This is a genomic window from Lysinibacillus sp. RC79, from assembly GCF_041262405.1.
GTDB lineage: Bacteria > Bacillota > Bacilli > Bacillales_A > Planococcaceae > Lysinibacillus.
Genome location: NZ_JBGCCD010000001.1, coordinates 1 through 57,671 on the forward strand (window position 1 = coordinate 1; position 57,671 = coordinate 57,671).

49 protein-coding genes and 1 pseudogene (1 of these 50 running past the window's edge) are annotated in these 57,671 nt (G+C 37.3%); 43 read left to right on the forward strand and 7 right to left on the reverse strand.

The features are described from left to right. Nucleotides 1–190: 190 nt before the first annotated feature. Nucleotides 191–1,279 carry a M24 family metallopeptidase gene (locus ABH968_RS00005; RefSeq protein ID WP_370041425.1) on the reverse strand — a complete coding sequence of 363 codons (1,089 nt, stop codon included), beginning with the start codon at nucleotides 1,277–1,279 and terminating at the stop codon, nucleotides 191–193. Nucleotides 1,280–1,509: 230 nt separating this feature from the next. On the opposite strand from ABH968_RS00005, the gene ABH968_RS00010 reads away from it, so the two are divergent. Together ABH968_RS00010 and ABH968_RS00015 are read left to right on the forward strand one after the other, a co-directional pair. Continuing rightward, the gene (locus tag ABH968_RS00010; RefSeq protein ID WP_370041427.1) at nucleotides 1,510–2,193 is read left to right on the forward strand and encodes a metal-dependent hydrolase; all 684 of its coding nucleotides are present in this window, start codon (nucleotides 1,510–1,512) and stop codon (nucleotides 2,191–2,193) included. A 151-nt stretch (nucleotides 2,194–2,344) separates the two neighbouring features. After that, a complete protein-coding gene (locus ABH968_RS00015) occupies nucleotides 2,345–3,652 on the forward strand; it encodes a DRTGG domain-containing protein (RefSeq protein WP_370041428.1) in 1,308 nt (435 codons plus the stop codon). A 144-nt stretch (nucleotides 3,653–3,796) separates the two neighbouring features. Here the strand turns inward: ABH968_RS00015 and ABH968_RS00020 are convergent, their stop codons facing one another. Next, on the reverse strand, nucleotides 3,797–4,102 hold the full coding sequence (locus tag ABH968_RS00020; RefSeq protein ID WP_370041430.1) for a YtpI family protein: 306 nt from the start codon (nucleotides 4,100–4,102) through the stop codon (nucleotides 3,797–3,799). Between the two features lie 90 nt (nucleotides 4,103–4,192). Here ABH968_RS00020 and ABH968_RS00025 point away from each other — a divergent pair, with 90 nt between their 5' ends. The 8 genes from ABH968_RS00025 (at nucleotide 4,193) to ABH968_RS00060 (ending at nucleotide 15,256) form a co-directional block, all read left to right on the forward strand. Beyond that, a complete protein-coding gene (locus ABH968_RS00025) occupies nucleotides 4,193–5,134 on the forward strand; it encodes a DHH family phosphoesterase (RefSeq protein WP_370041432.1) in 942 nt (313 codons plus the stop codon). Between the two features lie 454 nt (nucleotides 5,135–5,588). Continuing rightward, nucleotides 5,589–8,672 (forward strand): DNA polymerase III subunit alpha, encoded by a 3,084-nt coding sequence (gene dnaE / locus ABH968_RS00030; protein ID WP_370041433.1) that lies wholly within the window; start codon nucleotides 5,589–5,591, stop codon nucleotides 8,670–8,672. Nucleotides 8,673–9,023: 351 nt separating this feature from the next. After that, nucleotides 9,024–9,665, forward strand: coding sequence for a FadR/GntR family transcriptional regulator (locus ABH968_RS00035; protein ID WP_370041435.1), 642 nt, complete (start codon nucleotides 9,024–9,026; stop codon nucleotides 9,663–9,665). Nucleotides 9,666–9,686: 21 nt separating this feature from the next. Further along, the gene (gene accD, locus ABH968_RS00040) at nucleotides 9,687–10,535 is read left to right on the forward strand and encodes an acetyl-CoA carboxylase, carboxyltransferase subunit beta (protein ID WP_370041437.1); all 849 of its coding nucleotides are present in this window, start codon (nucleotides 9,687–9,689) and stop codon (nucleotides 10,533–10,535) included. Beyond that, a complete protein-coding gene (locus tag ABH968_RS00045; RefSeq protein ID WP_370041439.1) occupies nucleotides 10,528–11,484 on the forward strand; it encodes an acetyl-CoA carboxylase carboxyltransferase subunit alpha in 957 nt (318 codons plus the stop codon). The genes accD and ABH968_RS00045 overlap by 8 nt, the downstream gene beginning before the upstream one ends. Before the next feature lie 276 nt (nucleotides 11,485–11,760). Continuing rightward, complete coding sequence (pfkA, locus tag ABH968_RS00050) at nucleotides 11,761–12,720, forward strand: 6-phosphofructokinase (RefSeq protein ID WP_370041441.1); 960 nt, start codon at nucleotides 11,761–11,763, stop codon at nucleotides 12,718–12,720. A 27-nt stretch (nucleotides 12,721–12,747) separates the two neighbouring features. Then, nucleotides 12,748–14,508, forward strand: coding sequence for a pyruvate kinase (gene pyk / locus ABH968_RS00055; protein ID WP_370041442.1), 1,761 nt, complete (start codon nucleotides 12,748–12,750; stop codon nucleotides 14,506–14,508). Between the two features lie 358 nt (nucleotides 14,509–14,866). Continuing rightward, nucleotides 14,867–15,256 (forward strand): FxsA family protein, encoded by a 390-nt coding sequence (locus ABH968_RS00060; protein WP_370041443.1) that lies wholly within the window; start codon nucleotides 14,867–14,869, stop codon nucleotides 15,254–15,256. Here ABH968_RS00060 and ABH968_RS00065 read toward each other — a convergent pair. Next, nucleotides 15,240–16,205 carry an AI-2E family transporter gene (locus tag ABH968_RS00065; RefSeq protein WP_370041444.1) on the reverse strand — a complete coding sequence of 322 codons (966 nt, stop codon included), beginning with the start codon at nucleotides 16,203–16,205 and terminating at the stop codon, nucleotides 15,240–15,242. The genes ABH968_RS00060 and ABH968_RS00065 overlap by 17 nt on opposite strands. A gap of 251 nt (nucleotides 16,206–16,456) precedes the next feature. On the opposite strand from ABH968_RS00065, the gene citZ reads away from it, so the two are divergent. From citZ to ABH968_RS00180, 23 genes are all read left to right on the forward strand, one after another. Next, the gene (citZ, locus tag ABH968_RS00070; protein ID WP_134021887.1) at nucleotides 16,457–17,572 is read left to right on the forward strand and encodes a citrate synthase; all 1,116 of its coding nucleotides are present in this window, start codon (nucleotides 16,457–16,459) and stop codon (nucleotides 17,570–17,572) included. A gap of 80 nt (nucleotides 17,573–17,652) precedes the next feature. Next, a complete protein-coding gene (icd, locus tag ABH968_RS00075) occupies nucleotides 17,653–18,915 on the forward strand; it encodes an NADP-dependent isocitrate dehydrogenase (RefSeq protein ID WP_370041446.1) in 1,263 nt (420 codons plus the stop codon). 192 nt (nucleotides 18,916–19,107) lie between these two features. After that, a complete protein-coding gene (gene mdh, locus ABH968_RS00080; protein ID WP_370041448.1) occupies nucleotides 19,108–20,046 on the forward strand; it encodes a malate dehydrogenase in 939 nt (312 codons plus the stop codon). A 1,013-nt stretch (nucleotides 20,047–21,059) separates the two neighbouring features. Continuing rightward, nucleotides 21,060–21,500, forward strand: coding sequence for a MaoC/PaaZ C-terminal domain-containing protein (locus ABH968_RS00085; protein ID WP_370041450.1), 441 nt, complete (start codon nucleotides 21,060–21,062; stop codon nucleotides 21,498–21,500). 51 nt (nucleotides 21,501–21,551) lie between these two features. Next, nucleotides 21,552–22,268, forward strand: a complete 717-nt coding sequence (locus ABH968_RS00090) for a response regulator transcription factor (protein ID WP_370041452.1) — start codon at nucleotides 21,552–21,554, stop codon at nucleotides 22,266–22,268. After that, nucleotides 22,265–23,800: a two-component system histidine kinase PnpS gene (gene pnpS / locus ABH968_RS00095; RefSeq protein ID WP_370041454.1), complete on the forward strand. Its 1,536-nt coding sequence runs from the start codon at nucleotides 22,265–22,267 to the stop codon at nucleotides 23,798–23,800. Before ABH968_RS00090 ends, pnpS begins: the two co-directional genes overlap by 4 nt. A gap of 1,227 nt (nucleotides 23,801–25,027) precedes the next feature. Beyond that, a complete protein-coding gene (locus ABH968_RS00100; RefSeq protein ID WP_100544892.1) occupies nucleotides 25,028–25,396 on the forward strand; it encodes a CidA/LrgA family holin-like protein in 369 nt (122 codons plus the stop codon). Beyond that, nucleotides 25,393–26,106 carry an LrgB family protein gene (locus ABH968_RS00105; protein WP_370041456.1) on the forward strand — a complete coding sequence of 238 codons (714 nt, stop codon included), beginning with the start codon at nucleotides 25,393–25,395 and terminating at the stop codon, nucleotides 26,104–26,106. The genes ABH968_RS00100 and ABH968_RS00105 overlap by 4 nt, the downstream gene beginning before the upstream one ends. A 167-nt stretch (nucleotides 26,107–26,273) precedes the next feature. Continuing rightward, a complete protein-coding gene (gene hflK / locus ABH968_RS00110) occupies nucleotides 26,274–27,245 on the forward strand; it encodes an FtsH protease activity modulator HflK (protein ID WP_370041458.1) in 972 nt (323 codons plus the stop codon). Next, complete coding sequence (hflC, locus tag ABH968_RS00115) at nucleotides 27,245–28,255, forward strand: protease modulator HflC (protein WP_370041460.1); 1,011 nt, start codon at nucleotides 27,245–27,247, stop codon at nucleotides 28,253–28,255. The genes hflK and hflC overlap by 1 nt, the downstream gene beginning before the upstream one ends. Nucleotides 28,256–28,956: 701 nt before the next feature. Next, the gene (locus ABH968_RS00120) at nucleotides 28,957–29,388 is read left to right on the forward strand and encodes a DNA polymerase I (protein ID WP_370041462.1); all 432 of its coding nucleotides are present in this window, start codon (nucleotides 28,957–28,959) and stop codon (nucleotides 29,386–29,388) included. 205 nt (nucleotides 29,389–29,593) lie between these two features. Continuing rightward, nucleotides 29,594–32,221 carry a DNA polymerase I gene (gene polA / locus ABH968_RS00125; protein ID WP_370041464.1) on the forward strand — a complete coding sequence of 876 codons (2,628 nt, stop codon included), beginning with the start codon at nucleotides 29,594–29,596 and terminating at the stop codon, nucleotides 32,219–32,221. Nucleotides 32,222–32,233: 12 nt separating this feature from the next. Continuing rightward, entirely contained in the window at nucleotides 32,234–33,106 is an 873-nt protein-coding gene (gene mutM, locus ABH968_RS00130) for a DNA-formamidopyrimidine glycosylase (protein ID WP_370041466.1), read from the forward strand. A 13-nt stretch (nucleotides 33,107–33,119) separates the two neighbouring features. Beyond that, the gene (gene coaE / locus ABH968_RS00135) at nucleotides 33,120–33,731 is read left to right on the forward strand and encodes a dephospho-CoA kinase (RefSeq protein ID WP_370041468.1); all 612 of its coding nucleotides are present in this window, start codon (nucleotides 33,120–33,122) and stop codon (nucleotides 33,729–33,731) included. 773 nt (nucleotides 33,732–34,504) lie between these two features. Continuing rightward, nucleotides 34,505–35,527 (forward strand): glyceraldehyde-3-phosphate dehydrogenase, encoded by a 1,023-nt coding sequence (locus tag ABH968_RS00140; protein WP_370041470.1) that lies wholly within the window; start codon nucleotides 34,505–34,507, stop codon nucleotides 35,525–35,527. 209 nt (nucleotides 35,528–35,736) lie between these two features. Continuing rightward, nucleotides 35,737–36,207 (forward strand): transcriptional regulator NrdR, encoded by a 471-nt coding sequence (gene nrdR, locus ABH968_RS00145; protein ID WP_049667519.1) that lies wholly within the window; start codon nucleotides 35,737–35,739, stop codon nucleotides 36,205–36,207. Nucleotides 36,208–36,224: 17 nt separating this feature from the next. After that, the gene (locus ABH968_RS00150; RefSeq protein ID WP_370041472.1) at nucleotides 36,225–37,610 is read left to right on the forward strand and encodes a replication initiation and membrane attachment family protein; all 1,386 of its coding nucleotides are present in this window, start codon (nucleotides 36,225–36,227) and stop codon (nucleotides 37,608–37,610) included. 2 nt (nucleotides 37,611–37,612) lie between these two features. Next, entirely contained in the window at nucleotides 37,613–38,551 is a 939-nt protein-coding gene (dnaI, locus tag ABH968_RS00155) for a primosomal protein DnaI (RefSeq protein ID WP_370042156.1), read from the forward strand. Nucleotides 38,552–39,121: 570 nt separating this feature from the next. Next, nucleotides 39,122–41,053 (forward strand): threonine--tRNA ligase, encoded by a 1,932-nt coding sequence (gene thrS / locus ABH968_RS00160; RefSeq protein WP_370041474.1) that lies wholly within the window; start codon nucleotides 39,122–39,124, stop codon nucleotides 41,051–41,053. Between the two features lie 498 nt (nucleotides 41,054–41,551). Next, on the forward strand, nucleotides 41,552–42,055 hold the full coding sequence (gene infC, locus ABH968_RS00165) for a translation initiation factor IF-3 (protein WP_025114499.1): 504 nt from the start codon (nucleotides 41,552–41,554) through the stop codon (nucleotides 42,053–42,055). A gap of 31 nt (nucleotides 42,056–42,086) precedes the next feature. Further along, nucleotides 42,087–42,287 carry a 50S ribosomal protein L35 gene (rpmI, locus tag ABH968_RS00170; protein ID WP_004226312.1) on the forward strand — a complete coding sequence of 67 codons (201 nt, stop codon included), beginning with the start codon at nucleotides 42,087–42,089 and terminating at the stop codon, nucleotides 42,285–42,287. Between the two features lie 54 nt (nucleotides 42,288–42,341). Then, nucleotides 42,342–42,701: a 50S ribosomal protein L20 gene (gene rplT / locus ABH968_RS00175; RefSeq protein WP_370041477.1), complete on the forward strand. Its 360-nt coding sequence runs from the start codon at nucleotides 42,342–42,344 to the stop codon at nucleotides 42,699–42,701. 138 nt (nucleotides 42,702–42,839) lie between these two features. Next, complete coding sequence (locus ABH968_RS00180; protein ID WP_370041478.1) at nucleotides 42,840–43,100, forward strand: DUF1294 domain-containing protein; 261 nt, start codon at nucleotides 42,840–42,842, stop codon at nucleotides 43,098–43,100. 101 nt (nucleotides 43,101–43,201) lie between these two features. Here the strand turns inward: ABH968_RS00180 and ABH968_RS00185 are convergent, their stop codons facing one another. Continuing rightward, on the reverse strand, nucleotides 43,202–43,597 hold the full coding sequence (locus ABH968_RS00185; protein WP_053484957.1) for a hypothetical protein: 396 nt from the start codon (nucleotides 43,595–43,597) through the stop codon (nucleotides 43,202–43,204). A gap of 102 nt (nucleotides 43,598–43,699) precedes the next feature. Here ABH968_RS00185 and ABH968_RS00190 point away from each other — a divergent pair, with 102 nt between their 5' ends. After that, nucleotides 43,700–44,185 (forward strand): dUTP diphosphatase, encoded by a 486-nt coding sequence (locus ABH968_RS00190; RefSeq protein WP_370041480.1) that lies wholly within the window; start codon nucleotides 43,700–43,702, stop codon nucleotides 44,183–44,185. Between the two features lie 96 nt (nucleotides 44,186–44,281). Further along, nucleotides 44,282–45,370, forward strand: a complete 1,089-nt coding sequence (locus tag ABH968_RS00195) for a M42 family metallopeptidase (RefSeq protein ID WP_370041481.1) — start codon at nucleotides 44,282–44,284, stop codon at nucleotides 45,368–45,370. A gap of 390 nt (nucleotides 45,371–45,760) precedes the next feature. Here ABH968_RS00195 and ABH968_RS00200 read toward each other — a convergent pair whose 3' ends face one another. After that, nucleotides 45,761–46,138, reverse strand: a complete 378-nt coding sequence (locus tag ABH968_RS00200) for a peptidylprolyl isomerase (RefSeq protein ID WP_370041483.1) — start codon at nucleotides 46,136–46,138, stop codon at nucleotides 45,761–45,763. A 123-nt stretch (nucleotides 46,139–46,261) separates the two neighbouring features. Between ABH968_RS00200 and ABH968_RS00205 the strand changes: the two are divergent. Further along, nucleotides 46,262–46,408 (forward strand): annotated as a pseudogene (locus ABH968_RS00205) (peptidase M28); the annotation flags it as partial. A gap of 60 nt (nucleotides 46,409–46,468) precedes the next feature. Here ABH968_RS00205 and ABH968_RS00210 read toward each other — a convergent pair. Both ABH968_RS00210 and ABH968_RS00215 read right to left on the reverse strand, forming a co-directional pair. Further along, on the reverse strand, nucleotides 46,469–47,173 hold the full coding sequence (locus tag ABH968_RS00210; protein WP_370041485.1) for a 4'-phosphopantetheinyl transferase family protein: 705 nt from the start codon (nucleotides 47,171–47,173) through the stop codon (nucleotides 46,469–46,471). A gap of 16 nt (nucleotides 47,174–47,189) precedes the next feature. Further along, a complete protein-coding gene (locus ABH968_RS00215; protein ID WP_370041487.1) occupies nucleotides 47,190–48,149 on the reverse strand; it encodes a helix-turn-helix transcriptional regulator in 960 nt (319 codons plus the stop codon). Between the two features lie 171 nt (nucleotides 48,150–48,320). On the opposite strand from ABH968_RS00215, the gene ABH968_RS00220 reads away from it, so the two are divergent. The 7 genes from ABH968_RS00220 to ABH968_RS00250 all read left to right on the forward strand — a co-directional run. Next, entirely contained in the window at nucleotides 48,321–48,929 is a 609-nt protein-coding gene (locus ABH968_RS00220; protein ID WP_370041488.1) for an MptD family putative ECF transporter S component, read from the forward strand. Nucleotides 48,930–48,945: 16 nt separating this feature from the next. After that, nucleotides 48,946–49,680, forward strand: coding sequence for an energy-coupling factor transporter transmembrane component T (locus ABH968_RS00225; protein ID WP_370041490.1), 735 nt, complete (start codon nucleotides 48,946–48,948; stop codon nucleotides 49,678–49,680). Next, nucleotides 49,674–51,134 carry an ABC transporter ATP-binding protein gene (locus tag ABH968_RS00230; RefSeq protein WP_370041492.1) on the forward strand — a complete coding sequence of 487 codons (1,461 nt, stop codon included), beginning with the start codon at nucleotides 49,674–49,676 and terminating at the stop codon, nucleotides 51,132–51,134. The genes ABH968_RS00225 and ABH968_RS00230 overlap by 7 nt, the downstream gene beginning before the upstream one ends. A gap of 89 nt (nucleotides 51,135–51,223) precedes the next feature. Further along, a complete protein-coding gene (locus ABH968_RS00235) occupies nucleotides 51,224–52,975 on the forward strand; it encodes an ABC transporter ATP-binding protein (RefSeq protein WP_370041494.1) in 1,752 nt (583 codons plus the stop codon). 163 nt (nucleotides 52,976–53,138) lie between these two features. Continuing rightward, nucleotides 53,139–54,851 carry an ABC transporter ATP-binding protein gene (locus ABH968_RS00240; protein ID WP_370041496.1) on the forward strand — a complete coding sequence of 571 codons (1,713 nt, stop codon included), beginning with the start codon at nucleotides 53,139–53,141 and terminating at the stop codon, nucleotides 54,849–54,851. Nucleotides 54,852–54,890: 39 nt separating this feature from the next. Beyond that, nucleotides 54,891–56,534 carry a (2,3-dihydroxybenzoyl)adenylate synthase gene (locus tag ABH968_RS00245; protein WP_370041498.1) on the forward strand — a complete coding sequence of 548 codons (1,644 nt, stop codon included), beginning with the start codon at nucleotides 54,891–54,893 and terminating at the stop codon, nucleotides 56,532–56,534. Next, nucleotides 56,531–57,671, forward strand: the 5' portion of a protein-coding gene (locus ABH968_RS00250) for an amino acid adenylation domain-containing protein (protein WP_370041500.1). It continues 6,662 nt past the right edge of the window; only the first 1,141 of its 7,803 coding nucleotides appear in the window; its start codon is at nucleotides 56,531–56,533; its stop codon lies beyond the right edge, outside the window. Before ABH968_RS00245 ends, ABH968_RS00250 begins: the two co-directional genes overlap by 4 nt.

Genomic DNA, 57,671 nt, shown 5'->3' on the forward strand with positions numbered 1-57,671 from the left:
TGTACCTCGGACCAAGGTTTTGCCGCCTGCTTCCTTCAGATTCCGCGTCGCCACGGACACCCTTGCACTTGGCTAGTGGTTCGCATATCCCAACGTCCACAGTGAACTTTCATCACCTAGTTGACGGACATGCCCGGCACACCTAAAAAAGGAAGCACCATGTTGGTTGCTTCCTTTTTCTTAAATAAACTTATAGTACAATCAAATCTTTCGGGAATTTTGTTAGTACTTCTACTCCGTCTTTTGTTACGACTACATCATCTTCAATACGGACACCAGTCACATCAGATTTATAGATACCTGGTTCAATTGTGAAGACCATGCCTTCCTCCATAGTCATTTCATTTGCACCTGTAACAGATGGGAATTCATGTACAGAAATGCCAAGTCCATGACCAAGTCGATGTGTGAAATATTCGCCATATCCTGCTTCAGAGATAGTATCACGAGCGATTTTATCTAAATCCATTGCGCGAACACCTGGTTTTACTGCTGCAATTGCATTTGTGTTAGCAGCTAGTACTGTGTTGTAGATTTCCTTTTGTGTCTCACTAGGTTCACCAAAGGCAACCGTACGTGTAATGTCAGAACAATAACCGTCGTAAATTACGCCAAGGTCGAATAATATCATATCGCCTTTTTCTATTTTTCGAGCACCTGGTTTACCATGTGGAGAGGCCGTTTTTGGACCGCTCAATACCATTGTTTCAAAGGACATCTTGCAGCCTTTATCCTGAATAGCACTTTCTATCGCTGTTAAGATTTCCATTTCTGTTTTGCCTTCAGCGATTTCTTTACAGCCGATTTCAATAGCATAGTCAGCTAGTTCTGCAGCTTTACGTAATTTTTCTAATTCATTTTCATCTTTAATTACTCGCATAGCATTGATTTTTTCGTCGAGACGGACAAAACTTGCCTGCGGGAATGATTGTTGTAGGGCTTCTAAACGCTCTACGATGAGCTGAGCTTTTTCAATAGCAAACGTTTGTGGGTTAACATTACGATCTTTTATCGCTTGTGCAAGAACTTCCATTGAATTTTCAGTATCTTGGTGACCGATGACCTCATAAGGCCAACCTGCATCCTTCGCATCTGGGATTTCCATTTTGGGGCAAATTAAAAAAGGTTCTGCCTCTTTAAAAATCATCACGCCAAGTAATCTCTCATGCGGATTACTTTTAAAGCCTGAAACGTAAAAAACATTGTCTGGTGTCGTTACGAAAGCGGCATCAATTTGGTTTTGTTGTAAATAGTTTTGAATTTCTTTAACCTTTGACATAAACAGTTCCTCCTCTTATTGCAATGAAAAAAATTTCACGTGCTTGGCTAAATTTATAGCCTACCCGGCATGGGGCTTCGACCGAATGAAAGATTGTTTCCTAACTAGATAAAACTTTGTTAGAAAGAATCTATTATTCTCTGTACTAGCATATCAAAAAAAGGGAAAAATCGCATGGATAGCGAATAAAAATGATGTAGAACAATATGTACCGCTGGGAGGAAACTTATATGGAAATTAGTTATCATGGACATTCAGTTGTTAAAATTCAATCAAATGGGAAAACAATATTGATAGATCCATTCATTAATGGGAATGGGCAAACAGATTTAAAGGTTGCTGATGAAGCTCCGGATATTATTTTACTTACACATGGCCATAATGATCATGTCGGTGATACAGTGGAGCTTGCAAAGAAAAAAGATGCACTCGTTATTGCACCAAATGAGCTAGCCAATTGGATCTCTTGGCAAGGAGTGAAAGCGCACCCAATGCATATAGGGGGAGCCAAGGAATTTGACTTTGGTAAAGTGAAGCTTACTCAAGCCTTCCATGGTTCGTCATATGTAACTGAAAATAATGAAATTATTTATATGGGAATGCCTGCTGGAATTTTATTATTTATTGAAGGAGTAACAATTTATCATGCAGGGGATACGGCTTTGTTTAGTGATATGAAATTAATTGGAGAACGCCATCCTATTGATATTGCGTTTTTACCAATTGGTGACAATTTTACGATGGGACCAGAAGATGCGGCTTGTGCAGTTTCATTTTTGAAGCCGAAAATTGTCGTACCTGTTCATTACAATACATTCCCTCCAATCGAGCAGGATCCACAAATTTTTGCAGATTTAGTGCAAAATGCAGAGGTTCAAATTTTAAAAGCGGGTGAAAAAGTAAACTGTTCCTAATCAGTGACACTGCTGTACTATATGAGTTGGCACCACGTGCGTAGTTGAAACGATGGGAAAAGTAAAACAAATTCACACTTTATATTAAATAATTTGATAAAAAATATGGTACACTAAGAGCAGAATTGATGCTTGAGAAATAGGTGATATTTTGTCTACAAAACATGAGAGAATTTTACAATACATCGAATCACTACCCGTAGGTGATAAAATTTCAGTACGTCAAATTGCAAAGGAAATGCAGGTGAGTGAAGGAACGGCATACCGTGCCATTAAAGAAGCGGAAAATCGCCGTTTAGTAAGCTCTATTGAACGTGTTGGAACAATTCGTATTGAGAAGAAAAAGAAAGAAAATATTGAGCGATTAACCTTCGCTGAAATAGTTAACATTATAGACGGCCAAGTTTTAGGTGGAAAAACAGGTCTACATAAAACGTTAACGAAATTTGTGATTGGTGCCATGCAATTAGAAGATATGATGCGTTATACAGATGCAGGAAGCTTGCTCATCGTTGGTAACCGTATTAAAGCACATGAAAATGCACTGCGAGCTGGTGCTGCTGTTTTAATTACAGGGGGCTTTGATACAACGGAGGAAAACAAGTTACTCGCAGATTCCTTGGACCTACCGATCATTTCAACAAGCTATGATACCTTTACCGTGGCAACAATGATTAACCGTGCAATTTATGACCAATTAATCAAAAAAGATATTTTATTTATTGAAGATATTTTTGTACCGATGACGGATACTTCTGTTCTCCGAAATGATGAAACAATTCATCATTTCCAAAAGCTAAATGAACGAACAACTCATGGTGCATTTCCTGTTGTTACAGCAAACAATAAACTTGTTGGGATGATTACAGTAAAAGATGCTATTGGTCGAGAAGAAAATGAGCTTATTGATAAGGTTATGACAAAAAATCCAATTGCCGGATCGATGAAAATGAGTGTTGCTTCTGCAGGACATCGTATGATTTGGGAAGGGATTGACCTGTTGCCAATAGTCGATGATGACAATATTTTGCAAGGTGTAATTAGTAGACAAGATGTACTAAAAGCGCTTCAGCTTGCTCAAAGACAACCACAGCATGGTGAAACGATTGATGATTTAGTGAAAAATGAGATGAAGGTGCTTGGCGATGAAGAATTAATCGTAGATTTTAAAGTCACACCTCAAATGACAAACCAATATGGGGCAATTTCTTATGGAGCATTTACAACTTTGTTAGCGGAAGTTGGCTCATTCGCATTAAAGCGCCGTAAACGTGGAGATGCAGTTGCCGAAAACATGACGATTTATTTCATCAAGCCTGTGCAAATGGAAAGTACACTTACTGTAAAGCCTCGAATATTAGACATGAGTCGTAAGTTTGTGAAAATGGACTTCGAAGTGTTTAATCAACAAATGCTTGTTGGGAAGGCAATGATGATGTTCCAATTACTGGAACGTTAAGAAAATACAAAAAGGGATGGTCTAGGGTAAATGCTAGACCATCCCTTTCACTTCTTTCAGCGGGTCTCCAAACACTCGTACGCATTGTTTATCTGCGCGAAAGCGAAGCGTCAGCGGCAATTATGCCGAGGCATAATTGATTATTCATTGGTTAATACGGTACTCTTCTTCAACAAATTGACCGTAGTGACGAACCTTTTTACTATTTTCGATCATAACAAAGATGCCTAAAACGACAAGAATTGCTACAATAATAAATGTATATAACCCAGGGAATAAATAGGCTTGGTTTAAAGCAAATAAAAGAATAAATGCACCAAGACTTACATTCGCCTTACTTTTGTACCAATTTTTAGCAATTGGTAATAGGGAACGAAACTGTTTTGTTTTAAAATAAAAATAAAAAACAAATGATATGATTATTGCAAAGACAAATATTAAATTGATCATAGTAAACCTCCTAGCATAACTAGTCATTATTGTAACGATTATTGAAGAAAAATGCTAACGGTTATTACTATCATTTTGGGGGAAATAAATTTGAAAAGACAAATCATCGACACAATTGCTTCATATGAAACAATCATTATTCATCGCCATGTACGTCCAGATCCAGACGCTTATGGATCTCAGCAAGGCTTAAAAGAGCTTATTTTAGCAAATTATCCGGAAAAGAAAGTTTTTGCTGTAGGTGAGCATGATGAATCATTATCATTTTTAGCAAATCCAGATGACATTACAGATGCAATTTACGACAATGCTTTAGTTATTGTGACAGATACGGCAAATACTGAACGTGTGGACGATCAACGATATATAAAGGGTAAAATGATCATTAAAATAGATCATCATCCAAATGATGATGCGTATGGTGATTTACTATGGGTGGATACGAATTCGAGCTCATGTAGTGAAATGATTTATGAGCTTTTTGAGGAAGGAAAACAAGTAGCAAACTGGATTCTACCTGATGCCTCAGCAAGATTATTATTTGCTGGTATTGTAGGGGATACAGGACGTTTCCAATTCCCTAGCACGACCGTAAAAACGTTTAAAATTGCAGGGGAGCTCATTGCATATAATTTTGATCGAAATCAAATTTTCGACGGAATGTATGAAATGGATCAAAAGCTATTAAATTTACAGGGCTATATTTATCAAAATTTCAAAATGGATGAGTATGGAGCAGCACATATCAAGCTGACAAAGGAATTGCTGGCAGAATTCAATGTTGTGCCGTCAGAGGCATCCTTGTTAGTTGGTTGTCTTGGCAGTGTGAAAGGTATTTGTGCATGGGTGGTCTTTATTGAAGAGGCCGATCAAATTCGTGTGCGTTTACGCTCAAAAGGCCCTATTATTAACACTTTGGCGAAGGAATTTAATGGTGGTGGACATCCGCTCGCTTCTGGAGCTACAGCTTATTCATGGGAAGAAGCAGACCATGTTATAACGAGATTACAGGAAATTTGTAAGGCATATTAATAAACATGATTATTTGGGCTCATCACTAAAATTTATGGATGACATTTGTTAAACGTATGCCATATATAAGTTGATTGGAGTGGAGGCTGGGCGACTCCTTGGGGATCAGCGATAGAGGAACGAAGGCTAAAAGCATCACATCCTGTGATAACGCCTTCGTGACCAACATCGTGTTGGCCCGAGACCCTGCAGCGAAGCGAAGCGGCTCATCGGACGCCCCCAGGAAGCTCTGCTCTGCGCGAAAGCGAAGCGTCAGCGGCAAATGTTTTATCTGTGCGAAAGCGAAGCGGCAGCAACAAAGCGCCCAGCCGGAACGGAAATCAACCTCTCATCATGGTGATTATCCAATATTTGGCGATGATTTGTAAACTCAATAGAATAAGAACGTGCTTCTACCATAATAATAAAGCTTTGAAATTAACATTTTTTAATACCTAGAAAGGAAGGGATTCATTTGACACATGTATACACGAAAATGCATACGAGTGCGGATTTATTGAAAAGTACGATTCGGCTTGAACAATTGATCCCTTTTTTACAAGAGCAAAATACTCAGGCCTGTGCAATCGTCAATTCAAAATTGTACGGGCTTTTGCCTTTTTGTAAAGCATTGCAGCAAGCGAATATTCATGCTGTATTAGGGCTCACAATCAATGTACAGTGGCAAGAAAGAAAGGTTCCACTTGTGCTGTATGCTCAGACGCAAGAAGGTTACCAACATCTATTAAAGATTAGTAGTGCAGTTTCGATTAGAGAGGATGATGCACTTCCGTGGAAATGGCTTGAAGGATATGCAGCGGGCTGTGTGGCATTACTTTCTTCGGATGATTTAATAGAAATTGAGAATTGGATTGAAGTAGCAAGTGCTCTAAACAAGGTATTTGGTAAACATTTATTTATGGGTATAGCAAGACCTGCAGGAATGATAACTGAAAAAGAAGAAACGTATGTAGCATGGTGTGAAACTATGAACATAACGATGGTTGCCTCTCAGAGTTGCTATTTTTTACGTCCAGAAGATCATTTTGCCTTTGAGGTTGCAAGAGCGATAGATTCAGGTGAAAAGCTTACCGGTACAATGCTATCAGCTCATTTACAAGGTTATTTCGCTCCAACAGAAGAGGAATGGCGAAGTTGGTTTGCTGATCATCCAGAATGGCTTGAGTCTAGTGCAACGATGCTAGCTAGCTGTACAGCGGAAATTCCTGAAATGCACGTACAAATGCCTAAATTTCCTGTGCCAACAGATGAAACAGCCGAAAGCTTGCTCGTTAAAGAGGCTTTTGCAGGATTGGCAGAACGTTTAAAGCAAACTGAAATTCCTCAAGTTTATCGAGAGCGACTTCAATACGAGCTTGAAATTATTTGTTCAATGGGCTATGCAGATTATTTTTTAATTGTTGCAGATTTTATGCATTTTGCTAAAGAAAATCGTATTTTAACAGGCCCTGGTCGTGGTTCATCAGCAAGTTCTCTTGTGGCTTATAGCTTATCCATTACGCAAGTAGATCCATTAGTTTACGGCTTATTATTTGAACGATTTTTAAACCCTGAACGTGTTACACTGCCAGATATAGATATCGATTTTGTCGACAGTAAAAGACAAAAAGTTATCCAATATGTCACTCAGAAATATGGAAAGGCAAATGTAGCGCAAATTATTACATTTGGCACTTTATCCGCTAAGGCAGTTGCTAGAGATGTTGCCCGTGTTTTTGGTTTTGATGCTGAAGTATTAGAAAAAATTTCAAAAATGATTCCAAATAAACCTGGGATAACATTGCAAAAAGCAGTGGCCGAATCACAAGGCTTACAAGGCTGGTTAGCCGAGGATGAAAAGCATCGTCGCTGGTTTGAGGTGGCGTTAAAACTTGAAGGGTTGCCAAGAAATTCTTCTACTCATGCGGCCGGAATTGTGCTGTCTCCTTCACCATTAGTCAATACGATACCGATTGAAGAAGGCCATGATGGAATATATTGTACGCAATGGCCGATGGGAGATGTAGAAGCCTGTGGACTTGTCAAAATGGATTTTTTAGGATTGCGCAACCTGACAATTTTAGAGCAAGTACGTTGGTCAATTTATAAAGCCAGTGGTCCTTGGATAGAGTTTGATCTTATACCGATGCAAGATGAAAAAACATTTAAACTTCTTCAAATGGGAGATACATTAGGGATTTTTCAATTAGAATCGGAAGGTATGAAGCAAGCTTTACGTGATATTCAACCAACCCATTTTTTAGATATAGTAGCAGTCAATGCATTGTATCGCCCTGGCCCAATGGATTTTATTCCTATGTATGCTAGACGGAAAGCAGGAAGGGAATCGGTTACTATGCCCCATCCAGCATTAGAGCCCATTTTACGAGAGACATTTGGTGTCATAGTTTATCAAGAACAAATCATGAAAATTGCCTCGGTGATGGCTGGATTTACGATGGGACAAGCGGATTTATTGCGTCGAGCGGTAAGTAAGAAAAATCGCCAAGTATTAGAGGCGCAACGTACCGCATTTGTAGATGGAGCGATGAAGCAAGGCTTTGACGTCCATGTGGCGGAAGAAGTGTATGCATTAATTGTACGCTTTGCAGACTATGGTTTCCCTAAAAGCCATGCTGTCGCATATAGCGTTATTTCCTATCAAATGGCCTATTTAAAGGCACATTTCCCGCAAAGTTTTTATACTGCGTTATTATCAAATGCAACAGGAAATGTGGAAAAAATTCTGCAACTTGAGAATGAGGCAAAAGAGAAAGGGATTTCGTTTTACCCGCCATCATTAAAACAAAGTACAAAATTTTTTACTGTTGAGAAGGATGGAATTCGCTATAGCTTATCCGGAATAAAGGGTGTTCCCTATACATTTATAGAAAAAGTATACACCTTACGCCAAGAGAAGCCAGAAGCATTGGATAATTTGTTTGACTTGGCAGTTGCTTTAAGTGCACAGCATTTTAAATCAAAAGTAATGGAGTCTTTAATTTTCGCAGGGGCTCTCGATTATTTAGATAAAGATCGTGCGGTACTGATAGCGACATTGGAGGCAGCTTTGAAGCATGCAGAACTGCTAAGACCAACTGAGGATATTGATATTGAATCGACTACTACCTTTAGCTTTGGTAAGCCAAAGTATATGGAAGTGGAAGCGATGCCACAAAAGGAAAAATTGCTACATGAAAAGGAAAGTCTTGGTTTTTATATATCAGCCCATCCGGTCACAGAGGAAAGAGCTTTTTGGAATGAAGTAAATAGTACGTGCCGAGAGTTAAAACAAGCGCGTGACGGAACGTATGTAAAAATGATTGGCATGATAGAAGAAGTAAAAAAAATACGCACAAAAAAAGGTGAGCAAATGGCCTTTGTTCAGCTTCAGGATGAGTTTGGAACGGTATCTGTAACTTTATTCCCACAGGTTTTTCATCTTGTTCAAGAGCTGTTACTTGAAGATGAATTGCTTTACATTGAGGGAACACTTGAAAGGCGCTTTGGTAAACCTCAAGTGAAAGTAAAACATGCGCAAGCGACGAAAAGAATATGAAATTGAAGAAAATTTTAGAAACTGCATACATTTTTTATGCAGTTTTTTCTTTACTTTTTAACAGTTATTTTGTAAGCTATAGTCAATGTTTAAAAGTGGCCAGACCACTTTTTATCTTCATTCTGTATTAGCCTCTCACCTTTGTGGTGACGAAATGAATTGCGGATGTGATTTCTTTTCAGTGAGTGTCCAAACTTCTACTGAATAGAGGAATTCAGTCTAAGAACGCCACGTCTTGTGGCATTACCGAAATGACCGACATCGTGTCGGTCCTCGTGCAGGCCTTGGCACAATTCAAAATCCGAACGCAAATTTGCCAAGGCGAAATTGATAGTAAGGAGAGTTGATCGTATGGATAAAAAAACCGAACAAAAGAAAGTGTTTTTAGATATCGTCCAACAATTACGTCAACTTATTAAAACGGAAAAAATACAGGCTGGTGAAAAGCTCCCTTCCGAACGAGTCCTTTCAGAACGTCTAGGTGTCGGGCGATCCTCCGTGAGAGAGGCATTGCGAAGCTTAGAATTGTTAGGTCTTATTGAAACGAGACATGGGGGAGGTACATTCCTAGCTTCAACACAAAAACATCAGCTCGTAGAAATATTGTCGATGTTTATATTAGAAGATGAAAAATCGAAAAAGGATGTCGAATTAACGCGACAAATTCATGAAAAGGAAGCCATTCGCGTAATAAGTTGTACAGAGACTCTGCGAACACTACCTGTGTGGGACAGTTTTTTTGTAAAACTAGAGATAGAAAGTACGATTAATTGTCGGGATGTTTTACGGGAAATAATAATCACGTCAGGAAATCGTCTTTCACTAAAAGTATGGTTTCAGTTAGCAGTTTATGACGGTGACCGTTTAAATCGAAACTCAACAGAAGAAGAAAAATTAATCATTCAAACTATGTTGAAATCGATGCAGCTAGGCTATGAAAAAGAAGCATTAACAGCTTACGAGCAGTGGATGAAGACTGTACGAAGTAATTAGACAACAAAGGGGGAGTCAAACATGGCAATTCGTAGCCTATTTACTAAAAAGAAAGAGGATGGACAAGAAAAGGGATTTCCAGAAGGACTTATGACAAAATGTCCAGAATGCCGTCACATTCAATTAACGAAGGAATTAGAAAAAAATCATAAAGTATGTTCAAAATGTGACCATCATTTCAAAATGACAGCGCAGGAGCGCGTAGCAGATTTCTTAGATGAAGATTCATTTGTTTCAATGGACGATCATTTACAAACAAGTAACCCACTTAATTTCCCTGCTTATGTAGAAAAAATTTCAGCGGATCAACAAAAAACGGGATTAAGCGAAGCTGTACTGACTGGGTTAGGTACCCTGGATGGAGAAGAAATTGTTGTAGCAATTATGGATTCTCATTTCCGTATGGGCTCAATGGGCTCAGTTGTCGGAGAAAAAATCACACTTGCCATTGAAAAAGCTACTGAATTACGTCTACCATTTATTATCTTTACTGCTAGTGGTGGAGCGCGCATGCAAGAAGGCATTCTATCATTAATGCAAATGGCAAAAACGAGTGTGGCATTAAAACGCCATAGCGATGAAGGAATATTGTTTATTTCTATCTTGACGCATCCTACAACAGGTGGCGTTTCTGCAAGCTTTGCCTCTGTTGGAGATATTAATATTGCTGAACCACAAGCATTGATTGGCTTTGCTGGTCGCCGTGTCATTGAAGAAACAGTAAGAGAAAAACTGCCAAGTGATTTCCAAACGTCAGAATTTTTATTAGCGCATGGTCAGCTTGATGCCATCTTCCATCGAAAAGATTTACGAAACAAAGTAGCAGTGCTTGTAAAAATGCATACGAAAGGCGGCGTGAAACATGTCTAAAAATTTAGCTTTTGAAGAACCAGTAGTACAATTACGTGAAAAAATTGATGAGTTAAAAACGATTGCTGCCGATGCAGATGTAGATATGACAGGCGAAATCGAAACGTTAGAAACACGTCTAACACAGTTAGAACAATCCATTTATGCCAATATGAAGCCGTGGGATCGTGTACAGGTTGCTAGACATCCAGAACGACCAACGACATTACAATATATAGAGGCTATGTGTGAAAACTTTATTGAGTTACATGGTGATCGTACGTTTGGTGATGATGCGGCTATTCTTGGAGGAATTGCTCTTTTTGAAGGTCAGCCAGTAACGATTGTTGGACACCAACGCGGAAAATCAACTAAAGAAAACATTCGTCGGAATTTTGGTATGCCACATCCAGAAGGATACCGTAAGGCATTACGGTTAATGAAGCAGGCTGAGAAATTTAAGCGACCAATTATTTGTTTTATTGATACGAAAGGTGCTTATCCCGGTAAGGCTGCTGAGGAACGTGGTCAAAGTGAAGCGATTGCCAGAAATCTAGTCGAAATGGCGGGCTTAACAGTTCCAGTTATTAGTATTGTTATCGGAGAAGGCGGTAGTGGAGGTGCCATTGCATTAGGTGTAGCGAATTGTGTCTTTATGTTAGAAAACTCAACGTATTCGGTTATCTCACCAGAAGGGGCTGCATCGATTTTATGGCGTGATGGTAGCCTAGGAAAGCAAGCGGCAGAAGCAATGCGTATAACAGCACCTGACTTAAAAGAGCTTGGCGTTATTGATGGAATTATCCCTGAAATAACAGGTGGAGCTCATCGCAATGTAGCGAAGCAAGCACTTTATATAAAAGAATGTATAAGCGACACACTAAAAGCATTGAATTCTTTAAATGGCGAACAATTAATTGAAGACCGTTATGAGAAATTCAGAAAGATAGGACAATTTACAGAAGCTTAAATACAGTTTTAGGTTTTTGGACATGTAAATTTGCTCGAAAATAGTTAAAAATTGTGTTTTACATTAATAAAAAACCTAGAGTAAATAGTGCGAAAAATAATGAAAATATATTGAATAAATGTTAAATTTCGGTTGTTTTCAAATAGAAAGAGTGTGTGAAAGCGCATTCTTTTTATTTTTTATGTAAAAGTTATGTTTTTGTAGCACCAGAACCCTTACATAGTTTGTTTTTTCATGTTAATGTGAATAATAATAGTATCTGCAGGAGGTTCGACAATGAAAAAAATTGCCGTATTAACAAGTGGTGGAGATGCACCAGGAATGAATGCAGCTATTCGTGCAGTCGTTCGTAAGGCAGCATATCATGGAATTGATGTTGTCGGAATTAAGCATGGCTATGATGGCTTAATAAAAGGCAGTATGGAAAATCTTGATTTAGGTTCAGTAGGTGGCATTATTCAACGTGGCGGTACACATTTAAATTCAGCAAGATGTCCTGAATTTAAAGAAGACGCTGTTCAGCAGCGAGGCATTGACATTATGCGTGAAGCTGGCATTGAAGGACTAGTCGTTATTGGCGGTGATGGTTCCTACCGTGGAGCTATGGATTTAGTGAAAAAAGGCTTTCCTGTTGTTGGTGTACCAGGAACAATTGATAATGACGTACCAGGAACCGAGTATACTATAGGTTTCGATACGGCATTAAATACGGTCGTGGAATCAATAGATAAAATCCGCGATACAGCAACTTCCCACGAAAATTCCTTTATCGTTGAGGTAATGGGGCGAGATGCAGGAGACATTGCTTTATGGGCAGGTCTTGCAGCTGGTGCTGAAACAGTTTTAATTCCAGAAGAAGATTATAATTTGGATGACATTGTGGCACGCTTAGACCGTGGAGCAGCGCGCGGGAAAAAGCATAGCATTATTATCGTCGCTGAAGGTGTCATGTCTGGTAGCGAATTGGCAAAACTATTATATGAAAAAACAGGGAAAGAGACGCGTGTTTCTGTTCTTGGACATATCCAACGCGGTGGTTCACCTACTGCGCGTGATCGTGTTCTAGCGAGTCAATTCGGTGCACATGCAGTTGAATTGCTAATGGAAGGAAAGCCTGGCAGAGCGGTAGGTATCCGCAATCATCAAGTTATTGACTACGATATGCCTGAGGCTTTCGAAAGAAATCATGAGGCAGATGTAAGCTTATATACTTTAATGAAAGAACTATCAATATAATTTGGCATAAAACGGAGTGGGCAGAAAATGAGAAAAACAAAAATCGTATGTACAATTGGTCCAGCAAGTGAGTCAACAGAAACTTTAGAGAAACTAATTGAAGCAGGTATGAATGTTGCCCGCTTAAACTTTTCGCATGGTTCTCATGAGGAACATGAAGTACGTATTAATTTAATTCGTGAAGTAGCACAAAAATTAGGTAAACCAGTTGGGATTTTACTCGACACAAAAGGCCCTGAAATTCGTACACATAATATGAAAAACGGAGAATTGCATTTAGCTGCAGGGCAAGTCATTGATATTTCAATGACTGAGGTTGAAGGAACAGAGGCAAGCTTCTCTGTAACGTACGATCTTTTAATCGAGGACGTTGAGCAAAACTCGATTATTTTATTAGATGATGGACTTATTCAATTACGTGTATTAGCAAAAGATATGGAAAAAGGTCTTATTCATACGATTGTTGAAAATGCAGGTGTCTTAAAAAATAAAAAGGGTGTTAACGTGCCGGGTGTTTCTGTACAGCTTCCTGGAATTACAGAAAAAGATGCACAGGACATTCTATTCGGTATTAAACAAGGTGTTGATTTTATTGCAGCCTCGTTCGTTCGTCGAGCAAAGGATGTACTAGAAATTCGAGAATTACTTGAACAAAATGGTGGTAGCCACATTCAAATTATCCCGAAAATCGAGAACCAAGAGGGTGTAGATAATATCGATGAAATCATCTTGGTTTCAGATGGATTAATGGTAGCACGTGGTGACCTTGGTGTAGAAATCCCGGCAGAAGAAGTACCACTTGTACAAAAGATATTAATTTTAAAATGTAATCAAGTAGGTAAACCAGTTATTACAGCTACACAAATGCTAGATTCGATGCAGCGTAATCCACGTCCAACACGAGCAGAGGCTAGTGACGTAGCAAACGCAATTATCGATGGTACAGATGCAATTATGCTGTCTGGTGAAACGGCAGCAGGGATTTATCCAGTAGAGTCCGTACAAACAATGAATAAAATAGCACAACGTACAGAAAATTCATTAGACTATAAGGCAATCGTCTCTACACGTAGTCGTGAAAAAGAGGCAAATATGACTGAGGCGATTTCTCAGGCAGTAGCATTCACTTCGATTAACTTAGGTGTGAAGGCAGTACTAGCACCAACAGAAAGTGGTAACACAGCTAGAATGATTGCAAAATATCGCCCAGGTGTTCAGATTGTCGCTGTAACAGGTTCTACCAATACAGCTCAAGCATTAACACTAGTTTGGGGTGTATACCCAGTTGTTTGTCAACGAGTTACGACAACAGATGAAATTTTAGAGCTAGCTGTTGATGAAAGCTTGAAGCATGGCTTTGTAACGCACGGTGATGCAGTAGTCATTACAGCAGGTGTACCAGTAGGTGAAGCGGGTACTACTAACTTAATGAAGGTACACATCATTGGAGATTTATTAGCTCGTGGTCAAGGAATCGGTAAAGCTTCAGTAGTAGGAAAAACAGTTGTTGCAAAAAATGCAGCAGAGGCACTAGCATATGATACAGACGGATGCATTTTAGTAACGGTTGGCTCAGATCGTGATATGATGCCAGCAATTGAAAATTGTGTTGGTCTGATTACAGAGGAGGGCGGGCTAACAAGTCATGCCGCAGTTGTAGGACTAAGCCTTGGTATCCCTGTTATCGTCGGAGTAAAAGAAGCCACTACATTGATTCGCCACGGTCAAGAAATTACAATGGATGCTGAAACAGGGGTTATTTACAAAGGGCATGCAAGTGTTCTGTAATCTATAATATAAAGCTCTAGTGCAAATAATTGTACTAGAGCTTTTCTTATAAAAAGAAGTAAATAGCATTTTGCGGTTTTTCACCGAAATCTAGGAATGACATTTTGTTAAAACGTATGTCGTGGTATAAGTCGGAACGGAAATCAACCCCACCTTATGGTGACGAGCTGATTTTGCCTAGTTTAAACAATATTTAACCAAATTAAAATTGTTCCTTTTCCCTCATGGAAGGAGAATTTACTATAAAAAGAATAGCATCATCCTCTCCTTAAATAGGCCCATTGTTTTTTTAATGAAACTTAATGGGCTATAATAACGTATAAAAGGTATAGCTTTTTTAGATAGAAAGGAGAAAAAAATGAGAAAAGTTTTTCTTGGTTTCATTGTCTATGCATTAGCCGAGTTGGCGTTATTAATAGTAATTGGTCAAAATATTGGTGTTCTAAATACATTATTGCTTATAGTCGCTACGAGTATTATAGGTATTTATATAGTGAAAAATAAAGGTATGAATTCTGTACAAAAGGTAAAAAATACGATAGCACGTGGAGAAGCTCCAGGGCCAGCATTAGTTGACACAGTATTAAATTTCAGTGGTGGTGTACTTCTAACATTACCAGGTTTTATAACAGATCTTGTTGGTTTATTATTGCTCATGCCTTTTTCTCGCAAAATGTTCCAGCCAATCTTTTATTATTGGATGCGGAAAAAAATGAAAAAAGGTCAATTTATTATCGTTCAAAAATAGCATTATCCTTTAGTTTAACCGCCAAAAATAAAAATATAGGGCTCAGTAAAATGCCGTAAAAACCAAATAATAAAATAGAGGCAGCACTGATGAAAAAAGTGTGGAATGTACGTAATTGTAATGTATTTGACCAAAGCATGGATTCAGCTAGCTGCCTTGTTAATTGAACGAAGAGATACAAAAGTAAAATAGCTACACATAAAAAGGTATTGCCTTTTAAGTAAAAATAAATGCTCATGGGTACAAGAAATACGCCAATCCCAAAGAACGGAAGTACATCTGCAAATGCAACTATAAAAGCTTTAATAATGGCTTGTTCAAATTGAAGAATCATAAATCCCGCACAAAGAATGAGCAGTGTAATCGTGAATAGCTGAAACTCCACGTACAAAAAGTAATGAAATAGCTGCATGATTTTAGAAAAATGCTTCTGCCATTCATTGCGGAATTTTTTGGGCACATATTGAAAAAACCAATATCGGGATTTACGAGTTTCCAATAGGGCGAAATAATAAGCAACAAGGAATATAAATACTTCAATTACATGCTTCATAAATAGTTGGAAAATATTAGCCGTATATAAAAAGATTGAATCGAAAATAGAAAGCGATTTTTCCTTTAAAACTTGGATGAACATTGATTCATACTCATTGAAAAGTGGGAAATTTTGTAGTGTATCTCTGATTTCAGGGAAGACAAGAATAATACTGTTTATAGATATGATAACGAGAAGAAAAATGCAAGCTAGTATAAGTGCTTCCACAATAATTGCTGCAAGCCAATAGGTAATCCTACAATAAGCGTGAAGAAATTTCATGATAGGATACGTAGAAAAAGACAAAAAAATTGCGAGTGATACAGGCAATACGAACCACAGTATTACCAAATAGAATGTAAAGAATAAAACACTTATAGTTCTTTCGTATGAAAAATATTTAATATTCCTCATTTTTACAAATTCACCCCGTTTCAAATGATAAATTAATATTGAAATGTGCAAAAGAATCTCTTTAAAACTTATTTATAATCGCTCGTGCGCCTTTTTCTTTATTCGGGGGTTTTTCATTCACAAAGCTGTCAAAAATGATTATAATAGCAATGTAAGCGATTAACTTAATGGTTCATATGAGCAAAAAACGTAAATGTGAGCTAATAACTGCATTTACAACTAAAAAATATATTATGAGGGAGCGATAATTTATGTCAGCAACTAAAGGTTTAGAAGGTATCGTAGCAGCGGAATCTAAAATCAGTTCAATTATCGATGACACACTTACATATGTTGGTTACAACATTGATGATTTAGCAGAGAATGCGTCATTCGAAGAGGTAATTTATTTATTATGGCATACTCGTTTACCAAAAGCGGACGAGCTAGCTGAATTAAAACAACAATTGGCAGACAACATGTCTATTCCGCAAGCAATTGTAGACCAATTCAAATCATACCCACTTTCAACTGTACATCCAATGGCTGCACTACGTACTGCAGTATCTTTACTTGGTGTATTCGATGAAGAAGCGGATGTTATGGATACAGAAGCTAACTACCGTAAAGCAATCCGTTTGCAAGCTAAAATTGCTACAGTAGTTACTGCATTTGCGCGTGTTCGTAAAGGTTTAGAGCCAGTTGCGCCAAAACCAGAATTAGGATATGCAGCAAACTTCTTATACATGCTTAAAGGTGAAGAACCAGCAGCAATTGAAGTTGAAGCATTCGACAAAGCATTAGTATTACATGCGGATCACGAATTAAATGCGTCTACATTCACAGCACGTGTATGTGTAGCTACATTATCAGATGTTTATTCTGGTGTAACTGCAGCTATCGGTGCATTAAAAGGACCACTTCATGGTGGTGCAAACGAGCAAGTAATGAAAATGTTATCTGAAATTGGCTCACTTGAAAACGTTGAGTCTTATATTCAAAATAAATTAGACAACAAAGAAAAAATCATGGGCTTCGGTCACCGCGTATACCGCAAAGGCGACCCACGTGCACCACACTTACGTGTAATGTCACAAAAATTAACTGAGCTAACTGGTAAACCAGAGCTTTATGAAATGTCAGTTAAAATCCATGACATGATCGTAGAACAAAAGAAATTACCTGCAAACGTAGACTTCTTCTCTGCGTCAGTGTATGATTCTTTAGGTATTGATCATGACCTATTCACACCAATTTTCGCAGTATCACGTACTTCTGGTTGGGTAGCTCATATTCTAGAGCAATATGCTAACAACCGCCTAATCCGTCCACGTGCAGAGTATGTTGGACCAGGTATGCAAAAATATGTTCCAATCAGCGAGCGCTAATTTGGAAAATATGCTAGAATATTTGGGACTGTGTTACTGATAACACAGTCCTATGATTATGAATTTAGGAGGCAACATCAATGTCAAACAAAATTGTAGTTGAAAATGGCGTACTTAATGTACCAAACAATCCAGTGATTCCTTTCATCGAAGGTGACGGAATCGGTCCAGATATTTGGGCTGCAGCATCACGCGTAATCGACGCAGCAGTAGAAAAAGCTTACAACGGTGAAAAGAAAATCGAATGGTTAGAAGTTCTAGCTGGTGAAAAAGCATTCAACCAAACTGGTGAATGGTTACCACAAGAAACTTTAGACAAAATTAACGAATACCTAATCGCAATCAAAGGTCCTCTTACTACTCCAATCGGTGGTGGTATCCGCTCTCTAAACGTAGCATTACGTCAACAGCTTGACCTATATGTATGCTTACGTCCAGTACGTCACTTTGATGGAGTACCTTCTCCAGTTAAACGTCCAGAAGACGTTGAAATGGTTATCTTCCGCGAAAACACAGAAGACATCTACGCTGGTATTGAATTCGAATCTGGTTCTGAACAAGCACAAAAAATCATCAACTTCCTACAAACTGAATTTGGTGTTAATCAAATCCGCTTCCCAGAAACTTCTGGTATCGGTGTAAAACCTGTATCTAAAGAAGGTACTGAGCGTTTAGTACGTTCTGCTATCGAATATGCAATTAAACATAAACGCCCATCTGTTACTTTAGTACACAAAGGTAACATCATGAAATTCACTGAAGGTGGATTCAAAAAATGGGGCTATGAATTAGCTGAAAAAGAATTTGCTGATCAAACATTCACTTGGAACCAATATGATGCTATTAAAGCTGAACAAGGTGAAGAAGCAGCAAACAAAGCACAAGCTGACGCTTTAGCAGCTGGTAAAATCTTAGTTAAAGATTCTATCGCTGATATCTTCTTACAACAAATCTTAACTCGTCCAACTGAGTTCGACGTAGTTGCTACAATGAACTTAAACGGTGACTATATCTCTGACGCATTAGCTGCTCAAGTTGGTGGTATCGGTATCGCTCCAGGCGCAAACATTAACTACGTAACTGGACACGCGATCTTCGAAGCTACTCACGGTACAGCTCCAAAATATGCTGGTCAAGATAAAGTAAACCCATCTTCAGTATTACTTTCAGGTGTATTAATGCTTGAACACTTAGGATGGCAAGAAGCAGCTGACATGATTACTAAATCTGTAGAGAATACAATTTCTTCTAAAGTTGTAACTTACGACTTCGCTCGTTTAATGGACGGCGCTAAAGAAGTAAAATGTTCAGAATTCGCTACTGAATTAATCAAAAACCTATAATTTTCTATTCTAAAATAGAAATTATAGTTAAAGCGGAAGTATATTCTGCCGATATAATTAGGGTGAAATGTAAATTTCTATTGACCTTAGCTTAATAAAATATTTACGATGAACTTGTTTAATCGAGGGAGGAGAATTTATTCTCCTCCCTTTTTTAAAATATATAACCTAATTTTAAAGGAGCGTATTCGAATGTCTCTGAAACGAAAAAAAATCTCAGTAATCGGTAGCGGTTTTACAGGCGCTACTGCAGCATTTTTAGCGGCTCAAAAAGAACTTGGTGATGTAGTGTTAGTGGATATTCCTCAAGCTGAGAATCCAACTAAAGGTAAAGCTCTAGATATGTGGGAAGCTGCACCAGTGCAAGGCTATGATTCTTATGTTAAAGGTACTTCTAATTATGCAGATACTGCAGATTCTGATGTAGTAATTATCACTGCTGGCGTTGCTCGTAAACCAGGTATGAGCCGTGACGATCTTGTTCAAATTAACCAAGATGTAATGAAAGCTGTTTCTAAGGAAATTGCTAAGTACTCACCAAATGCAACAATCCTCGTTCTTACAAACCCAGTTGATGCAATGACTTACACAGTATTCAAAGAAACTGGTTTCCCTAAAAATCGTGTGATAGGTCAATCAGGTGTACTTGATACAGCTCGTTTCTGTGCGTTTGTAGCTGAAGAACTGAATATCTCAGTAAAAGACATCACAGGTTTTGTGTTAGGTGGTCATGGTGATACAATGGTGCCACTTACTCGCTACTCGTTCGCTGGTGGTATTCCATTAGAATCATTAATTCCAGCAGATCGTCTTGAAGAGATTGTAGACCGTACACGTAAAGGTGGCGCTGAAATCGTTAATCTTCTTGGTAATGGTTCTGCCTATTATGCTCCTTCAGCGGCGCTTATTGAAATGGCGGAAGCTATCATTAAAGACCAAAAACGTATACTTCCATCTATTGCATACTTAGAAGGCGAATATGGCTACAATGATTTATATCTAGGTGTTCCGACATTATTAGGTGCAAATGGTATAGAAAAAATCTTTGAGCTTGAATTAACAGACAATGAAAAAGCAGCTTTAGATAAATCGGCAGAGGCTGTCCGCGACGTTATGAAAGTTTTAGCTTAATAAGAGTTTATGAAATCGAGTAGGATTCATTCCTACTCGATTTTATGTTGTTGAAAAACTATTATGTCAATGAAATTAAAGTCATATTAATTAAAGTATGACTCTTTTGCAAAGCGAGTGGTTGATTTCCATTCCGACTGGGCGCTTTCCTGGGGGCGTCCGATGAGCCGCTTCACTCGCGTTGCTCGCTCCAGGGTCTCATCTGTGACGCTGATCCCCGAGGAGTCGCCCAGCCTCCACTCCAATCAACCACTTCATATAGCATGTATTTTCTGACATATCTATTAAGCGATAAAACGAAACCTTTGCAATGTTCTGTCTGTGTAAAAGTAAAGTGCTAACGAAGCTATAGCAATAGATTTACAATTGCGTCACTGTTATATGTCTGTTCGATTTTGGTGAGTAGCCATGGCGATAATAAATGCGCTTGTAAGTATGCTCGTATAACAATGTACATTTTTGCTCACCAATGTATATTACAACTTTACTTGGATTGGCTAGCATGATAGCCTTGTTCGGCTATGTAGTCGCTGGTTTTGGCTGATATTTATGAGAGTAGAGGTTTCAATGTCAAGTTGTAAATATTCATACACATGAATATTTGAGAGAAAGTGTACATACTAAGACAAACAAAAATGTACATCTCGATGCGAACATTTATAGCGTTGAAATATATAAATTTATAAGAAATTCTACGCTATCGCTGATTGTAGTGGAAGGCTACTCGACTCCCGTGGGAAAGCGAGACAGGCGAGACCCTGCACGGAGCGAAGCGTAGGAAGCGGCTCGGCGCTCGCCCACAGGAAAGCGAGTAGCCTGGAACGGAAATCAACCCCACGTTTTGGTAGTAAACTTTTATCAATTTCGCTTTGGTGTAATGGTAGCTGTCGCGTTCTATTTGTTACAAATAAAAAATGCTAAATGAAGATAAATGGTTATTCTGCTTTTCGTTGTACTTTTGGAATAAAATTGATACTATGAAGGTATATGATAGAAAAGGGGTTGGCGTATTTTTGCTTCAAAAAAACAGTAAGCTTGGTCTCACTATTGATGAAATTACAGTTGGCGAGAAGATTCATATTACCGAAAAAATAGAAGATAAGGATTTACTGCTTTATTTAGGCCTTACGAATGATAATAATCCGCTTTATATTCAACATGATTATGCTGCGATGACACCTTTTCAAAAGCCAATCGTACCAACAATCATGTTAAATGGCATTATTACTTCAGCTGTGTCAAAGTATATTCCTGGACCAGGTGCACGAATTATTGAGCAACATATAAAATATTTAGAACCACTCTATCATTATGAATTATTTGATACACTTTTAGAGGTAACAGAAGTCAATAAATTACAAAATACAATTACTGTATCGGTGCACTCATATAATGAGCAAAAGCAGCTTGTGATTGAAGGTACTTTGCTGGTGACACCACCACTTGCTTTATAGACGTCTTAGATTTGAAATGGGGGTTTCAAATCACTAACGGAGGCAATACACATGACAAAAACGATTTTAGTTGTAGAAGATGAATTTTCTATTGCGACATTATTGAAATATAATTTAGAGCAGGCTGGATATGTTGTAGAAACAGCTGCAGATGGTCAAGAGGGTCTTGATAAGGCAATTGACTTACAGCCAGATTTAATTTTATTAGATTTGATGCTTCCAAGGCTTGATGGTATGGAGGTTTGTAAACAAATTCGTCAACAACGTATGAATACACCTATTATTATGCTAACAGCAAAGGATGACGAGTTCGATAAAGTACTTGGTCTAGAGCTAGGGGCAGATGATTATATGACGAAACCCTTTAGTCCGCGCGAAGTGTTAGCACGGGTAAAGGCTGTTTTAAGACGTTTTACTCAAAATATAGTGGTTGAAGATAAGAATGGGCCACAAGAGAAAATGTATGAATTTGGACAATTGCGTGTCTTTCCAGAGCGTTTTGAAGTATTTTTACAGGATGAGGCACTGGAATTTACACCAAAGGAATTTGAGCTACTCATTTATTTACTTGAAAATAAAAACCGTGTTTTAACACGTGATCAGCTATTAAGTGCTGTATGGAAGTATGACTTTGCTGGCGATACCCGAATTGTGGATGTTCACATAAGCCACCTTCGCGATAAAATCGAGGAAAGTAGCCGTAAGCCGATGTTCATCAAAACAATTCGCGGCCTTGGCTATAAATTCGAGGAGCCGAAGACGACATGAAATCAATGAGCACCCGCTTATTCTTGACATTCATGCTATTGCTTGGATCGATATTAGCTGTCCTAATGATTGTTATAGGTCAGCTTTTTCCTGTTTATATAGAACAGTACAATGAGCAGGCTAGTTTACAGATGCAAGAATCCATTAACCAAGTATTAGATGAACGAAAAATTGAACTATCAAAAGAAGATAAAGAGGCACTATATACTGCTCAAAACATTGAGGAAACGGATTTTCTACTATCGAATGTTCATGCGCGACTTTATGTAGTGCTAGCGATTCTTTTTATAATAGCACTTATTTTAATAGCTATTGTAAGTCGCTATATGATTCGAAATTTCACTGCTCCTATTGATAACGTGACAGATACAGCACTTGAGCTGGCGAAGGGAAATTACCGTGCTCGTGCTTATGAAAATGAGAGTGAACGCATGATACCACTTAGTCACTCCATCAATATTTTAGCGCGTAACTTACAGGATATTACGACGATTCGCGAAGTAGAAGAGGAAAGGCTTAAAACGTTAATTGAAAACATGGGAAGCTCCCTCATGATGATTGGACGTGAGGGAAATATATCTATCGTAAACCGTGTATTTTTAGAGCGTTTCGGTATGCAAATTGACGACGTACAAGGAAAAGTTTTTCGTACAATTGGCTTACCTAAATCACTTGAGCAATTTATCGACCATGTGTTTCTAACAGAAATGCCTTATCGTCAACAAATTAAAATGGAGGTCCAACAGGAGCTATATAATAAGGAAGTGTATGGAGCCCCTGTTATAGGAGATCATGGTCGATGGCTTGGTGTCGTTATCGTTATGCATGATATTACGGAGCTTGTTCGTTTAGAGCAGATTCGTAAGGACTTTGTAGCAAATGTATCCCATGAATTGCGTACACCTATTACATCTATTAAAGGCTTTTCTGAAACTTTACTGGATGGTGCGTATAAGGATGAAAAAATGCTGCTATCTTTTTTAGAGATCATTAATAAGGAAAGTAACCGTCTGCAGATGCTTATCCAGGATTTACTGGAGTTATCGAAAATTGAACAGCATGGTTTTACCGTTAATATTATGCCGATGGGCTTGCAAGATGTACTCATACGTGGAGCAGAGCTGACAGGACCTCGTCTGGATGAGAAAAATATGAGCTTTCATGTTGATGTAGATCGTGATGTTCAAGTTATGGGTGATGCGAATCGTATCATTCAAATTGTTACAAATTTAATTACCAATGCCATAACGTACTCTCCAGAAAATACAACCGTTACGATTCGATTAAAAGAAAATGAAACGTACGGCATTCTTGAAATAGAAGATCAAGGTATAGGAATAGAAAAGCATGAAATTGCCCGTGTTTTTGAACGGTTTTACCGTGTGGATCGTGCGCGAAGCCGGAACTCCGGGGGGACAGGTTTAGGGCTAGCTATTGTGAAGCACTTAGTAGAGGCTCATCATGGTCGCATTCAGGTAGAAAGTGAAGTTGGCGTCGGGACAAAAATGATAGTCATGATCCCGAAAAATTAACGAATTCTTTACAATAGCACAATTTTAGATTCACAATAGGGACTTATACTTGTTAGTAGAAACCCCCCTTATAATTATTACTTTAAAATAGCCAAAAAAATCTTTATATATGAAGATTTTTTAACTTCTTTCAGCAGAAGTCTCCCACCTTTATAGGTGGTGAGATGAATGCGAATTTAAATTACTTTTCAGAGAGTGTCCAAACACCTGCTGAAATAGAGGAACTGAGTCTAAGAACTCCACGTCCTGTGGCAACGACTGAGTGACCAACATCACGTTGGCCCAAAGCCTCCGGCGGATGTCACGGAATCGGAAAGGAGTTCTTTGTGCAAGCACAAAGCCGATTCCGGACGCAATTATGCCTCGGTATAATTGATTTGTGTTGCTTAGTTATCGCCATAGGAAGAATCTATTACCAAACTTTTTGGTGATAGATTCTTTTTCTGTTTTACACGTAACGCAAATAGGTGTAAAGTATAGTAGCATAATATTCAACTAATAAGCAATGTACTGATTGTTAGTTCATAGTGTTGATAAAATAGAATGATGTTGAGCTTTAAATGAGGGGAATTTCCGTTTGGCTACTCGCTTTCCTTCCTCTGCTTATGTTGTCGCTACGTTAGCAATACGCTTTCGTATAAAAAACATTTTTTATCGTTTATTAGAGTTATATGGCCGGAAAATATATTCTAAGAGAAGTAGTTGATTGGAGTGGAGACTGGGCGACTCCTTGGGGATCAGCAATAGAGGAACGAAGGCTAAGAACATCACGTCCTGTGATAACGCCTTCGTGACCAACGTCGTGCTGGCCCGAGACCCTGGAGCGAGCAAACAGAGGAACGAAGGCTAAAAGCATCACGTCCTGTGATAACGCCTTCGTGACCAACATCGTGTTGGCCCAAGCGGCTCATCGGACGCCCCCAGGAAGCTTTGCTCTGTGCGAAAGCGAAGCGTCAGCAATTGTTTTATCTGTGCGAAAGCGTAGCGACAGCAACAACAAAGCGCCCAGTCGGTAACGGAAATCAACCATTCGTTTTGCCGAAAAACCATAATTTAATATGACATCTTAATTTCTTTAAGACAATTCGACACCATGAACTAACAATCAATGTACCTGTTTGTTGAACTAATCAGGCTTATACGGTCAGCTAATAAGCCCACTTTATCTAGAAGTGATTTATATTCCTGACCGCTAAAGCGGGATAAAAAATTGAGAGAAGGATGACCATGAAAATCGTCAAAAGTATCGTGCAAATCGGCTATCTTTATGTAATTTTATTTGTTGGGAATAGTATTGCACGTCTACTTCACTTGCCGATTCCAGGGAGCATAATTGGACTAGTCTTATTGTTTTTACTTTTGCAGTTTCATATTATAAAGCTTGAATGGATTGAGCTAGGTGCAGGTTTATTACTTAGTGAATTATTACTATTTTTCATTCCATCTGCTATCGGAGTAATCGATTATACTGCATTATTCGGTGAGCAAGGTGTGAAAGCTGTGCTTGTTATTGTGTTGAGTGCCATAGTTGTAATGTTTGCAACAGGTTTCACAGCACAATTGCTAGGGCAACGAAAGAAAGGTGATACTGCATGAGCTTTTTAATAGCTATAGTAAGTTTACTAGGTACTATTGCAGTTTTTTATACTAGTAAAATGTTTTATAAAAAGTATCAGAAGGAATGGTTAACACCTATACTGATCACACCATTAGTGGTAATTATAATCTTGCTACTAACGGGTACATCCTATAAATCCTATACTGCAGGAGCCAGTATTTTATCAAATTTACTAGGGCCAGCAACAGTTGCATTTGCGGTACCAATTTATAAAAATTTTAACCTATTAAAGAAACATGCTTTTGAAATTTTTCTAAGTATTGCAGTTGGCTCAGCTGTTGCCATTACATCGTCATTTATCTTTGCGGTAGTAGTTGGATTAAATAATGAGCTTGTGCATAGCTTAGTTCCACGTTCAGTTACTACACCAATAGCGATGGACATTTCCAATATGATTGGTGGCTCTCCTACCCTTACTGCTGTTTTCGTTATGGTAACTGGTATTTTAGGGAGTCTAATAGCACCGTTAGTTATTAAAGTATGTCGTTTCCATCGACCATCCTCTAGAGGTCTACTGTTAGGAATGGGAGCACATGGTACAGGTACCTCTAAAGCATTTGAATTTGGTGAGCTAGAAGGTACTTTTGCAAGTCTTGCTATGATTGTAGCTGCATTAATTAGCATTGTTTTATCAACAACATTTTTCCCAGCATTTGAACATCTAGTTATCAATATCCTGTTGCCTTAAATGGTAACAGGATTTTTTTCGGTTCTATTTTATTTGTGCGGTATGATTTTAGATGGAGGGCCAGTGCAGGAACGTTTGGTGAGCTTGCTCCTTATGTCAAAAATATTTTGAAACTTTTTATAAAGTGTCCCGTATACAATAGTACTAAGCTTAAGGGAGGATTAGACATGAGTGTGAAAAGGTCACTAATGATGGTGGTACTTGGCATTTTCGGTATTGTTGCACTTATTGCTGTATTTACATCGTGGTACACGGTAGATGAATCAGAACAAGCCGTTGTCATTACGTTCGGTCGTGCCGATGAGACAGTAACAGAACCGGGTTTACATTTTAAATTACCTTGGCCTGTACAATCGGTTGCGGTTTTATCGAAGGAAACATTTAGTTTACAGTTCGGCTATAAGCAAAATAAAAAAGGTGAATTGGAAGCTTATGATGCTGAAACGAAAATGATTACAGGGGATGAGCATATTGTTTTAACAGACCTTGTAGTTCAATGGAAAATTACAGAACCGAAAAAGTATTTATTCAGCTCACAAGATCCAGAAAAAATATTACATAGCGCTACGTCGAGTGCGATTCGATCAATTATCGGAAGTTCAAAAATCGACGCTGCGTTAACAGAGGGAAAAGCGGATATAGAAGCAAAATCACGAGATTTACTCGTTTCTCTTATTGAAAAATACGATATTGGTATTAGTGTTTTAGGAGTAAAACTACAGGATGTTGAATTACCCAATGCAGATGTGCGAGCAGCCTTTACAGCTGTTACAGACGCACGTGAAATGAAAAATACAAAAATTAATCAAGCAGAAAAATATAAGAATCAGCGTACTAATGAGGCTGAAGGTGAAAAAGATGCTATTATCTCGAAGGCTCAAGGTGAAAAAACAGCCCGTATTGAGCAGGCTCAAGGGGATGTAGCTGTCTTTAATAAAATGTATGAGCAATATAAGGGTAATAAACAAATTACACGTGAGCGTTTAATTTTAGAAACGCTTGAAAATGTTTTACCTAAAGCACAAATTTATATTATGAATGATGATGGCAGTACAATGAAATACTTGCCTCTTCAAGCATTGCAACCTGCGAAACAGGAGACACCAAAAGAGGAGAAAAAAGAAGGGGGCGGTAACTAATGGACCAAAAAAATAAGGATCTTGAAAAATTCCTCAATTTTTTATCAGGTAAATCCAAAAATACTGCTCCAAAAGAAGAGGATACAGTGGATAAAGTGGTCAAAATGTCGAAAAAAGGCCCGATGAATCCGAAAAAATATATTTCTCTTGCCGTAACATTAACAGCCGTTTTTGCTATTGCCATTATATTATTTTCTAATGTTTATATAGTTAAAGAATCCGAATACGCAGTTGTTAGACAGTTTGGAGAAGTAGTGAAATTTCAGAGTGAGCCTGGCTTGAAAATAAAGGTTCCATTTATTCAAAGCGTAACGAAGCTACCAAAAAGCCAAATGACGTATGAAGTTTCTGAAGAAGAAATTAATACAAAGGATAAAAAACGAATTATTATTGATAATTATGCGGTTTGGCATATAACAGATCCAAAGCAATTAATTTCAAATGCAGGAACAATCGAAAAAGTAGAATCACGTATGGAAGAGTTTATTTATTCAGTTATTCGTTCAGAGCTTGGTCGAATAGAATATAAGGCGATTATTAATGATGAAGATTCTTCACGTGGGAGTATCAACGATCAGGTAACTGCACGTGTCAATGAGTTACTTTCAAATGATAAGTATGGAATAGAAGTAATAGATGTTCGTATTCGTCGTATCGACTTGCCAACTGAAAATGAGCAATCCGTGTTTACAAATATGATTTCGGATCGTGAATCAATGTCGCAAAAATACCTATCTGAAGGTGATGCTCAGAAACGCCGTATTGAAGCTCAAACAGATAAGGAAGTTCAAGAAATGCTGGCAACAGCGAAAAAGGATGCAGCATTGATTCAAGCGGAAGGTGAAGCAGAAGCGGCTAAGATTTACAATAAATCGTTCTCTCAAGATCCTGAATTCTATTCATTGTACCGCACATTAGAATCATATAAGAAAACTGTAGGTGAAGATACGGTCATTATTTTGCCATCCACTTCACCATATGCGAAAATATTATCTGGTTATATAAAATAATACTATTATTCTTGCAGGGATAAATATATGAAGTCGTCTCAAATTTTTTGAGACGGCTTTTTTTACATTTATGAAACTGGCGATATATTTCTACATATTAGTTACTGGTTTAAAGACTCATTAACCATAACGTGGGGTTGATTTCCGTTCCGACTGGGCGCTTTCCTGGGGGCGTCCGATGAGCCGCTTCACTCGCTTTGCTCGCTCCAGGGTCTCGGGCCAACACGAGGTTGGTCACGAAGGCGTTATCACAGGATGTGATGCTCTTAGCCTTCGTTCCACTATTGCTGATCCCCAAGGAGTCGCCCAGTCTCCACTCCAATCAACTTATGCATGGCATACGTTTACAATAAATATAATCTCTAATGAGCAGTTTATAGAAGAAATGTTTAATGAATCCGATAATATATCTCAGTTTTCATGATATTTAGAAGGTATCGGTAATTTCGTTGATAAAAAATTCTTCAAAATAAGATAAGTGAGGCTCTTTTTAAGAGTGATCTAGTTATAATTGCAATCTTCTATACTATTTAATTTTTCTAGTCTGGTTTTAGAGATTTTTAATCATATTTTTTATAAAAATCTTTTAAATATCAATGATATGTTGTGAAAATGATAGAAATTTATAATTTTGTGTTTCGTAAATTACTATTTTCTGATAGAATGATAATGTTCAGATTTAAAAAATGGGGGTAATAGTTGTGAAATTGCAAATTAGCAAGTGGCTCCAAAATCTATTGATAGCCTGTAGTATTGCATCGTTATTTACACTTTTCTTCCGTCTATCAGATTTTGCATGGATCACAAAAAGTGTTTATCATATACCAGTATTTTTTGTTATTTTGTTTTTATTAGGTTTAGTCATTGCTGAGGATGTACGAAAGATATTTAAAAAAATGTTTTGGTACGAAAAACGCAAAGTTAAGCGTCCTATATGGCAAGTTGGGATCGGCTTCATTTTCTTCTTAGCGCAAATCGGCACTGTAATGGTGTTTAATACAGAGCTTACACAACCGCAACTTGGTGGTATGCCATTATTTTTAGTATTTGCCTTTATGAATGCTTTTATTTTGACAGTCATATATGAAGAGATTTTCTATCGCAAAGAAAAGACAACTAAAGCTAGTGAATAATATCGGAAAAGTCAATTACAATGAGTGATTGGCTTTTTTTGTGTCGTCAACCCTGAGTTATACTGTTAATGTAGAAAATTTGGCGATTTTCATCGTTATGATTGGTAAAATAACCGTTTTCTCGATAAAGTAAAAGGAAGAGGCATTTTCAAACATACGTTTTCGTTTTACAATTAAGAAGACAACAACGCAGGAGGATAAAATCATGACAAAGGAAAAATTGCTATTATTGGACGGCAATAGTTTAGCATATCGCGCGTTTTTTGCGTTACCTCTATTAACGAATGATAGTGGAATTCATACGAATGCAGTGTACGGCTTTACAACAATGCTACAAAGAATATTAGAGGAAGAGCAGCCAACGAAAATTTTGGTTGCCTTTGATGCGGGTAAGACAACCTTCCGTCATGAGACATTTACGGAATATAAAGGTGGTCGACAAAAGACTCCACCAGAATTATCTGAGCAGTTTCCTTATATACGTAAGCTTATTGATGCTTATGGTATTAAGCGATATGAGCTTGAATTGTACGAAGCGGACGATATTATAGGGACACTTGCCAAAGAAGCTTCATCACAGGATATGGACGTCATCGTCGTATCAGGAGATCGTGACTTAACACAGCTCGCGACTGAGCAAGTAACAGTATATATTACTAAAAAAGGCATTACTGAAATTGAAAGAAATACACCAGAATTTATTGCAGAAAAATACGGCTTAACTCCTCAACAAATTATTGATATGAAAGGTTTAATGGGGGATTCTTCAGATAATATCCCTGGTGTGCCAGGTGTCGGTGAAAAAACGGCAGTTAAATTGCTAAAAGAGCATGGTTCAGTCGAGTCGCTTTATGCGGCAATGGACACGGTGAAGGCTTCTAAGATGAAAGAAAAATTAGTTGCCAATGAAGAACAGGCGCTAATGAGTAAAAAACTAGCTACCATTTTTACAGATGCGCCGATTGAAATAACGATTTCTGATCTGGCCTATAATGGTCCGATTGAGGAAGAATTAATTAGCGTGTGGCGGGAGCTTGGCTTTAAATCATTGTTAGAGAAAAGTGATTTTACTGTCCAAGAAGAGGAACAAACACCTTTTGACTATGAAATTGTGCAAGAAGTAAAGCAAGCGCATTTAAAAGATGTAATGGCAGTGCACTTGGAGCTAGAGGACGAGCATTATCATACATGTCAGCAACTGGGTATTGCACTAACAGATGGAACGAAAACAATGTACGTGCCGTTTGATATTGCGGCTAAATCAGATGACCTTCGCCTCTGGTTAGAAGATGCTACTAAAATAAAGTATATGTCTGATTCAAAAGCATCTCAGGCTGCATTAAAACGCGCGGGAATACGTTTAGCGGGTGTGGAATTTGACTTATTGCTTGCTTCTTATATTAATAATCCTGCGCTAAGTGGAGATGATGTGGCAACACTTGCGAAAGAACTGGGTTATCGTAATGTGCAGGCAAATGAGACCGTTTATGGTAAAGGGGCGAAACGATCTATACCAGCCATTGATGCACTTGCTGAGCATGCAAGCCGCAAAGCCTTTGCTGTGTGGTCTTTACAGCCAAAGCTTGAGGCATTGTTAAAGGAAAATGAACAGTTCGAACTCTATAAAAACTTAGAACTTCCTCTTGCTTCTATTTTAGGGGAAATGGAAAGTGAAGGTATCACGGTCAATCGTGCCACATTAGAGAAGATGGGGCAGGAACTAAATGACAAACTAGTTGTAATTGAACAAGAGATTTATACGGAGGCAGGAGAAGCCTTCAATATTAATTCACCAAAGCAATTAGGCGTTATCCTCTTTGATAAACTGGGTCTTCCTGTTATTAAAAAGACAAAGACAGGTTATTCCACTGCAGCAGATGTATTGGAAAAATTAAAGCCAGAGCATGCCATTATTGAGCATATTCTTTTGTATCGTCAGCTTGGAAAATTACAGTCAACTTATATTGAAGGCCTGCTAAAGGAAATCCATGAAGAGGATGGAAAGGTGCATACTCGATTCCAACAAGCATTAACAGCTACAGGGCGTTTAAGCTCAACTGATCCGAATTTACAAAACATCCCGATTCGTTTAGAAGAAGGGCGAAAAATTCGTCAAGCGTTTGTGCCATCGAAAGAAGATTGGATATTATTTTCCTCCGATTATTCGCAAATCGAATTGCGTGTATTGGCCCATATGTCAAAGGATAAAAATTTAGTCGAAGCTTTCCGTGAAGGTATGGACGTTCATACACGTACTGCGATGGATGTATTCCATGTCTCAGCAGATGAGGTCGATAGTAATATGCGTCGCGCTGCAAAAGCAGTAAACTTTGGTATTGTCTATGGTATTAGTGATTATGGCTTATCGCAAAACTTGGATATTACTCGTAAGGAAGCTGCTACATTTATCGAGAAATATTTTGCGAGTTTCCCAGGTGTAAAACAATATATGGATGATATCGTCCAAGATGCGAAGTTTAATGGTTATGTGACAACGATTTTAAATAGACGTCGATATTTACCTGACATTTCGAGCTCAAATTTCAATTTACGAAGCTTTGCAGAGCGTACTGCGATGAATACACCAATTCAGGGAAGTGCAGCTGATATTATTAAAAAAGCAATGATTGATATGGATGCTCGCTTGAAAAAAGAAAATATGCAGGCAAAGCTCCTGTTACAAGTGCATGATGAATTAATTTTTGAAGCACCTAAAGAGGAAATTGCATTGCTTGAAAAAATAGTACCAGAGGTTATGGAGAACGCTATCGAGCTTTCAGTACCATTAAAAGTAGATTTCAACTACGGTGCGACTTGGTACGAAGCAAAATAAGGAGGGGTTAAAATGCCTGAATTACCAGAGGTTGAAGGTGTCGTCCAGGCATTAAAACCTAAGATTGAAGGACGTACAATTCAACAGGTTCAACTATCTGAAATTATTCGTTTTTCCTTTGGGGAGGGAAAGCAATGTATCGTGAAGCAAGCTGAGCCTGATGCATTTGAAATATCCTTGTCTCAAATGACGATTACAAAAATCGAAAGACGTGCAAAATATATCTTTTTTCATTTGCTGAAAGAGGATGTCCCTTATGTGCTTGTTAGTCATTTAGGGATGACAGGTGCATGGTTTGTGGTGAATTCGCCTGAGGAAATCCATGAGGCGAAATTTAAAAAGCATATTCATGCTACATTCCTAATGGCAGATGGTGGCTATTTAATTTATTCGGATATACGCCGCTTTGGTGAATTACGTTTTTTAACAAAAATTGAGGATCATGCACCATTAACAAAAATGGCGCCAGAGCCATTCGATGAAATAGCATGTGAATATTTTATTGCGAAATCAAAGTTACCGAAATATGAGAAAAAGGCCGTTAAGGATGTCATTATGGATGGGCAGGTTATTTCGGGCTGTGGCAATATTTATGCTACAGAAGCATTATTTGCTCAAAAAATTCATCCGGCCCGCACAATGAACCGTATTAGTGAAAAGCGTAAGCGTGCATTATTCGAGGCGATTGTCGCAATTTTACGCCTAAGCATTGAAGCGGGAGGTTCAACAATTTCAGATTATCGTAATATCAATGGTGAGGCTGGAAGTATGCAGAATCGACTGCAAATGTATGGGAAAAAAATGTGTCCAACGTGTGGAACTGCGACGAGCCAAATGACGATAGGTGGGCGCACATCAGTCTTTTGCCCAAATTGTCAACATTAAAGGGGATTTAACTATGATTATCGGACTAACAGGAAGTATTGCGAGCGGAAAAAGTACAGTAGCAAAAATGATGATAGCACTTGGTTTACCGATTGTCGATGCAGATATTGTTGCGCGTGATGTTGTAGAACCGGGGACGGAGACTTTAAAGTTAATAGCTGAAAATTTTGGAGAAGTTATATTGCTAGAAGACGGTAGTTTAAATCGTGCCAAGCTTGGCGATATTATTTTTCACGAGCCTGCAAAGCGTAAAATGTTAAATGATATTATGCATCCTGCTATTCGTAAGGAAATGTTACGCCAGCGTGATGCTTATTTAGAGGCTGGAGAAAAGGATGTTGTGATGGATATTCCACTGTTATTTGAAAGTAAATTGCAGCATTTTGTTGAGCGTATTATCGTGGTATCGGTTAGTGAAGAGGTACAACTTCGTCGATTAATGGAGCGTAACAACTTATCGAAGGAGGATGCCCTAGCCCGAATGCGTTCTCAGTTACCTATGTCAGTGAAAGAAAAAGGTGCACATGCGGTTATTTACAACAATGAAAATCTAGAACAAACAGAGCACCAATTAAAGAAAATCCTGACCTATTGGGACGTATATAATCAAATTAATAATCCGTAAAAAATAAGAATGCGTAGCAATGACATATTGCTACGCATTCTTATTTTTTATAAACAAAATAAAAAGGAATTTCTTTGAATGCTGAGGTGCTTATAGGGTGTTCGTTGAGCTTTCAAACGGGAGTCGAGTAGTTTTTCACTTTAATCAATGATACGTAGAACTTTTTTTATTTTAAGCTTTTCAAAAGTGAGCGTTATCCTACTCAATAGTCAAACAGAATAGACTTATTACAGAGACGCGTTTGTACATCTTCCGTTGCTTCTGCTTTGCTTTTCGCACAAAATGAAACAACTTGTGCCGTCGCCTGCTGAAGTTTTATCACTGTAAATTAGAGTGACATGCTAGAATTACACGTTATGTGAAGAAGTTGATTGGAGTGGAGGCTGGGCGACTCCTTGGGGATTAGCGTCACAGATGAGACCCTGGAGCGAGCAACGCGAGTGAAGCGGCTCATCGGACGCCCCCAGGAAAGCGCCCAGCCGGAACGGAAATCAACCCCCCGTTTTGCCGAAGGAGCCATACTTTATTTAATATGACACCTTAATTTCATTGATGCAATAATTAATAACATAGATGCGTAGCAAGAACATTTTGCTATGCATTTTTTTGTGAGTTTATACCATAATAAGGACAAATCTAGGCGATTTTATTTTTCAGAAAATAAGAACTTTAATATTATGAATATATAATGTTCATCTTTTTTGAAATTGTGTTATACTATTCGCATAAAGTATATAATTAATCTGAGTATGACTCACAGGAGGATTTTATAAATGACAGTATCAGTTGCTATTAATGGTTTCGGACGTATCGGACGTATGGTTTTCCGCCAAGCGATCGTGCAAGAAAGTTTAAATATCGTTGCGATTAACGCTAGCTATCCAGCTGAAACTTTAGCACATTTGATTAAGTATGACACAAATCACGGAACATTCGAAGGTACAGTTGAGCCAGCAGGCGATGCTTTAATTGTAAATGGTAAACGTGTTCAAATTATTAGAGAACGTGACCCATTAAAATTACCATGGGCAACAATGGGTGTGGATATCGTTATTGAAGCAACTGGTAAATTTAATGATCGTGAAAAAGCAGCAATGCACTTAGAAGCAGGCGCAAAGAAAGTTATCTTAACAGCACCTGGTAAAAACGAGGACGTAACAATTGTTTTAGGTGTAAATGATGAGAAACTTGATATCGCAAAACACGATGTTATTTCAAATGCTTCTTGTACAACAAACTGCTTAGCACCAGTTGCCAAAGTATTAAATGACACATTTGGTATTGAAAGCGGATTAATGACAACAGTTCACGCTTATACAAATGACCAAAAGAATTTAGACAATCCACATAAAGATTTACGTCGTGCACGTGGTTGCGCACAATCAATCATCCCAACATCTACAGGTGCTGCCAAAGCATTAAAATTAGTGTTACCAGAATTAGAAGGCAAAATTCATGGTATGGCACTTCGTGTTCCAACACCAAATGTATCATTAGTTGACCTAGTAGTTGATTTAAACACAGACGTAACAGTTGATTCTATCAATGCTGCATTTGTGAAGGCTGCTACTGAAGGTCCAATGAAAGGTATCTTAAACTTCTCAGTTGAGCCTCTAGTATCTTCTGATTACAATACAACAACTTACTCTTCTACAGTAGATGGACTTTCTACAATGGTAATGGGTAACCGCAAAGTGAAAGTACTTGCTTGGTACGACAATGAGTGGGGTTATTCTGCACGTGTTGTAGATCTTGTGAAAAAAGTGGCAAAAGCTTTAAAAACAGTTAATGCATAATAATAATAATTAGACCGAGCACGTTGAAATCCCAGTGATTTCAATGTGCTTTTTTATTTAGATAGCTAGTTTAAATGTAGAATCTATGCTTGTACTTTAGCCTTTCAAGGTTTATCATGAGCACACTAGCGTCAATGCGCTTTTCTTATACATAGGAAATTTGTTATAATAGAAATATTAAATTGTTGTGAAATCAGGAGAGTAATTATATGAGATGTCCATCTTGCCAATTTAACGGAACGCGTGTTGTGGATTCGAGGCCAGTTGATGATAATAAAGAAATTCGTAGACGTCGTGAATGTGAGTCATGTGGCTTCCGCTTTACAACGTTTGAAAAAATTGAAGAGACACCTTTAGTTGTAGTGAAAAAAGAAGGTTCACGAGAAGAATTTAGCCGTGAAAAGGTACTTCGTGGACTTATTCGTGCTTGCGAAAAACGTCCTGTTTCTCTGGAAGTACTTGAGGGACTAGTAATGTCTATTGAAAAAGATCTTCGCCGCATAGGGAATTCTGAAGTCCGATCCGAGGATGTAGGAGAAATGGTAATGGATCGCTTAGCAAAAATCGATGAGGTTGCTTATGTACGCTTTGCATCGGTTTATCGTCAATTTAAGGATATCAATGTCTTTATTGAAGAGATTAAAGAAATTATCCAACGTCAGACAGAACAGAAATTATAGGGAAACAGAGAGGGTGAATGACGTTGATCCATTTGTATAAGGAATTGCAGCCAGCTGATTCTTTTGACATTCGTCTACCTCATGCACTTTCTACGCAGGAACGTCAATTAGTAACGCTTTTTTATCAGCCTTTAATTGGAGCGGAACCAATCAGCCTTTATTTAACACTATGGGCAGAAGCTGAGCAAATGCCAAGTCAGCAAATGACACATTATTATTTAATGAATGTGCTAGGGCTTCCTATTGGCAAAGTATTTGAGGCACGTATTGCGCTTGAAGCAATTGGTCTGTTACACACATGGAAAAAAGAGGATGCTGGCCAGCGAAGCTTTTTATATGAGCTGATACGTCCACTTGATGCAGATAGCTTTATGAAAGACCCACTGCTCTCGATGTTTTTATTTAGTAAAATAGGGGAGCAAGCTTATCGGAAGTTACGTCAGCGTTTTATTCCATCTGCAAGAAATGCAGAATTTAAAGATGTATCGCGTGCCTTCATAGATGTTTTTAAGCCTGTAAGTACAAACATTCCAGCTGATTTACAAGCTGATACTAGTAGCAAGGATAAACAGCAAAAAGTATATCCATTTTATTTTGACCAGTTTGACTTTGAACTGCTGCAAGCGGGCTTATCGGAGCAACTAGTACCGGCAAGCTTACTAACATTTGAGGTGCGTGAAACAATAGCGAAATTAGCATTTTTATACCGCTTAACTGCACTCGATATGCAAAAAGTAGTGATTCTGGCATTAGATGATGATCTAGGTGTTTCACTGGAACGTTTACGTAAGGCCGCTGCGGATTTTTATAAGCTAACGGTATCAAAAGAACCACCAAAGCTTGCTAGAGTGAGTAAGCAGCCGTCATCCATAGAGGAATCAGGCCAAAAAACAAAGGATCAGGAGCTTCAGCAATATTTAGAGACGACTCCCCCAGTGCAAGTACTGCGAGATATCAATAATGGCAAAGAACCTCTACAGACTTCCGTACAGCTTGCTGAGAGTTTAATTGTCCAGCATGGAATGCCAGTAGGGGTTGTTAATGCTCTTCTGGAATATGTAATGCTAACAACTGATATGAAGCTACCTAAAAAATATGTGGAAACGATTGCGGATCATTGGGTACGTAAAAATATTCAAACAGCAAAAGAAGCAATGGAACTAGCACGTAAAGAGCATGATAAGTACACTACGTGGAAAAATAAACCCCAGTCTTCGGCAAAAAAGAACTCTTACACAAAAAATCGCCGAGAGGAAAAAGTACCAGATTGGTTTTATAAGCGTAATGAAAAATCAGAGGAAGTATTAAAAGATACAACAAATACTGACACTACTGATTTTGAAAAGGAAAGACAAAAGATTCTAGAGAAATTAGGTAATATTCAAAATAAGGTAGGTGAATGACAATCGAACCGATTAATGGACCATTAAAAAGAGCAATTAAGGTACCATCATTTCAAGAACGATATGAAGCGATGCGTCGAGAAATTTTAGAAAATCCTCGTGTGCAAGAATTTTTAGCAGAGCATGCAGATGAGTTAAGCTATGAATCAGTTGAACGTAATTTACCGAAGCTTCATGAGTTTATTAGTCAATCTACAGTATGCTGTGGCTGTGGCAGTACAGAGAGTTGTACAAACTACTTAAAAGGTTTTTTACCTACTTTACGCGTAGTGCGGAGTACCGTTGAAATTGATTATGTGCGATGCGAGCAAAAGATACGTGAAGATGAGCGCCGGGATGTTGCTAATATGATCGCAAGTATGCATATGCCGAAGGATGTTCTACGAGCTACAATCAGTGATTTATTTATTGATGATCATACACGTATTAATATTGCAAACCGTGCGACTGATTTTGTTCAAAATGTACTAGATACAGGGAATTTGCCTGCTAAGGGCTTTTATTTATATGGTCAATTTGGAGTGGGGAAATCTTTTGTGCTAGGCGCATTAGCTAATGAACTTGCGAAGGCTAAAGTAAAGTCAGTTGTAGTTTTCGTGCCTGAATTTTTACGAGAAATGAAAAATGCAATTGGCGACAACACGTTGAATGAAAAAATAGACTATGTGAAAAAGGCACCAGTGCTAATGCTTGATGATTTAGGAGCTGAAACGATGACTGCTTGGACGCGAGATGAAATTTTGGGGACTATTTTCCATTACCGCATGGCAGAGCAATTGCCAACATTCATTACATCTAATTTTAATTACGATGAGTTGGAGCATCATTTAGCACAGTCACAGAAAGGTGACATAGAAGTCGTAAAGGCGGGACGTGTTATGGAACGTATCAAAGCCTTGACAGAACCGATTAAAATGGGTGGGGAAAATAGACGTATGTAAGATTGGCAGTTGCATTTTATGACAATCGAGCGTATACTGTCACATATAATAATTAACATCTTTCAGCAGGTGTCCAAACACCTGCTGAAAGATGTTAAAGCCTCCGGCGGATGTCACGGAATCGGCTTTGTGCTTGCACAAAGCCGATTCTGGACTCAATTATGCCGAGGCATAATTGATCAAATGCATTGATGAGGACATGAATTTTGTGTAAGGCTTTTAGAGAGGGAAGTCATTGGCTGTAAGCTTCCTAGTTTGAGCACACTATTTACTACCTGCTGAGCAGCGAAAGGGATAATCTTTCGCCGGTCCCTAGCCCGTTAGCTAGCCTTGAGCTTCGTCTGACTATAAAAAGTCGGAAGGAAGAAGGGTGGAACCACGAGCATACGCTTCGTCCCTTTCATAGGGACGGAGCTTTTTTTATTTCTGTTCATGGAAAATAGTGGTGAGATGAATGCGGATATAGTTTCTTTTCAGTGGGTGTCCAACACCTAGAGAATAAGGATAAATTCCGGGGATTCTTGGACTTCAATCATGCATCACAACAAACCAATAAGGAGTGCAAACAAAATGTCAGATATGATTAAATTAACTTTCCCAGATGGCGCTGTAAAGGAATTTGCAAAAGGTACATCTACTGATGACGTAGCATTATCAATTAGCCCAGGACTTCGTAAAAAAGCATATGCGGGTAAAGTGAATGGTGGCTTAGTCGATTTAAAAACACCAATTGAAGAGGACGCTACAATCTCAATTATTACACAGGATGATGAGGAAGCACTGGAAATCTTACGTCATTCTACTGCACACTTAACAGCACAAGCGATTAAACGTTTATTCCCAGAAGTTAAACTTGGTATTGGCCCAGTTATTGAAGGTGGATTCTACTACGATATCGATGCACCAACGCCAATCACTGCTGAAGACCTACCAGCTATTGAAAAAGAAATGAAAAAAATTATCGCTGAAAACCTAGAAATCGAGCGTAAAAATGTTAGCCGTGCAGAAGCACAATCAATCTATGAAGAAATCGGCGATGAATACAAATTAGAATTACTTGAAGCGATTCCAGCAGATGAGCAAGTTTCTATTTACCATCAAGGTGAATTTTTCGACCTTTGCCGTGGTATCCACGCACCATCGACTGGCAAACTACGTGAGTTCAAACTTCTTTCATTAGCAGGTGCTTACTGGAGAGGTAACTCAGATAACAAAATGCTACAACGTATTTATGGTACAGCATTCTTTAAAAAAGAAGAATTAAAACATCACCTACAAATGCTTGAAGAAGCAAAAGAACGTGATCACCGTAAAATCGGTAAGGAATTAGAGTTATTTACAACTTCTCAAAAAGTTGGTCAAGGCTTACCGCTATGGTTACCAAACGGTGCGACAATCCGTCGTGTCATTGAGCGCTATATTGTAGATAAAGAATTATCTCTTGGTTATAAGCATGTATATACACCAGTACTTGGTTCTAAAGAGCTGTACCAAACTTCTGGTCACTGGGATCACTACCAAGATTCTATTTTCCCACCAATGGAAATGGACAATGAAACATTAATTATGCGTCCGATGAACTGTCCTCACCATATGATGGTGTACAAAAACAGCATGCATTCTTATCGTAACCTACCATTACGTATTGCGGAACTTGGTACAATGCACCGTTACGAAATGTCAGGCGCTGTTTCAGGCTTACAACGTGTACGTGGGATGACTTTAAACGATGCACATATTTTCGTTCGTCCAGACCAAATTAAAGCGGAGTTCCAAAAAGTAGTACAGTTAATATTAGAAGTATACAAAGACTTCGATTTAAAAGATTATTCATTCCGTTTATCTTACCGTGACCCAGCAGATACTGAGAAATACTTTGACGACGATGCAATGTGGGAAAAAGCACAAAGTATGTTAAAAGAGGCAATGGATGAGCTTGGCTTAGATTACTTCGAAGCTGAAGGTGAAGCTGCATTCTACGGTCCTAAACTTGACGTACAAGTGAAAACTGCCATTGGTAAAGAAGAAACTTTATCAACAGTTCAGCTTGACTTCTTATTACCAGAACGCTTTGACTTAACTTACGTTGGAGAAGATGGTAAACCGCATCGTCCAGTTGTTATTCACCGTGGTGTCGTATCAACAATGGAACGTTTCGTTGCCTTCTTAATCGAAGAGTACAAAGGTGCATTCCCAACATGGTTAGCACCAGTACAAGTTGAAGTTATTCCAGTTTCAAACGAAGCACACTTTGATTATGCAAAACAAATTGAAGAGCAATTAACTGCAGCGGGCTTACGTGTTGAAATGGATGACCGTGAAGAAAAACTAGGCTACAAAATCCGTGAAGCACAAATGAAAAAAATCCCATATATGCTTGTTATCGGAGACAAAGAAGTAGAGGCTGGTGGCGTAAATGTACGTCGTTACGGCTCAAAAGATTCAGAAACAATTAGCTTCCAAGACTTCTTAGCTAACATTAAAGCAGAAATTACAAAATAATTTTAACTTCTTTTAAGCACGATGATTGATATAAATTAATATGAAGTGAAGACTGGACGACTCCTGGGGATTAGCGGCTAACGGACGCCCCCAGGAAAGCGCCCAGCCGGAACGGATATCAATCTCACGTTATGATGAGAACCACTAAATGGTTTAGATTTAAAACTTTTAGGTTACTTTAATAATAATAAGCTGAAAAACATTTGACAGCTTATAAAATACATGCTAATATAATTAAGGTTAATGAATACAAAGTTTGTGGTTGAAGTAGAGGCTGCCCGCTTCTCACCTGATACAACGCTCTTAGGCTGTGAACAGGTATTACACGTTGAATTGTTTTGCGCAGACTTGCGCATGCACATATAGCGGGCGGACATCTTAGTGTCCGTCCTTTTTTTATGGACATGACAAGAGGATGTACCGTTCAACCGGGCAAGGCTTTGCCCAAACCATGTATTCGCGACAACTACTTGGAGGTGGATTACTATTAGCAAAGACATGTATGTAAACGAAGGCATTCGCGCACGTGAACTTCGATTAATCGATCACAATGGTGACCAGCTTGGTGTAAAGACACGTAATGAAGCGCTAGAAATCGCCACTCGTGTAAACTTGGATCTTGTCCTTGTGGCCCCTCAAGCCAAGCCGCCAGTCGCTCGTATCATGGACTATGGTAAATTTAAGTTTGAACAGCAAAAGAAAGACCGTGAAATTCGTAAAAATCAAAAGGTCATCGTAATGAAAGAGGTTCGTCTGAGCCCATCAATCGATGAGCATGATTTCCAAACGAAGCTACGTAATGCGATTAAATTCCTTGAAAAAGGTGATAAAGTAAAATGTAGCCTACGTTTCAAAGGTCGTGCGATTACACATAAAGACATTGGTCAACGTGTGTTAGATCGTTTTGCTGAAGCTTGTGCTGAAGTATCGACGGTTGAACAAAAACCGAAGATGGAAGGCCGAAGCATGTTCTTAGTTCTTCAACCAAAGAACGAGAAATAATATTAGACGAACAGTTTAGGAGGAATTCGACATGCCAAAAATGAAAACTCACCGTGGAGCTGCGAAACGTTTCAAAAAAACGGGTTCAGGTAAATTAAAATATGACCGTGCTTATGGAAGCCACTTATTCGCAAACAAATCTACGAAACAAAAACGTCACCTACGTAAAGCAAATATCGTTTCATCTGGTGACTTCAAACGCATCAAATCTTTACTTGTTTACATGAAATAATTGACTAAAAAATACTAACATTCATTTTTAAATGAAAAGCAGGAGGTAATTTATATGCCACGCGTAAAAGGCGGAACAGTGACGCGCAAACGTCGTAAAAAAGTATTGAAATTAGCTAAAGGTTACTATGGTTCAAAACATACATTATACAAAGTTGCTAACCAAGCAGTGATGAAGTCAGGTCAATATGCATACCGTGACCGTCGTCAGAAAAAACGTGATTTCCGTAAATTATGGATCACTCGTATCAACGCAGCTGCTCGCATGAACGGTCTTTCATACAGCCGCTTAATGCACGGTTTAAAAGTTGCTGGTATCGAAGTTAACCGTAAAATGTTAGCTGACCTAGCTGTAACTGATGCAGCAGCATTCACTCTATTAGCTGAATCTGCTAAAAAAGCAGTAGCTAAATAATTTTTGACGAAGTTAAAAATTATTTCTGCACCGAAAGCGAAGCGACAGGTGCAAAGTTTTTCACAAGACTGATGGATTTATCCGTCAGTCTTTTTTGTGTTAGAGTAGTAGTAAATAAAAAATAAAAAGGAGTACTCAATGGGACAGGCATTATTAGCGTATATGGCGATTGTTTCTATAGTCCTGCTCGTTATGATGGGCATGGATAAATCAAAAGCAAAAAAGCATGAATGGCGTATTGCAGAACGTACGTTATTTACATTAGCAATCGCTGGGGGAGCAGTAGGTGGCGTGCTAGGAATGTATTTATTCCGTCATAAAACACGCCATAACAGCTTTGCATTTGGCTTTCCACTGCTAGCAGCTATTCAATTTTTTATTCTAGTACAATTATGGTGATAAATCGCAAGAACAATCCGATAAAACTTAAAAATGTTCCGATAAATCACGAAAACATTCCGATAAAACCCGAAAATGTTCCGATAAATAAAAACACATCCTCATGATGAGGATGTGTTGTGCATAAGCTTTTCAATGGGTTGCTTCCAATTTATTTTTGCGCTCGGATAGTTCAATAGGATTTCTTGCTGTAGGTATTCAAAGTCTCTTTTCGTAAAACCTTGCAGTGTAGCGGCGTCTCGGGCGCCAACAAAAATCGTAACAACCTCGAAGGCATCTTCAGTAGTGCCGAGGTATTTTTCACCTTCGAAAAGAGCACCCTTATAAGAAATAAAGAAATTTTTTCGGACATTTTTGACGTCATCATAAAAATAGTATTGGCCTTTTTCATAGGCTTCATCAAGTTTTCGCTTAGGATCGGTTATATAACGAATCGCTTTATAAAATACATAGATAATAAGCGCAATAACAGCAAGACGAATAAGTAACGGCAACATTTTTAATTTCCCCCTTGAAGAAAGGTTATTCCTTCCTATACGATTGTAGAGGGCAATTAGTTTCACTTTTTATAAATATTTTTAAGAAATTTGGAGAAAAAAATGAATTTACAACAATTGTTTAAAATGCAAAAAGAGCTTGATGATTTCATCGAGAAAACACAAAATATTGAACGTGATGTATTTAAAGAAAAAGGTTTAGCCTTAATGGTGGAGCTAGCTGAACTAGCAAATGAGACACGTTGCTTTAAGTTTTGGAGCACAAAGGGAGCTTCAGAACGTGATGTGATTTTAGAGGAATATGTGGATTCGATTCATTTTATATTATCACTTGGCTTATTAAAAGGTTATACAGCGATTGAAAAATGGCCGGTGATTGAAGAGAAGAGAGATTTAACAGAGACATTTTTAATGACACAAGACTATATTTTAAGTTTTATTAGTCAACCAACAGAGGATAGATACTTAGCGATCTGGCAATGCTATGGATTGCTTGCATTTAATCTGGGCTTTTCATTTGAGGATGTTGTTGCGGCATATATTGAGAAAAATGAAGAAAATTATAATCGTCAGCGCACAGGATATTAAAGTGTAAGAAATACACCAATTTTCTGACGATTTAGCTAGGAATATTTCGGTAAACGAAGTATAATAGAGAAGATATAAGAGTCAGGAGGCAAAAGGATGACACAGCTAGATTCAACATTACAAATGTTTAAAGATTTAACAGATGCGAATGGTATTGCAGGTAATGAACGTGCACCACGCGAGGTCATGAAAAAATACATTGGACCATATGCAGACTTAGTTGAAACAGATAATTTAGGTAGCGTCATTGCTAAAAAAGTTGGCGATGAAAATGGTCCTAAAATTATGGTTGCAGGTCATTTAGATGAAGTAGGCTTCATGGTTACTCAAATCGATGACAAAGGGTTCATTAAATTCCAAACTGTAGGTGGCTGGTGGAGCCAAGTTATGCTTGCACAGCGTGTAACAATTACAACACGTAAAGGCGATGAAATTATTGGGGTTATTGGTTCAAAGCCTCCTCATATTTTACCAGCAGATGTGCGTAACAAAGTAGTAGACATTAAAGATATGTTTATCGATGTTGGTGCAGCTTCAAAAGATGAAGTGCTTGAATGGGGCGTACGTCCTGGCGATATGGTAACACCATATTTCGAATTTAATGTGATGAAAAACGAAAAATACTTATTAGCAAAAGCATGGGATAACCGCATTGGTTGTGCGATTGCAATTGATGTTATGAAAGCATTGCAAAATGAAAAGCATCCTAACATCCTTTATTCTGTAGGGAATGTACAAGAGGAAGTAGGGCTTCGTGGTGCGAAAACTGCTACGCATAAGATCCAACCAGATATTGGCTTTGCTGTCGATGTAGGTGTAGCAGGAGACACACCAGGGGTAACTGCAAAAGAATCAACTAGTAAAATGGGTGCTGGTCCACAAATTGTTGTTTACGATGCATCAATGGTATCACACCGCGGTTTACGTGAATTCGTATTAGATGTGGCTGATGAGCACAATATTCCATATCAATTCGAGGCAATGGCTGGTGGCGGTACAGACGCTGGTTCTATCCACGTAACTGCAAATGGTATACCTGCTCTATCCATCGGTATTGCTACACGCTACATCCATTCACATGCAGGCATTTTACATCGTGATGATTACGATAATGCTGTAAAATTAATGGTGGAAGTTATTAAAAAATTAGACCGTGATGCAGTCAATAAAATTATTTTTGACTAATACTGCTGAAAGAACTAAATTGAAATACCGTAGTTTTGCCTTCTAACAAAAATGTTAGGAGGCTATTTACGTTGGTTAGACCAAAGAAATCTATCCATGTTGATACAAGAATACTAGCAATTCAAACACAAACAGAAGAACAAAGCATTGTAGATAAGCTCTATATGCTGTTTTAATTTTGTTAGCTTACATGAGAAACTCCTAGTAAGCTCCTAGAAGAGAACGAAGTAGAGAAATCATTCACGCTGGTTTTCTGATTGTGCTACAAAGCTATATGTGGAGTTATAGGAAAGCATAACAAAAGGACTTGTATGTAGTTTTACACACAAGCCCCAATATTGATGTGTGATAGGTTAATATTTCGATTGTAGAAAAGAGGATAATTGCTCCTCAAATACCTGTTACATTATCAATAGTTGTAGATTTTCCATTGATGTGAATATCAATCGTATCATGGTTAGAGTCTAACGTTAATTTATAGACATGTTGTTTGATTGCATTATCTTGTTGATTTGTAACATTTAACTTTATTATTAATGTATCACCTTGTGTTTCAAGGTCTGTTGTAACTGTTCCTTTTGACCGAAAAACGATATAAGAAACATCCTTATCTACTTCGTTGATTTTTTGAAGTGTATTTTTTTCATCAATTACCTTTTGCACTTTTTCTGGAACACTCTCAATTTCACTAATACTTAGGGTTGATGATGAGTTACATGCTGTTAAAATAAATACTGTCAAAAACACTAAAGATAATAATTTTTTCAATGCCTTTTCATCTGCCTCCCTTCAACTAACTGAAAATTCCATATATAAGAAATTGTAACATAGAAAATCATGAATTGGCGAAGGAATGGTAAATGTGCAGCATATACGAGCATGTCTAAAATGGCTCTATCAATCGGTATTGCAACACGTTACATCCATTCACATGCAGGCATTTTACATCGTGATGATTATGATAATGCTGTAAAATTAATGGTGGAAGTTATTAAAAAATTAGACCGTGATGCAGTGAATAAAATTACTTTTGACTAAGAAAAGTAAAACAACCCTCAAACGAATAAAGTTTGAGGGTTGTTTTATATGAAAAATAAATCATTCATCATATTGCTGAAAAAAAGTTGCAATAGTATGTAAAGAAATTTGTTCAATAGCATTCGCTTCAATTTGCTCATTGGAACAGCAAGCTATAGAATACTGCTGTTCAACACTGGTGCTTAAAAAATATAGAGAATCCAATTGGTTTGTAGAATATAAATGAATGCCACCACCATTAATTTTAAAAAAGAAGGAATGAAGTGGCAAAGACAAGCCTACGCCACAATATTTAATATAGGCTTCTTTCAATGTCCATAGTTTATAAAAATAATCTAATTGATTTCTGTCAGATAAAATGATTAAATCTTGATATTCCTCAGGAGCAAAAATATGTTGAGCGAGATTGAGATCCAGTATATTTTGCTTTTCAATATCGACACCGATTTCCATATTACTGACACCACAAAAAACATAATCTCCTGAATGTGAAATATTAAAAAAGGCGTAAGGTAGATTTTTAACATATGGTTTACCATACTGATTATTGTAAAATTCAATAGCTGATGGGGCTATATTAAAATTTGTTGCAATTAAATATCTAGCTAATATGTCAGCTAATAAACCTCGCTTATAGTCATCCTTTAAATGGAATCGTTGAAGTTTGTTTTGTTTGTCATCTGAAATGAAAGCTGTAAGTTTTGAATGATATATATCGAAATACGAATCTGTAATGGAAAGTAGAGCAAGTTTTATGATGATCAATAACCTCCTTTTATGTTTAACCTCTAAATATTTGCTGCCTATATTCTTTTGGTGTTAAATCTGCATAGCGTTTAAATAACTCTGAAAACCTACCTGCACTTTGATAGCCTACTGTTCGAGCAATTTCGTTAATAGGGAGCTCTGTATGAGCTAGTAATTTCTCAGCCTGATGGACTCGTTGTTTTTGAATATACTCGGTAATTGTGCAATGATACACTTCTTTAAATAATTTTTTTAATTTTGTAGCACCCATGCAAGAAATTTTAGTTAAATGATCTAAAGTTAGTTGTAGGGCGTAGTATTTTTCTATATGAGTGGCTACATGTTCAATTTGGTGAATATCTTCTTTAGAAATTTGTGAGCAATGACAAGTTTTATTGAAAAGTACACGTTCCATAATAAGGGCTAATGCTTCATATACTTTTCCTTCATAAAAAAGTGCAGAAGTCAGGTCAGAACCACGATAAGCCGCTATTTGTCGAAGTAGGATAACCATTTCTGGAAAAGTAGTTGTGGCTTTTAGTGTTGTTAATGCTTGACGTGGATTCACATATTTTTCACCATATTTATGTGCTAGAAATTGATCACAAAAAATAGGGGTAAACTCAATACCGATTGATTGTACTGGAATATTTTTATGAATAATAGCGCTATATTTTTCTCCTTTTCCCCAATAACTTCTTATATAACCTGGCTTTAAGGGTTGGTAAGGGTTAAGCTCCTCACCTGAAATAGATTCATAGTATGTAACGGTTAAAAGCTCAGGCATTGTTAATTCTAGCTGGTAATCCTCAAAAAAATAAAAATCATGAATGAGAATAGAAAACATTTCCTCAAAATGGTATATCCAATAATAACCTTTACCTAAAGTTGGATCGATTGTATAAGTAGTGCCCACTGAGTTATATTTGCTCATTTGGTCAAATTTTGAAAAACCATTTTCTAATAATAGAGGTTTAAAATGATGAGATGTCATCTGATTTCTCCTTTCCTTAATTAGACTTTCCTCTTCCTTGATTGGACGTAAACATAGTGTAGTTATTTTTTTATGTACTATTATTTATTATAATAGATAATGATAATCATTATCAATAAAATGTAAGAAAAAATAGTAATAATTACTACAAAAAGGAAGGTGAATGTAGATATGTATTCTCAAACAATGCAGCAAAAATCTCTAAGTATTAAAGATTTAATTACAATCGGTATTTTCTCAGCACTATTCTTTATATTCATGATGATTGGATCAGCCTTTTTTGCTCCCAATCCTGTATTAACGTTTTTAATGCCAGCTGGCGCTGCTCTATTAACGGGACCTATTTATTTATTAATGATTGCAAAAGTACCGAAATTTGGTCCTATTCTTATTTTAGGAATATTGTTAGCGATTATTACCTTCGTTACAGGGATGTACTGGTTATGGTCATTAGCCTGTATAGGATTAGCTATAATTGGTGAATTAATAGCATCGATTGGTAAGTATAAAAATATATCAATTAATATTATAAGCTATATTGTTTTTTCACTTCATCCAATGGGTTCTTACGTAATGCTGTGGTTTAATCAACAAGCGTATAAGGAGTATTTGGTAGGTCAAGGAACAGAACAAGCTTATATGGATACGATGTTAACAACTGCCCAAAATTGGATGTTACCAACAATGATTGTTGGCACAATGCTATGCGCTTTGATTAGCGGTTTATTGGGAAAAAAATTATTGAGAAAACAGTTTGAAAAATCTGGAGTGCTGGCATAGGTAGGGCGGTGAACTTATGAATAAGGAAGAAGAATTGCAGGGCAATATGCATATGCATGTTTTCACCGTCAAACTTGATCCAAGAACGAAAATATATCTACTACTGTTAGTAAATGCAGCAGTTTTTTTGTCACCTTCTTTTCAATTTGAACTCATATTAATGGCCATAATATTTAGTCTTTGCTTACTGATGGGGATGTTTTCTTTTTCATTGAAAATGATGCTTGGATACGGGTTTATTCTAGGAGTTCACTTAGTAAGTGAAATGTTTTTGACAGGTGTGTGGGAGCTAATGTTTGTATCATTTGCAATGTTTATCAGAAAAATATTCCCATGTGTTGTAATGGGTGGTTTATTAGTTGGAACCACAAAAATAAATGAATTTATGACGGCTTTAGGAAAAATAAGAATTTCCAAAAAGGTAATTATTCCATTAGCTGTAATGTTACGCTATTTTCCAATGATTGGTGAGGATTGGCGATATATAAAGGATGCTATGAAGTTGAGAGGCATCTCACCCTCCATAATAGGTTTTCTAAAAAATCCTGTGCAAACGGTTGAATGTATTTACGTTCCTTTAATGATGGCAGCCTCAAAAATTGCTGATGAATTATCTGCTGCTAGCATAGCGAGAGGGATTGAAAACCCGAAAGAGCGTTCTTGCTTTCAACATGTATCATTCCAATTCAGTGATAGTATTGTAATATTTATATTTACATTTTTTGTGTTCGGAGGAGTGTTCATATGTTGAAAGTCGAGCAATATTCATTTCATTATACAGATGAGAAAAGTGAAGGTATAGAAAATATAAATATTCATGTAAAAAAGGGACAGTGCATTTTACTGTGTGGTAAGAGCGGCTGTGGTAAAACAACTATTATCCGAGCAATTAATGGTTTAATTCCTTATTTTTATTCTGGAAAGCTTAAAGGGCAAGTGTTGTTAAATAATCAACCTGTAGAAAATAGGAAAATGTATGAATTAAGCGAACAGGTTGGAACGGTTTTCCAAAATCCGAGATCACAATTCTTTAATGTGGATACTGATAGTGAGATTGTATTTGGAATGGAAAATATGGCATATTCAAAAGAAATGATGGAAGAACGAATGCTGCAAATTACGTCTGAGCTTCGTTTAGAAAGGCTTCGTCGACGCAATATTTTTCATTTATCAGGGGGAGAAAAGCAAAAGATTGCTTTTGCAAGTGTGTATGCTGTAGCACCGGATATTTTTGTATTAGATGAGCCTTCCTCTAATTTAGATGCGGCTGCTATTGAGGATTTAAAAGACATGATTGCATTACTAAAAATGCAAGGTAAGACAATTATTGTATCGGAGCATAGACTTTACTATTTAAAAGAATTAATTGATAGAGCCATTGTATTAAATAAGGGACAAATTGTATCAGCATACTCACAAAAGGATTTTTTACAGCTTTCAGATCTACAACTGAGGCAATTAGGACTCCGCACACTTTATTTAGATAATGTAAAATTTCAACATAAACTGCTACCTGCTGAACAAAAAGTTCATGAGCTTGTTGTGAAGGATGTCACTATATCGCACAAAAAAAGAAAGGTATTAGAAAATATTCAATTCACAGCAAAAAGCGGAGAAATAATTGCAATCACAGGACATAATGGTGCAGGAAAAACGACCTTTGCTAGAGCGATATGTGGACTACATAAAATATCATCAGGAAATATTTGTTTTAATAAACAAAAACTAACAATGAAAAAGCAGGCACAGCTTTCCCATATGGTGATGCAAGATGTCAATTATCAGTTATTCGCAGAAACTGTTGAAAAAGAATGTGTATTTGGGGTGAAAAATCCCAATCCGAATTTAGTACGAAAAGCATTGGAGGAAATGGATTTATTAGAGCTGGCCAATCGACACCCGAATACATTATCAGGAGGACAAAAACAGAGACTTGCTGTAGCTGCAAGTTTAATAAGTGAAAAAGAAATTATAGTGTTTGATGAACCGACAAGTGGATTAGATTTTGACAGTATGCAAAAGGTTTCTATAATTTTACAGAATTTGGCAGATGCTAATAAAATTATTTTTGTTATTACACATGACCTAGAATTTATAGCATCCTGCTGTCATCGTATACTTCGCTTCGGAGATGGAAAAAAGCAAGATGATTATAAGTTAAATAAAGAAAATCATCAGTATACAATTGAAACTTTCACTAGATAGCAGGAAATGGATACTAACGTAACTGACCTGCAATGTGCAGAGAAATGTACAATACAAAATTACGATGCATAGGAAAGGGCTGAACGATAATGGGGAAAGTTGTAAAACAAAATAAAAATCCGATCTTTGTGCTTCTTTCTTGGGCTGGAAAGGATAAAAAATATTTATATTTGTCTGTTTTATGTTCTTTAATTAGTGGTCTTTCAACAATTGTACCTTATTTTGTTATTTATCAAATTATTGAGCACGTCTATCACAATAATTTAACAAAAGCTTCGTTAATTCAAAATTTATTGGTTTTGGCTATTGCGATAATTGTTCGATTTGGGCTCTTTGCTATTTCCGGTACTCTATCGCATAAGGGCGCCTATCGAACGTTATTTAAAGTGCGTTGTCAAGTAACAGAGCACATGGCGCAGGTTTCATTAGGTTCTTTAAATGAACGAAATACAGGAGAAATTAAAACACTATTAAATGAAGAAATTGAAAAGCTAGAGTTATTTTTAGCACATCATTTACCAGAGTTAGTCTTTTACATGAGTGGTCCAGTTGCTGTCTTTTTTTACTTATGTACAGTTAACGTACCATTAGCGCTTATTTCGTTTATTCCATTAATTGTTGCAGTGGCAGTAATGGCCATAATGTTTCGGGGAACGAATCAAATAATGGATCGAGCAGCTCGTTCCGTAGCCAATCTAAATGCAATCATTATCGAATATATTCAAGGTATGCGTTTAATTAAGGCATATAACATGAGTAGTTCATCATTTAAAAAGTTTACAAACGCAGTAGACGATGAATTTAATATCTGGAAAGAAATGTCTTTGAAGATGGGTCCGCCATATGCGAACTATGTCATTATTATAGAATGTGGCTTACTTCTCATGGTACCTATTGGTGGAATGTGGTTTTTAAACGGTAGTTTAACAGGAAGTGTCTTTATTCTTTTTGCATTTGTAGGCTCATTGTATTTAACAGAATTACGACCTTTACAGGAATTAGGTTCAAACTTTGCACAGGTTTTAAATGCTGTAAAGAAATGCGTAGCCTTTTTAGAAACACCTGTTTTTGGGCAAGGGCAGGCATTTCCGAACAATAATAATATCGAATTAAGAAATGTCAACTACTCTTATGATGGGCAGAAAGAGCATTTAAAGAATGTCAATCTGTCTATTGCTGAAAATGAAAAAATAGCTATCGTAGGTGCTTCAGGTTCAGGGAAAAGCACCATTGTACAGTTGATATCACGTTTTAATGACGTTCAGCAAGGAGAAGTATTGATTGGTAATCGAAATGTGAAGGATATTGACTATGAGGAATTACTGAAAAATATAACAATAGTATTCCAAAAGACCTTTTTATCGAGTGGTACAGTGTTTGAAAATATTGTCATGGGCTCTAATGCCACAATTGATGAGGTAAGGGATGCGGCGAAAAAAGCACAAATAGATGATTTTATTATTTCATTACCAGAGGGTTACGATACGAGAGTAGGAAGTTTTGGAAATAGATTTTCTGGCGGAGAAAAACAGCGAATTGCTATTGCACGTGCCATTTTAAAAAATGCACCAATTTTAATATTAGATGAAGCAACATCTGCAGCAGATCCAGAAAATCAGGCAGAGATTGATCAAGCCATTGCTGAACTTTGTGTTGGTAAGACAGTAATTATCATTGCACACCGTCTTGGTATTATTAAGCATTGTGATCGAGTGGCAATTGTAGAAAATCAAACGCTACAAGCATGTGGAACACATCAAGAAATGCTAGAAGAAAACCCTTCATATAAAAAGATTTGGCAGGATTATAGTAAAGCTAGAGAAATTACGTATGAACTTTAAGATGTTGTACTTGTTTTAAATATTAATGAATGCTGCAACATCTGATGGAAAAAAAGCTAGATAAGACTTCTCTCAAAGTAAAGTGGAGTGAAAAGGTTCTAGATATTCACAAGAAAGGGAAGGGTCTTTCCAGGGAAAGCCCATTTATGAAGGAGACTTAAGTATGGACAAAAAACATGCATTTACAAAAAATGCTTCTTTTTATCTTTCTGTTGTTTTCAATGTCATCGAGGGTATGCTAGCTGGTTTTAATTTTATCGTACTATATTACACGATTAATGCTTTAATAACAGAGCAACTAACGATGAACATGTTAACTCGAATTCTGTCATTGCTAGGCGCTGTTTTTGTTATTCGTTTAATCATCTATGCGTTTGGTTATACGAGAGGGCAAATTGGAGGTGCCCAGATTAGTAGAATTCTTCGCTTGACACTGGGCGATAAAATGAAAAAAATACCGCTTTCCTCCTTTACGAAGGCACAAACAGGAGAGTACATTAATGCAACGACAACAAGTGTCAATAATTATGAAAATATTTTGACTCATAAAATAGGAGATATTATAAAAAATGCTTCATTTACTTTACTGCTAATTGGCTTTGTTTCGACTATTTATATACCTGCTGGGGTAGTTCTGTTATGTTCAGGTTTATTATTAATACCAACACTTTACTTGTCCTTTTTAATGGTAAAAAAATACGGAAACCAGAAGAAAAACATTATGACAAGTAATACAAGTGCTGTAGTTGAGTATATAAATGGTATTCAAACGTTGCGATCATTTGGTTTGGGTGGTGTTAAAAATAATGCAACTACCTCATCAATGAAGGACTATAGTGATGTTAGTTATTTATATGAGATTAAAGTAATTCCAATCGGTACAACATTTAGTATTTTTTGTTGGATGAGTTTACCAACTGTTCTTTATTTAGCAGGACATCAATGGCTGGAAGGGAATTTAGATGCGTCTTCTTTCTTTCTAATTAGCATTACCCCTTTATTTACATGCAAATTATTTGGCACACTTTTTATTGATTTAACCTCTTATAAAAACTTAATGATTGCAAAAAGACAAATTGAAGATGTTATAGACGAGGTGGAGGAGTTACCAAATGATGCTTCTTTTGAACCTGAACAGTGTAGTATAGCTTTTCAAAATGTGAATTTCGCTTACAACCTAGGGGAACCTATACTACGTAATATCAATTTTGAAATTGATTCTTCACAGTTTGTGGCGATTGTTGGACCTTCGGGTTCGGGAAAATCAACTATTTTAAATTTAATAACAAAATACTATGAGCCTGAACGCGGTGATATATTAATCGGTCAGCAAGTTATTCAATCAATTGCTTCTGAAAAAGTATTGCAGAAAATTTCAATAGTCGATCAAGATATATTTTTGTTTAATGATACGATTTTAAATAATATTCGCTATGCAAAGCCAGATGCGACAGAACAAGAAGTTATTAATGCTGCGAAAGAGGCAAATTGCCATGATTTTATTGAGAAATTAGAGTATGGATATGACACAATAGTTGGAGAAAATGGTAATAATTTGTCAGGGGGCGAAAGACAGCGTATATCCATTGCACGTGCCATTTTAAAGGACAGCCCAATACTTTTATTAGATGAAGCGACAGCATCATTAGATATCGAAAATGAGTTGGCTGTAAAAGAAGCGATTAAAAATCTTTTGAAACAGAAAAAAACGGTTGTGATGATTGCCCATACACTTTCCATTATTAAAAATGCAGACAAAATCCTAGTTGTTAATAAAGGACAAATCGTAGAAGAAGGTTCACATCGAAAGCTTATTGCTAAAGAAGGCAAATATGCAGCAATGTGGAAAAAGGAACATCAATTAAGTAGCGTATAACAAATGTATTTTGTAGATGAGAGGATGGGAGCGAAAAGCATGTCTCCACAAATAGATTGGTATTTACATGAGGTTGAACGATATGAGCAATTGGGTTTTTTAAGAAAGAAAACATTAATGGAGGAGCTAGAAATTATCGCTGAACAATTTCCTCATAACATAGCAGTTGTGGAAGGAAATCGACGCCTAACTTATCAAGAACTGCTTCAAGAAATAGAGCAATTATCGACAGGCTTTTTATCATTAGGTTGGCAGCAGGGTGATCGGGTTTTATTACAATTACCAAATACAATTGAGTTTATTACTATATTATTTAGTCTACTAAAAATAGGTGTGCAGCCTGTTCTGATGTTGCCTTCTCATAGAGAAATAGAAATTGATACAGTTGCTAAGATGGTACAGCCAATAGCTTATATATGTTGCAACACTCATCTTGGCTTTCAGTATGAGTGCATGGCTGCACAGATCATCCCCCTGCATAAAAGTATTCGATATATTGTGACGGTTGGTAAATCTACCGTACAGTGGTCAGCAACTTTTACACATGTAACATTAGATCAGCTTAAAGAAAGTAACCATTCATTAGCGGTTAGTGGTTTACCACATTATAGAGATACTGCGTTATATTTATTGTCTGGTGGCACTACAGGTATTCCGAAAATTATTCCGAAAATCCATGAGGCATATGCTTACAATGCACTAACCTCTGCTGAAAAATGTGGAATGAATCCTGAAACTGTATACATGGCAGTATTATCTATTTCGCATGATTATCCGTTATGCTCTCCAGGCATATTAGGCACTCTTTTTACAGGAGGCAAAGTGGTATTATGTCAAACTTCTAGCTTTGATGAAGCATTTCAGGAAATCGAAAAGGAACGTGTGACACATACTTCAATTGTACCAACAATAGCTAGCTTATGGTTAGAAGCTTTTGAATGGTATGAAGAATTGGATATGTCGAGTTTAGCGGTTGTATTAATTGGCGCTGCTCACATAGAGCAAAAAACAGCTGTTCATTTTATGGATAAATTTCAATGTAAAATACAACAAGGATATGGATTAGGTGAAGGAATTACTTGCTTCACAGCATTAAATGATCCTATAGAAATTGTTACGAGCTGTCAAGGGCAAGCGATTTCTTTAGGTGATGAAATAAAGATTATAGATGAGCTAGGGAGAGAAGTTCCCCAAGGTGAGCATGGGGAATTGGTGGCGAAAGGCCCGTATACATTCGGGGGCTACTATCAAGCATTTGCTTTAAATGCTGATATTTTTACAACGGATTATTTTTTACGAACTGGCGATAAAGCACGTATAACGCCAGAGGGGAATATACAAATTGTTGGTAGAGTAAGAGAGCAAATTAATCGTGCAGGTGAAAATGTTATACCTTCTGAAATCGAAAGCTTTCTACGAACGCATGAAATTATAAAAGATGCAGCTGTTATTGGTTTGCCAGACAAAGAGTTGGGAGAAAGCATCTGTGCATTTTTAGTGTCGGATGGAGAAAGAATTGAACGAGATGAAATATGTAGTTATCTAATTCATCTAGGCGCTGCTCAATATAAACTCCCAGATCAAATTATATATGTAGAGCGGTTACCGTTTATAAATGTAGGGAAGGTTGATAAGAACAAATTAAAACAGATTGCTATGGAAAGAGAGGCGTCTATGTATTGAGATTAAAGAATGATCTAGATAAAATCCAAAGTCTAGCGCTGGAAGTCAATCATTTACTCGGTGTTCAGAAGGAAATACATGAGGATCAAAATTTATTAGAGTTAGGCTTAAACTCCTTACAAGTGATGAAATTAGTTGGCAAACTAAAAAAAGCTGGTGTAACAATTACCTTTAAGGAATTAATATCCGAGCCGTATTTAAGTGCTTGGATTAAATTAATAAATAGAGATAATGTATATACAATTAATAATGATAACGAATTATTAGAAAATCAAGATAAAACAGTATCTAATATGTATGAACCTTTTCCATTAACAGATGTGCAGTATGCTTATTGGGTAGGACGGCAAAGCGGTCAATATTTAGGTGGAAATGGCTGCCATGGCTATATGGAAATTGATGGTCAAAATATTGATATAGAGCGGCTTAAAGCAGCATGGGCATTAATAATTCAGCATCATCCTATGCTTCGTGTCAAATATACAGAAGATGGTCAACAGCAAATTTTAATAGAATCACCTTTTACAACTATTGATGTCCACGATTTTACAGCTTGCTCGCAAGTCGAGATTAGCAAAAAGCTAGAAACTATTCGCGCTAATACCTCACACCGGCTATTGGCAATTGATCAAGGGGAAGTAGCTCGCTTACAACTATCTCTATTACCAAATGGTAAAACTCGTCTCCATTTCGATATAGACTTACTTGTAGCTGATGTTCAAAGTTTCCAAATCATTTTAAGTGATTTAGCGGCAGCTTATTCTAGACAGCAAAAACCGAAGGCACCTGAAAATTGGAGCTTTGCAAAATATCTACATGATAAAGCACTAGCAAATTCCAATGAAGAAAGCTACGCAGAGGCTTATTGGAAAAACAGGTTAACAACTTTGCCATTAGGTCCAAAACTACCGTTATCATACAATGCTGAGTTGATACAGCACACCCCTAAATTTACAAGAAGGGAGCATTTTTTAGAAGAACAATCTTGGAGCAAGCTTAAATTTACTGCCTCACGCCATAACGTCACACCTGCAATGGTATTGTTAGCAGCTTATGCATATACATTAAGTAGATGGAGCAGTGAATCTCGTTTTATTATTAATATTCCGTTGTTTAACCGAGATACTTTGTCTGAAG

Excerpts from the sequence above, each read along its gene's own strand:
- polA (WP_370041464.1), top strand. The coding sequence starts at position 29,594 with ATGACAAAGGAAAAATTGCTATTATTGGACGGCAATAGTTTAGCATAT.
- ABH968_RS00090 (WP_370041452.1), top strand. The coding sequence starts at position 21,552 with ATGACAAAAACGATTTTAGTTGTAGAAGATGAATTTTCTATTGCGACA.
- ABH968_RS00140 (WP_370041470.1), top strand. The coding sequence starts at position 34,505 with ATGACAGTATCAGTTGCTATTAATGGTTTCGGACGTATCGGACGTATG.
- ABH968_RS00245 (WP_370041498.1), top strand. The coding sequence starts at position 54,891 with ATGTCTCCACAAATAGATTGGTATTTACATGAGGTTGAACGATATGAG.
- ABH968_RS00180 (WP_370041478.1), top strand. The coding sequence starts at position 42,840 with ATGGGACAGGCATTATTAGCGTATATGGCGATTGTTTCTATAGTCCTG.
- ABH968_RS00105 (WP_370041456.1), top strand. The coding sequence starts at position 25,393 with ATGAGCTTTTTAATAGCTATAGTAAGTTTACTAGGTACTATTGCAGTT.
- icd (WP_370041446.1), top strand. The coding sequence starts at position 17,653 with ATGTCAAACAAAATTGTAGTTGAAAATGGCGTACTTAATGTACCAAAC.
- rplT (WP_370041477.1), top strand. The coding sequence starts at position 42,342 with ATGCCACGCGTAAAAGGCGGAACAGTGACGCGCAAACGTCGTAAAAAA.
- ABH968_RS00065 (WP_370041444.1), bottom strand. The coding sequence starts at position 16,205 with ATGAGGAATATTAAATATTTTTCATACGAAAGAACTATAAGTGTTTTA.
- hflK (WP_370041458.1), top strand. The coding sequence starts at position 26,274 with ATGAGTGTGAAAAGGTCACTAATGATGGTGGTACTTGGCATTTTCGGT.
- ABH968_RS00150 (WP_370041472.1), top strand. The coding sequence starts at position 36,225 with ATGACGTTGATCCATTTGTATAAGGAATTGCAGCCAGCTGATTCTTTT.
- ABH968_RS00010 (WP_370041427.1), top strand. The coding sequence starts at position 1,510 with ATGGAAATTAGTTATCATGGACATTCAGTTGTTAAAATTCAATCAAAT.
- mutM (WP_370041466.1), top strand. The coding sequence starts at position 32,234 with ATGCCTGAATTACCAGAGGTTGAAGGTGTCGTCCAGGCATTAAAACCT.
- pyk (WP_370041442.1), top strand. The coding sequence starts at position 12,748 with ATGAGAAAAACAAAAATCGTATGTACAATTGGTCCAGCAAGTGAGTCA.
- nrdR (WP_049667519.1), top strand. The coding sequence starts at position 35,737 with ATGAGATGTCCATCTTGCCAATTTAACGGAACGCGTGTTGTGGATTCG.
- ABH968_RS00190 (WP_370041480.1), top strand. The coding sequence starts at position 43,700 with ATGAATTTACAACAATTGTTTAAAATGCAAAAAGAGCTTGATGATTTC.
- accD (WP_370041437.1), top strand. The coding sequence starts at position 9,687 with ATGGCAATTCGTAGCCTATTTACTAAAAAGAAAGAGGATGGACAAGAA.
- ABH968_RS00195 (WP_370041481.1), top strand. The coding sequence starts at position 44,282 with ATGACACAGCTAGATTCAACATTACAAATGTTTAAAGATTTAACAGAT.
- rpmI (WP_004226312.1), top strand. The coding sequence starts at position 42,087 with ATGCCAAAAATGAAAACTCACCGTGGAGCTGCGAAACGTTTCAAAAAA.
- ABH968_RS00035 (WP_370041435.1), top strand. The coding sequence starts at position 9,024 with ATGGATAAAAAAACCGAACAAAAGAAAGTGTTTTTAGATATCGTCCAA.
- ABH968_RS00045 (WP_370041439.1), top strand. The coding sequence starts at position 10,528 with ATGTCTAAAAATTTAGCTTTTGAAGAACCAGTAGTACAATTACGTGAA.
- hflC (WP_370041460.1), top strand. The coding sequence starts at position 27,245 with ATGGACCAAAAAAATAAGGATCTTGAAAAATTCCTCAATTTTTTATCA.
- ABH968_RS00230 (WP_370041492.1), top strand. The coding sequence starts at position 49,674 with ATGTTGAAAGTCGAGCAATATTCATTTCATTATACAGATGAGAAAAGT.
- mdh (WP_370041448.1), top strand. The coding sequence starts at position 19,108 with ATGTCTCTGAAACGAAAAAAAATCTCAGTAATCGGTAGCGGTTTTACA.
- coaE (WP_370041468.1), top strand. The coding sequence starts at position 33,120 with ATGATTATCGGACTAACAGGAAGTATTGCGAGCGGAAAAAGTACAGTA.
- ABH968_RS00185 (WP_053484957.1), bottom strand. The coding sequence starts at position 43,597 with ATGTTGCCGTTACTTATTCGTCTTGCTGTTATTGCGCTTATTATCTAT.
- ABH968_RS00100 (WP_100544892.1), top strand. The coding sequence starts at position 25,028 with ATGAAAATCGTCAAAAGTATCGTGCAAATCGGCTATCTTTATGTAATT.
- pfkA (WP_370041441.1), top strand. The coding sequence starts at position 11,761 with ATGAAAAAAATTGCCGTATTAACAAGTGGTGGAGATGCACCAGGAATG.
- ABH968_RS00240 (WP_370041496.1), top strand. The coding sequence starts at position 53,139 with ATGGACAAAAAACATGCATTTACAAAAAATGCTTCTTTTTATCTTTCT.
- pnpS (WP_370041454.1), top strand. The coding sequence starts at position 22,265 with ATGAAATCAATGAGCACCCGCTTATTCTTGACATTCATGCTATTGCTT.
- ABH968_RS00020 (WP_370041430.1), bottom strand. The coding sequence starts at position 4,102 with ATGATCAATTTAATATTTGTCTTTGCAATAATCATATCATTTGTTTTT.
- ABH968_RS00215 (WP_370041487.1), bottom strand. The coding sequence starts at position 48,149 with ATGACATCTCATCATTTTAAACCTCTATTATTAGAAAATGGTTTTTCA.
- ABH968_RS00060 (WP_370041443.1), top strand. The coding sequence starts at position 14,867 with ATGAGAAAAGTTTTTCTTGGTTTCATTGTCTATGCATTAGCCGAGTTG.
- ABH968_RS00005 (WP_370041425.1), bottom strand. The coding sequence starts at position 1,279 with ATGTCAAAGGTTAAAGAAATTCAAAACTATTTACAACAAAACCAAATT.
- citZ (WP_134021887.1), top strand. The coding sequence starts at position 16,457 with ATGTCAGCAACTAAAGGTTTAGAAGGTATCGTAGCAGCGGAATCTAAA.
- infC (WP_025114499.1), top strand. The coding sequence starts at position 41,552 with ATGTATGTAAACGAAGGCATTCGCGCACGTGAACTTCGATTAATCGAT.
- ABH968_RS00225 (WP_370041490.1), top strand. The coding sequence starts at position 48,946 with ATGAATAAGGAAGAAGAATTGCAGGGCAATATGCATATGCATGTTTTC.
- thrS (WP_370041474.1), top strand. The coding sequence starts at position 39,122 with ATGTCAGATATGATTAAATTAACTTTCCCAGATGGCGCTGTAAAGGAA.
- ABH968_RS00235 (WP_370041494.1), top strand. The coding sequence starts at position 51,224 with ATGGGGAAAGTTGTAAAACAAAATAAAAATCCGATCTTTGTGCTTCTT.
- ABH968_RS00220 (WP_370041488.1), top strand. The coding sequence starts at position 48,321 with ATGTATTCTCAAACAATGCAGCAAAAATCTCTAAGTATTAAAGATTTA.